Annotated in this window: 51 protein-coding genes (2 of these 51 only partly in view); 33 read left to right on the plus strand and 18 right to left on the minus strand. The window is 54.9% G+C overall.

All coding sequences use genetic code 11. The annotated features are described in order from the left end of the window. On the minus strand, positions 1–1,457 hold the 5' portion of the coding sequence (locus ACZ52Z_RS16585) for a hypothetical protein (RefSeq protein WP_464267885.1). It extends 895 nt beyond the left edge of the window; only the first 1,457 of its 2,352 coding nucleotides appear in the window; it begins with the start codon at positions 1,455–1,457; the stop codon falls past the left edge of the window. A 144-nt stretch (positions 1,458–1,601) separates the two neighbouring features. Between ACZ52Z_RS16585 and ACZ52Z_RS16590 the strand changes: the two genes are divergently transcribed. The 6 genes from ACZ52Z_RS16590 to ACZ52Z_RS16615 all read left to right on the plus strand — a co-directional run bounded on the left by ACZ52Z_RS16590 (position 1,602) and on the right by ACZ52Z_RS16615 (position 7,705). Further along, a complete protein-coding gene (locus ACZ52Z_RS16590) occupies positions 1,602–2,429 on the plus strand; it encodes a histone deacetylase family protein (protein WP_464267886.1) in 828 nt (275 codons plus the stop codon). 615 nt (positions 2,430–3,044) lie between these two features. After that, positions 3,045–3,422, plus strand: a complete 378-nt coding sequence (locus ACZ52Z_RS16595; RefSeq protein ID WP_464267887.1) for a cytochrome c3 family protein — start codon at positions 3,045–3,047, stop codon at positions 3,420–3,422. Positions 3,423–3,460: 38 nt separating this feature from the next. Further along, on the plus strand, positions 3,461–5,848 hold the full coding sequence (locus tag ACZ52Z_RS16600) for a molybdopterin oxidoreductase family protein (RefSeq protein WP_464267888.1): 2,388 nt from the start codon (positions 3,461–3,463) through the stop codon (positions 5,846–5,848). 92 nt (positions 5,849–5,940) lie between these two features. Next, positions 5,941–6,255, plus strand: coding sequence for a chaperone NapD (locus ACZ52Z_RS16605; RefSeq protein ID WP_464267889.1), 315 nt, complete (start codon positions 5,941–5,943; stop codon positions 6,253–6,255). After that, positions 6,255–6,854: a 4Fe-4S dicluster domain-containing protein gene (locus tag ACZ52Z_RS16610; protein WP_464267890.1), complete on the plus strand. Its 600-nt coding sequence runs from the start codon at positions 6,255–6,257 to the stop codon at positions 6,852–6,854. Before ACZ52Z_RS16605 ends, ACZ52Z_RS16610 begins: the two co-directional genes overlap by 1 nt. Positions 6,855–6,859: 5 nt before the next feature. After that, complete coding sequence (locus tag ACZ52Z_RS16615) at positions 6,860–7,705, plus strand: 4Fe-4S binding protein (RefSeq protein WP_464267891.1); 846 nt, start codon at positions 6,860–6,862, stop codon at positions 7,703–7,705. 125 nt (positions 7,706–7,830) lie between these two features. On the opposite strand, the gene ACZ52Z_RS16620 is transcribed toward ACZ52Z_RS16615, so the two are convergent. From ACZ52Z_RS16620 to ACZ52Z_RS16655, 8 genes are all read right to left on the minus strand, one after another. After that, the gene (locus ACZ52Z_RS16620) at positions 7,831–8,997 is read right to left on the minus strand and encodes a glycosyltransferase (RefSeq protein WP_464267892.1); all 1,167 of its coding nucleotides are present in this window, start codon (positions 8,995–8,997) and stop codon (positions 7,831–7,833) included. A gap of 85 nt (positions 8,998–9,082) precedes the next feature. Next, entirely contained in the window at positions 9,083–9,655 is a 573-nt protein-coding gene (locus tag ACZ52Z_RS16625; RefSeq protein ID WP_464267893.1) for a DedA family protein, read from the minus strand. Positions 9,656–9,658: 3 nt separating this feature from the next. Then, positions 9,659–10,789, minus strand: a complete 1,131-nt coding sequence (locus tag ACZ52Z_RS16630; RefSeq protein WP_464267894.1) for an MGDG synthase family glycosyltransferase — start codon at positions 10,787–10,789, stop codon at positions 9,659–9,661. Positions 10,790–11,022: 233 nt separating this feature from the next. Then, entirely contained in the window at positions 11,023–11,751 is a 729-nt protein-coding gene (locus ACZ52Z_RS16635; RefSeq protein WP_464267895.1) for an ABC transporter ATP-binding protein, read from the minus strand. Further along, complete coding sequence (locus ACZ52Z_RS16640) at positions 11,748–12,539, minus strand: ABC transporter ATP-binding protein (RefSeq protein WP_464267896.1); 792 nt, start codon at positions 12,537–12,539, stop codon at positions 11,748–11,750. Before ACZ52Z_RS16640 ends, ACZ52Z_RS16635 begins: the two co-directional genes overlap by 4 nt. A gap of 2 nt (positions 12,540–12,541) precedes the next feature. Continuing rightward, positions 12,542–13,555 (minus strand): branched-chain amino acid ABC transporter permease, encoded by a 1,014-nt coding sequence (locus ACZ52Z_RS16645; RefSeq protein WP_464270812.1) that lies wholly within the window; start codon positions 13,553–13,555, stop codon positions 12,542–12,544. 18 nt (positions 13,556–13,573) lie between these two features. Further along, positions 13,574–14,485: a branched-chain amino acid ABC transporter permease gene (locus ACZ52Z_RS16650; RefSeq protein WP_464267897.1), complete on the minus strand. Its 912-nt coding sequence runs from the start codon at positions 14,483–14,485 to the stop codon at positions 13,574–13,576. 115 nt (positions 14,486–14,600) lie between these two features. Then, positions 14,601–15,767: an ABC transporter substrate-binding protein gene (locus ACZ52Z_RS16655; protein ID WP_464267898.1), complete on the minus strand. Its 1,167-nt coding sequence runs from the start codon at positions 15,765–15,767 to the stop codon at positions 14,601–14,603. Positions 15,768–16,317: 550 nt separating this feature from the next. Here ACZ52Z_RS16655 and ACZ52Z_RS16660 point away from each other — a divergent pair. The 20 genes from ACZ52Z_RS16660 (at position 16,318) to ACZ52Z_RS16755 (ending at position 37,998) form a co-directional block, all read left to right on the plus strand. Beyond that, positions 16,318–17,130, plus strand: a complete 813-nt coding sequence (locus tag ACZ52Z_RS16660) for a hypothetical protein (RefSeq protein ID WP_464267899.1) — start codon at positions 16,318–16,320, stop codon at positions 17,128–17,130. A gap of 41 nt (positions 17,131–17,171) precedes the next feature. After that, positions 17,172–18,434 (plus strand): hypothetical protein, encoded by a 1,263-nt coding sequence (locus tag ACZ52Z_RS16665; protein ID WP_464267900.1) that lies wholly within the window; start codon positions 17,172–17,174, stop codon positions 18,432–18,434. Between the two features lie 63 nt (positions 18,435–18,497). After that, positions 18,498–19,967, plus strand: coding sequence for a tetratricopeptide repeat protein (locus ACZ52Z_RS16670; protein WP_464267901.1), 1,470 nt, complete (start codon positions 18,498–18,500; stop codon positions 19,965–19,967). Further along, the gene (locus tag ACZ52Z_RS16675) at positions 19,964–22,357 is read left to right on the plus strand and encodes an SUMF1/EgtB/PvdO family nonheme iron enzyme (protein ID WP_464267902.1); all 2,394 of its coding nucleotides are present in this window, start codon (positions 19,964–19,966) and stop codon (positions 22,355–22,357) included. Before ACZ52Z_RS16670 ends, ACZ52Z_RS16675 begins: the two co-directional genes overlap by 4 nt. Then, positions 22,354–22,581 carry a hypothetical protein gene (locus ACZ52Z_RS16680; protein ID WP_464267903.1) on the plus strand — a complete coding sequence of 76 codons (228 nt, stop codon included), beginning with the start codon at positions 22,354–22,356 and terminating at the stop codon, positions 22,579–22,581. The genes ACZ52Z_RS16675 and ACZ52Z_RS16680 overlap by 4 nt, the downstream gene beginning before the upstream one ends. Before the next feature lie 17 nt (positions 22,582–22,598). Beyond that, entirely contained in the window at positions 22,599–23,399 is an 801-nt protein-coding gene (locus ACZ52Z_RS16685) for a MotA/TolQ/ExbB proton channel family protein (RefSeq protein WP_464267904.1), read from the plus strand. A gap of 12 nt (positions 23,400–23,411) precedes the next feature. Further along, entirely contained in the window at positions 23,412–24,494 is a 1,083-nt protein-coding gene (locus ACZ52Z_RS16690; RefSeq protein WP_464267905.1) for a vWA domain-containing protein, read from the plus strand. Further along, positions 24,491–25,492, plus strand: a complete 1,002-nt coding sequence (locus tag ACZ52Z_RS16695) for a vWA domain-containing protein (protein WP_464267906.1) — start codon at positions 24,491–24,493, stop codon at positions 25,490–25,492. The genes ACZ52Z_RS16690 and ACZ52Z_RS16695 overlap by 4 nt, the downstream gene beginning before the upstream one ends. Positions 25,493–25,565: 73 nt before the next feature. Then, the gene (locus ACZ52Z_RS16700; RefSeq protein WP_464267907.1) at positions 25,566–26,159 is read left to right on the plus strand and encodes a metallophosphoesterase family protein; all 594 of its coding nucleotides are present in this window, start codon (positions 25,566–25,568) and stop codon (positions 26,157–26,159) included. Next, a complete protein-coding gene (locus tag ACZ52Z_RS16705; RefSeq protein WP_464267908.1) occupies positions 26,134–27,261 on the plus strand; it encodes an Lrp/AsnC ligand binding domain-containing protein in 1,128 nt (375 codons plus the stop codon). The genes ACZ52Z_RS16700 and ACZ52Z_RS16705 overlap by 26 nt, the downstream gene beginning before the upstream one ends. A gap of 69 nt (positions 27,262–27,330) precedes the next feature. Next, positions 27,331–27,909 carry a nitroreductase family protein gene (locus ACZ52Z_RS16710; RefSeq protein ID WP_464267909.1) on the plus strand — a complete coding sequence of 193 codons (579 nt, stop codon included), beginning with the start codon at positions 27,331–27,333 and terminating at the stop codon, positions 27,907–27,909. Between the two features lie 111 nt (positions 27,910–28,020). Further along, positions 28,021–29,490 carry a thio(seleno)oxazole modification radical SAM maturase SbtM gene (sbtM, locus tag ACZ52Z_RS16715; protein WP_464267910.1) on the plus strand — a complete coding sequence of 490 codons (1,470 nt, stop codon included), beginning with the start codon at positions 28,021–28,023 and terminating at the stop codon, positions 29,488–29,490. A 133-nt stretch (positions 29,491–29,623) separates the two neighbouring features. Then, complete coding sequence (gene ettA, locus ACZ52Z_RS16720) at positions 29,624–31,309, plus strand: energy-dependent translational throttle protein EttA (protein WP_464267911.1); 1,686 nt, start codon at positions 29,624–29,626, stop codon at positions 31,307–31,309. 72 nt (positions 31,310–31,381) lie between these two features. Next, positions 31,382–32,635 (plus strand): porin, encoded by a 1,254-nt coding sequence (locus ACZ52Z_RS16725; RefSeq protein WP_464267912.1) that lies wholly within the window; start codon positions 31,382–31,384, stop codon positions 32,633–32,635. Between the two features lie 306 nt (positions 32,636–32,941). Beyond that, positions 32,942–34,093, plus strand: coding sequence for a homoserine O-acetyltransferase MetX (gene metX, locus ACZ52Z_RS16730; RefSeq protein WP_464267913.1), 1,152 nt, complete (start codon positions 32,942–32,944; stop codon positions 34,091–34,093). Continuing rightward, positions 34,080–34,709 carry a methionine biosynthesis protein MetW gene (gene metW, locus ACZ52Z_RS16735; RefSeq protein WP_464267914.1) on the plus strand — a complete coding sequence of 210 codons (630 nt, stop codon included), beginning with the start codon at positions 34,080–34,082 and terminating at the stop codon, positions 34,707–34,709. The genes metX and metW overlap by 14 nt, the downstream gene beginning before the upstream one ends. Next, positions 34,709–35,713, plus strand: coding sequence for a serine O-acetyltransferase (locus tag ACZ52Z_RS16740; protein ID WP_464267915.1), 1,005 nt, complete (start codon positions 34,709–34,711; stop codon positions 35,711–35,713). The genes metW and ACZ52Z_RS16740 overlap by 1 nt, the downstream gene beginning before the upstream one ends. Beyond that, the gene (gene cysK / locus ACZ52Z_RS16745) at positions 35,710–36,636 is read left to right on the plus strand and encodes a cysteine synthase A (protein ID WP_464267916.1); all 927 of its coding nucleotides are present in this window, start codon (positions 35,710–35,712) and stop codon (positions 36,634–36,636) included. Before ACZ52Z_RS16740 ends, cysK begins: the two co-directional genes overlap by 4 nt. A gap of 241 nt (positions 36,637–36,877) precedes the next feature. After that, positions 36,878–37,330, plus strand: coding sequence for an MOSC domain-containing protein (locus ACZ52Z_RS16750; protein ID WP_464267917.1), 453 nt, complete (start codon positions 36,878–36,880; stop codon positions 37,328–37,330). Beyond that, entirely contained in the window at positions 37,327–37,998 is a 672-nt protein-coding gene (locus ACZ52Z_RS16755; RefSeq protein WP_464267918.1) for a YkgJ family cysteine cluster protein, read from the plus strand. The genes ACZ52Z_RS16750 and ACZ52Z_RS16755 overlap by 4 nt, the downstream gene beginning before the upstream one ends. A 35-nt stretch (positions 37,999–38,033) precedes the next feature. On the opposite strand, the gene ACZ52Z_RS16760 is transcribed toward ACZ52Z_RS16755, so the two are convergent. From ACZ52Z_RS16760 to ACZ52Z_RS16770, 3 genes are all read right to left on the minus strand, one after another. Continuing rightward, positions 38,034–38,177 carry a hypothetical protein gene (locus tag ACZ52Z_RS16760; protein WP_464267919.1) on the minus strand — a complete coding sequence of 48 codons (144 nt, stop codon included), beginning with the start codon at positions 38,175–38,177 and terminating at the stop codon, positions 38,034–38,036. Between the two features lie 138 nt (positions 38,178–38,315). Beyond that, positions 38,316–38,678, minus strand: coding sequence for a DUF2628 domain-containing protein (locus tag ACZ52Z_RS16765; RefSeq protein WP_464267920.1), 363 nt, complete (start codon positions 38,676–38,678; stop codon positions 38,316–38,318). Positions 38,679–38,891: 213 nt separating this feature from the next. Beyond that, positions 38,892–39,572, minus strand: coding sequence for an arginine N-succinyltransferase (locus ACZ52Z_RS16770; RefSeq protein WP_464267921.1), 681 nt, complete (start codon positions 39,570–39,572; stop codon positions 38,892–38,894). Between the two features lie 384 nt (positions 39,573–39,956). Between ACZ52Z_RS16770 and ACZ52Z_RS16775 the strand changes: the two genes are divergently transcribed. Continuing rightward, positions 39,957–41,450, plus strand: coding sequence for a M48 family metallopeptidase (locus tag ACZ52Z_RS16775; protein ID WP_464267922.1), 1,494 nt, complete (start codon positions 39,957–39,959; stop codon positions 41,448–41,450). A 26-nt stretch (positions 41,451–41,476) separates the two neighbouring features. Beyond that, positions 41,477–42,634: a SprT-like domain-containing protein gene (locus ACZ52Z_RS16780; RefSeq protein WP_464267923.1), complete on the plus strand. Its 1,158-nt coding sequence runs from the start codon at positions 41,477–41,479 to the stop codon at positions 42,632–42,634. Here the strand turns inward: ACZ52Z_RS16780 and ACZ52Z_RS16785 are convergent. From ACZ52Z_RS16785 to glnH, 5 genes are all read right to left on the minus strand, one after another. Continuing rightward, positions 42,631–45,501, minus strand: coding sequence for a bifunctional diguanylate cyclase/phosphodiesterase (locus ACZ52Z_RS16785; RefSeq protein WP_464267924.1), 2,871 nt, complete (start codon positions 45,499–45,501; stop codon positions 42,631–42,633). The two genes, ACZ52Z_RS16780 and ACZ52Z_RS16785, sit on opposite strands and share 4 nt — an antisense overlap. A 164-nt stretch (positions 45,502–45,665) precedes the next feature. Next, on the minus strand, positions 45,666–46,526 hold the full coding sequence (locus ACZ52Z_RS16790) for a D-amino acid aminotransferase (protein ID WP_464267925.1): 861 nt from the start codon (positions 46,524–46,526) through the stop codon (positions 45,666–45,668). Positions 46,527–46,634: 108 nt separating this feature from the next. Next, on the minus strand, positions 46,635–47,366 hold the full coding sequence (locus tag ACZ52Z_RS16795) for an amino acid ABC transporter ATP-binding protein (RefSeq protein ID WP_464267926.1): 732 nt from the start codon (positions 47,364–47,366) through the stop codon (positions 46,635–46,637). Positions 47,367–47,370: 4 nt separating this feature from the next. Further along, positions 47,371–48,039, minus strand: a complete 669-nt coding sequence (locus ACZ52Z_RS16800; RefSeq protein WP_464267927.1) for an amino acid ABC transporter permease — start codon at positions 48,037–48,039, stop codon at positions 47,371–47,373. Between the two features lie 128 nt (positions 48,040–48,167). Next, complete coding sequence (gene glnH / locus ACZ52Z_RS16805) at positions 48,168–48,914, minus strand: glutamine ABC transporter substrate-binding protein GlnH (RefSeq protein ID WP_464267928.1); 747 nt, start codon at positions 48,912–48,914, stop codon at positions 48,168–48,170. 438 nt (positions 48,915–49,352) lie between these two features. On the opposite strand from glnH, the gene ACZ52Z_RS16810 reads away from it, so the two are divergent. The 5 genes from ACZ52Z_RS16810 (at position 49,353) to ACZ52Z_RS16830 (ending at position 56,864) form a co-directional block, all read left to right on the plus strand. Continuing rightward, positions 49,353–50,633 (plus strand): OmpP1/FadL family transporter, encoded by a 1,281-nt coding sequence (locus ACZ52Z_RS16810; protein ID WP_464267929.1) that lies wholly within the window; start codon positions 49,353–49,355, stop codon positions 50,631–50,633. 86 nt (positions 50,634–50,719) lie between these two features. Next, on the plus strand, positions 50,720–52,237 hold the full coding sequence (locus tag ACZ52Z_RS16815; RefSeq protein WP_464267930.1) for a cyclic nucleotide-binding domain-containing protein: 1,518 nt from the start codon (positions 50,720–50,722) through the stop codon (positions 52,235–52,237). Next, complete coding sequence (locus ACZ52Z_RS16820) at positions 52,238–53,941, plus strand: HD-GYP domain-containing protein (protein WP_464267931.1); 1,704 nt, start codon at positions 52,238–52,240, stop codon at positions 53,939–53,941. It abuts the gene before it with no gap. Between the two features lie 12 nt (positions 53,942–53,953). After that, positions 53,954–55,687, plus strand: a complete 1,734-nt coding sequence (locus ACZ52Z_RS16825; protein ID WP_464267932.1) for an HD domain-containing phosphohydrolase — start codon at positions 53,954–53,956, stop codon at positions 55,685–55,687. 175 nt (positions 55,688–55,862) lie between these two features. After that, a complete protein-coding gene (locus tag ACZ52Z_RS16830) occupies positions 55,863–56,864 on the plus strand; it encodes a hypothetical protein (RefSeq protein WP_464267933.1) in 1,002 nt (333 codons plus the stop codon). A 248-nt stretch (positions 56,865–57,112) separates the two neighbouring features. Here the strand turns inward: ACZ52Z_RS16830 and ACZ52Z_RS16835 are convergent, their stop codons facing one another. Continuing rightward, a protein-coding gene (locus tag ACZ52Z_RS16835) for an HAD-IA family hydrolase (protein WP_464267934.1) crosses the window boundary here: on the minus strand, positions 57,113–57,671 show its 3' portion. Its footprint extends 137 nt past the window's final position; the window shows 559 of its 696 coding nt (coding positions 138–696); its start codon lies beyond the right edge, outside the window; it ends in the stop codon at positions 57,113–57,115.

The following is a 57,671-nucleotide window of genomic DNA, read 5'->3' on the forward strand; positions in this document are numbered from 1 at the left end:
TGGTTGTGCATTCGTCCGTTAAGGGCCGGGCTGGACTCCTGGCTGCGCAGAGCCACCAGGTAATCGATGAGCCGGTTGTCGATCACCATATCGCCGTGAAGGCGTAATCCCTCGCCCAGGAGGCGGTCGATCCATTCCGGTCCCATGGGAGTGAACGCATGGCCGCAACGCTGCAATTGTGCTTTTTTTTTCCAACGCCGCCAGATCATCAGCAGGTGGGTCGGCTCGAGCTGGTGCGGGAGGAACCCCATTACCTTTTCCGGATGAAAATCGCTGAAGCCGATGCGGTAAGGAGCAGCCGTATAGGTCCCGACAAAGAGGGGAAGAAAATGTTCAGTGATTTTGATGACCAGGTCCCCAAAGTACTTTTCCATGGCCGTTGCCCCGTTTTCCCGAAAGCTCGTGCTCAGGCATCTGCTGCCCAGGGTAATGTGGGTGCCGTTGTTGGCCAGAGAGGTGGTGGAGGTGTTGGGGAGGACAATCAGGTTGTTGGCTATGATTCCTGCCTCCTTAAGGATGGCAAGAGTATTGAGTTGACTGCGGCAGAGGGTACGGTGGCACAGCCCCATGTAGGCTTTTTTCTCCTCACCCCGCGCCCATCCGGAAAGGCAGGGATTGAGCAGGAGATCGCAGTACAGCTGGTCCGAGATCAGGGCATTGAGGTGTTTCTGTCTGAGTGGTGGGGTCGGAGCAAAGTAGAGGTGCAGCCGCTGACCGTTGCGATCAAGGTGAAACGTTTTCTCGGCAAAGCCCAGCAGGAGGTGGGCGAAAAAGAAGCGCCGGCTGCATTCGTCAGCCAGCTCTCCGCCGGGCAGGGTCTTGGCTGTACCATTTGCCAGGGTAAAGGAGGTGATTTCCGGAGAAATATTATCACTGATCAAATGGCGGGATATTCTCTGCGCGGTGGAGTGCAGCCACGATGCATCCCAGCCCGGTTGATGTACAGCCTCGATCAGCGAGAGTTTGAGCAGGTAACTCAGCGGCAGCCGCAGCCATGGTTCGCCCTGTCTGGTAAAGCTGAAGGTTTCGGCGTCACCGCGTCGTGTGGGGGTGCCAGTCTCTTTGTCGGCCGTAAGGTCATGCTCCAGAACCGCTGCCGTCCGCCCGCTGAGCAGGTGGCAGGGAAAGCGGACCCATGAATTTTCCCAAATGTTTTGTTGATTTTCTTCTATAAAGGTATTGAGTGCTTCAACTCGTCGCAGCGGTAGGTCCCCGCGACCAGCGCTGAGCATCAGGTTGGTATAATAGCCTGATTCCTTGAGCGAGAGAGAGAGGTCAACCGCTGTCGGTTCCCCCTCAACTGCCACCTGCAGTTCATTTTCCATCCCGGCGCTGACATCGTCACCGAAAAACGGGGCAGGCAACGGCTGCAGCACCTGACGGCGGAAGCCTTCCGCCTGTTCTTCAAGCGAACAACCTGCACGGTCGGGTAGAAAGGTTGGCGTTGGTCTGGTCATGGGATGGTTGTATGACGGTAAAAGTTGAACGGTGCGACAAAGGCTACCGAGGGCGTGTTAGGCCTGTGCTACGAATCGATAAAGGTTGCATTAGCCCGTCGCTGCAGGCAGGACTCAGCGATTTTTTGCCCAAAGGAAAGGGAAATGCATACTATTGGTGTAAAGGCAGGCCCAACACGAACCAACGAGATGCATGAATCAGAGGAGGGAACGATGAAGGTGTTTTTTGATCCGCTGTTTTATGAGGTCTATACTGATGATCCTGCGGCCGAGGCCGGAAGAATGGAGGCCGTGGTCGAGGCTATTGCCCCGCTGGCCCGAATTGTCGCTTGTGAGTATGCCGAGGAGGCCGATCTGCTCGCAGCCCACACCGGTCCTCACATCCGGGAGATCGAGCGTCTGGGGGTGTACGATATTGCGGCCCTGGCCGCCGGTGGGGCAATCCAGGCGGCAGAGGCCGGTCTGGAGGCCCCTGCCTTTGCCCTGATTCGTCCGCCGGGTCATCATGCTTCCAGCGACAGCTACTGGGGATTTTGTTTTTTCAACAACATGGCGGTTTCCCTCTATGCCTTAAAGAATCGACATCGCATCGAACGGGCTTTTGTGCTGGATTTTGATCTTCACTTCGGCGACGGCAACGTCAATATTCTCGGTGGGGAATCGTGGGTAGAGATTTATAACCCCGAAGAGCATGACCGGGAAACCTATCTTGGAGAGGTGGAGCGGATGCTGGCAGGGGTCGAGGCGGATGTGATTGGCGTTTCTGCAGGGTTTGATAACCACATCAACGATTGGGGCGGACTTCTCTACACCGCTGATTATCGTGCCATGGGTGCCTGGGTGCACCAGGCTGCGCAACGCAATGGCGGCGGCTGCTATGGTATCCTTGAAGGCGGGTATAACCACCGGGTGTTGGGGGACAATGTGCGTGCGTTTCTGGAGGGGTTATCCACTGGCAAGGCCGAAGAATGACTCATTCAAGCTGTGCGCTTGGTACGCACCGCTCCTCGCGATGGTGGAACCAGCAGGATGCCGGATGGGTATCTGCCTGCCCTTATCACCCCTTCCGTTTCGTGCGGAGAGGGCCCTGGTCTCCCGAATCGCCGGTGTCGGTTCTGTCGCTTTCACATAGTGCCTGTTGTATTGTGTCCTGAGAGGCAGGTTCCGGCAACCGTATCTGGCAGAAAGACGGGCAAAAATGACCGAAAATCGGGTATTTTTTAGCATTCTGCTTTGCATTACGCCGTTTTTTCGGTATGCTTCTCGCTGGTGGGTTACTGCTGCCTGAGTGTGGCGGCAGCGATACTGTTCACCTCTTACTCTATTTGTCATATCAGCACCAATGCAGTTAATTTTTGCGGCCAGGGTTGCAAAGGTTTGTTGTGTTGCAGTCCAGCCCAACTCCTCTGGGAGTTGCGACGCCATATTCGCTATTTCAGGCGAGCACTTTTAAGCATACACCCAGAGGCGATTGCAAAAGCCGTCGTCGTTCGTACAGGTGGGAAGAAGCTAGAGCAGTGTGGAGCATACTGCAGCATCTGTACGGGAAGAGAGGGAAACGCTACTCAACCCGAAAAAAGGAGGGGCATGGTGAAACAGGAGAAAACACTATCTTTTGCACGCGTGCTGCTGGGAATCCTGGCAATGATGATTCTTTCCGTATCTTCGGTGAGCGGAGAGACAGCAGCGCCGCAACATCCAGAGCTGAGTGAGCAGGAAATGCTGCAGCCCTGTGCCGACTGTCACAGGGAGACGACCCCTGAGCTTGAAAAGGAGTGGTTTGATTCGGTTCATGGCATAGCAATGGTCAAATGCTACCAGTGCCACGGCACCTTCGAGACCTTCAAGGTGACGCCCTCGCAAGCGGACTGTGCCATCTGTCATGCAGATATGCTCAACAAATGTCCCAATGATAAACCGTGCTGGGAGTGCCATATACCCCACTCGTTTACAACAAAGAAATAGCTCAGCGCCTAAACAGATACACAGCGGAGGAGGATGTAATGACACAGACAAGACGTGAATTCATCAAAAGATCTGCGGCGCTTTCGGCGGCTTCCTATGTGGGTATGAACCTGTCTATTAGCGGGCAGCATGCTGCCCGGGCAGAAGAAAATATGACCTGGCACCGGGGCAGCTGCCGTCTTTGTGGTGTTGGCTGTCGCGTGGAGCTGGGGGTGAAGAATGGTAACCCCGTGGCGTTGCGGGGAGTACCCGAGTCCCGCACCAATTTCGGGTATCTCTGCATGAAGGGCATGCATTTCTGGAAATGCATGCGCCATCCTGATCGGTTGACCAAGCCGCTCTATCGCAAGCGGAAAACCGACGCGTTTAAGGAAATTTCCTGGGATGAGGCCCTCGATATTGCCGCGACCAAATTTGCCGAGGCTCATGGCACGGGAGGCGGTGAGGCCGTTGCCTATTACGGTTCTGGTCAGGCATTGACCGAGGAGACCTATTTTTTCCAAAAAATTATGCGTGGTGGACTGCAGTCCAATAATGTTGAGGGTAATCCACGCCTGTGCATGGCTAGCGCAGTGGGGGGCTATGTCACTTCCTTTGGTGCCGATGAGCCCATCGGCGGGTATTCGGACCTGGAACATGCACATTGTTTTTTCATCATCGGTTCCAACACTGCCGAAGCACACCCGGTCCTCTTTCGCCGGATTATGCGGCGCAAGCTCGATAACCCGGACACGGTCAAGGTGATCAATGTTGATCCGAGGCTTTCCCAAACCTCACGGATTGCCGATATGCATCTGCAGTTCAAGCCCGGCACCGATCTGGCGCTTCTCAATGCTATGGCCCATGTTATTGTCAAGGAAAAGCTCTACGATGAGGATTTTATCTCCAAATATACCACCTTCAAAAAAGGCAATCAGGAGACAATGAGCTTTGAGGATTATACGGCGCACCTGGCCAAGTATACACCTGAAGCTGCAGCCAAGGTCTCCGGTGACGCGTTTACGGCCGATGATGTCCGTACGGTGGCCCGCTGGTTTGCGACCTCCAAAGGAACCGTCAGTCTCTGGACCATGGGGCTCAATCAGCGAAAACAAGGGGTCTGGGCCAACAATCTGGTGCATAACCTGCATATCCTCACCGGTCAGCTGATGACCGATGGCGCTGACAGCCTGTCCCTGACCGGGCAGCCCAATGCCTGCGGCGGCGTGCGCGAAGGCGGCGGACTCTGCCACATTCTTCCCGGACACCGCCCGGTGGCCAAGGAGGAACTCCGCCACCAGGTGGAAAAACTCTGGGGAGTCCCCCAGGGTCGCATTCCTCCCAAACCGGGCCTGCACACCATGGCTATGTTTTCGGCGATTAACGAGGGAAAGATCAAGGCCATCTGGATTAACTGTACCAGCCCCGTGCAGAGCCTGCCCAACTGCAACCTCTATAACAGGGGTATGGATCGAGAGGACGTCTTTATCGTCTGTACCGATATCTTCCCCACTCTGACCACCGAGAAGGCCAATCTGGTACTGCCGACCGCTTTTCATTTTGAGAAGACCGGCGTATACGGATGTACCGAGCGGAGATCACAGATCACCGTTAAGGCTATTGATCCTCCCGGAGAAGCTCGGCCAGAGGTGTGGATTGTGCGGGAGTGGGCGAAAAGACTGGCAAAGCAGCTCAACGATCCGGTGATCGCCCAGTGCATCAAGCCTTTTGAGGGCCTCGAAGCGGGATATGAACTACCCAAGGCCATCTGGGATGAGTACAGTCAAAAACTGACCGCCCATCGCGACAATGATCTGCGTGGAGCAACCTATGCAGTGCTGGAGCAGATGGCCGATGGCGTTCAATGGCCGGCGCCCACAGAAGCCTTTGCATTGACAGGCGGAACCGTAAAAAAATTCGTCAAAGGTCGGGATCCCATGGCTGATACCGAGTCCAGGGATGACCTGCCCTATCAGTTTTACGGACCGGCTCACCCGGATCGTAAACTCTGGATCTGGCAACGGGATCAGGCTGACCCGGAAGAGATGCCTGACAGTGCATATCCCTTCTATCTTTCCACAGGACGGATCATCGATCACTGGCATACCATGTCCATGACCGGGAGAGTGCCCGAACTCCTCCGGGCCAATCCGTATGCCTATGTGGAGATTAATCCCAGCGATGCCCAAAAACTGGGAATCAAGCCCGGGGATATGGTAGAGATCAAATCGCGGCGAGGGGTCAACATCCTGCCGGCAAAGGTCTATGAAGGACCGATCCAAGGTATGGTCTTTGCCTACTGGCATGATCAGCATGCAGACCGGATGATTAATAAGGTCACCAAGGATGCCATTGATCCCGCCTCCAAGGAACCGGAATTCAAGATCTGTGCGGTCCAGGTGCGGCGGGTTTCCGGTCCGCAAGCGCTGAAGCCCTATATCGTTTGACTTGGTGGGCGGCCGGGCTGCTGTGGTGGCAGTCCGGTCGTTGTGCGAAGAAACCGAAGAAAATATACCCTTTATGGGCAAGAGGAGGGAAAATGCCGATAGGTGGGGTGGTCATCAACTGCCGCAAGGAGCATACCCGGGAAGTACTGGCGGAATTGGCAGGGAACAGGGGGGTTGAAGTCCATGGCGCTGATGAGGCGGGCAACATTGTGGCCGTGCTTGATACCGAGACCTCGGAAGAAATGGAGGCGCTTATCACCGCATTGAACCGGCAGGAGCAGATCCTCGGGGTTGGGCTTACCTACCTGAATACCGAGGACGAGGCTGAACACCTGGCTGACGGTGAAAATATCTCCAATCCTTTTGGTTTTCGCAAGCCGTCCATCAACCGTGCGGATGGCGACTAATGGGGATGGAGCGGCGGACGTTTCTCCTGCTCCTGGGAACGACCGCAGGCAGCCTGTCCGGTCTTTGGCCGCAGCAGGCAACTACCGCGGTGTTTTCCACCCCGGTGCGGTTGAATCGGCTGCGTCCGCCCGGGGCGGTTCCTGAGGAAATTTTTTCGGCCAAGTGTATCCGCTGCGGCCGTTGCGTGGAGGTGTGCCCCTACCGATCTATTCTCATGCTCGATATTCGAGCAGGGGTGCACGCCGGTACGCCGTTGATCGAGGCGGAGCGCATTCCCTGCTATCTGTGTATGAAGTGTGTTGATGTCTGTCCTACAGGAAGCCTGGAACGTATCGATCAGCGCGAGACCAGAATGGGGCTGGCAGTCATCGACACCTTCAGCTGTGTATCCTGGATTGGCACCATTCTCTGCCGAACCTGCTATGATAAGTGCCCTCTGCGGGAAGAGGCCATCAGGCTGGATCAGTTACGTCCGGTGGTCAACCCCGATCATTGCACCGGTTGCGGTCTGTGCACCCACGGCTGCCCGGTGACTACTGAAAAGGGAAAGGCCATCAATATCGAACCCATCTATGCTTTGGGGAAGGCGATCCGGTGAGTGTGATGGTGCCGCCACAAGAGCGAGCGGTTCAGCCCGCTGCCAGAATGAAAAAACAACGGTACACGAGCCTCCGCCTTGGGGTGCTCTTAGCAGCGTTCCTGCTCATCGGTATCAGCCCCTTGCTAAACTATTACCTGGGTATCCATTTTCTCCAGGGATGGTACCAGTCCATCGGCATCGGTTCGCTCTGGTTTGTCTCCCCCCTGGAGGGCCTGGAGAGTTTACTCCTGACCCGGTCGGTGTATCTCCCTTCCCTGATCGGCATGACTATTCCGGTACTTGTGGCTCTGTACCTGGGCCGGGTGTTCTGCTCCTGGATCTGCCCTGTTACCTTTCTCCTTGAGTTGTTTGACCGGCTGCGCAAGGCGGTAAGCCGGAGGCCGTTTGTTCGCAACCGGTTGCTGGTTGCCAAGCGGGTCCTCTGGTTTACCCTCATCGGTGAGCTTCTCCTTTCCATGATACTCGGTGCACCGCTCTTTGTTTTTCTCTCTCCCCCCGGATTGGTGGGAAGGGAGATTATGATGCTGGTCTTTTTTCATACCCTGGCCCTGGAGGGGCTGCTGCTGGTGCTGATCGTGGTGCTGGAACTGCTTACCCGGCGCTTTTTCTGCCGCAGTTTCTGCCCGCTCGGTGCTCTTCTAGCTTTCCTGGGGAGAAAAAGGAGGCTCAGGGTGGAGATGGTCGCGGAAAATTGCACCGGGTGCGGAAAATGTGCCCGGACCTGCCCCATGGGGCTTGTTCCGCAACAGGACGAAGGCGCCTCCCCTTACTGCTGGAACTGTGGTGAGTGCATCGATGTCTGCCGTGACGAGGCCCTGCGCTTTCACTGGCAGCAGCCGGAGCGCTGAAAGGGGTATCGGCCTTCTGCGGTCAGGTAGAGAGGTGGTGCTGATGAGAACTGGAGCACGTTTTTCCCGCCTCCTTGTTGACAAACTCGCCTGCTGTCAGCCATGGTAGGACGCGGATGTGCCATTTATGTGTCCAATTGTAGAACTTGCCGGTACAGTCGGGCGTAAGCTTCAACCGTCCGTGTGTGGTCGTGAGTGCAGGCCCGACGCCGGCTCTCTTCTCCCCATGTCGGCCATTGATGCCGGTTGCGGAGGAAGCGTCGGAAGGCCTGCTCAAGGGCATTGACGCTCCTGGGCGGGAAGAGGAATCCGTTACAGTGATCGGTCACCAGTTCGGGCAGGGCTCTGGCGTCGGCGGCCAAAACGGGCAAGCCACTGGCCATGGCCTCCAGAGTGGCGATGGACTGCAGTTCGGCATGGCCGGCCATGATGAAACAGTCGGCACAGTGCAGCAGGGCGGGAAGATCAGCCTCCGGCACAAACCCCGGGAGCAGGACTTTTTGGGTGATGTTCAGCCGGGTGCAGCATTTGATCAGAGCGGTACGATAGCTGCCTCTGCCGGCAAGGATCAGCCTGGTTTGGTCGTCGTCCAGTGCCGCAAAGGCACGAACCACCGTATCAAGTCCCTTTTCATGATCCAGACGGCCGACGTACAGGAAAACTGTCTGTTCCTGATCAAGAGCGAATTGCTTTCGCGCCAGGCGGCGTGCTGATAGTGTCGGTGGCTGAAACCTGTCGGTATCGATTCCACAGGAGATCGGCTGCGTCGGTGGCCGCAATCGTTGTTCCTCAAGGATGGTTACGCCGGTCCGGGTAGGTGCAGTCACGTAGTGCAGCCGGTTGTAGCGTGCAAGCATGTGGGCCCAGAGGAGTCGGGTGGCAAGTGGCCGCGACCACCTGGGCAGGCAAAGGTTATCAGCGATGTTATCGGGAAGGAAATGATTGGTTCCTACCTGAGGAACACCGTTTTTTCTGGCGGCCGTGAACACACTTCGGGTGAGAAAGTAATGGTCCTGGAGGTGGACGATGTCCGGCTGAAAAGATTCCATGGCTTCTGCAATGGCATCGCGGGCATGAAAGGTCAAATTGCAGTTGAAAGGGAGGCGCAGGGTGGGAACCTGCAGCAGCAGAACCCTCTCCTGGACGGTATAGCCGGTGGTTTTATCCGGGGAGGGCGCGATGACCAGGACCTGGTGATTTTGTGCAGCCAGACCTTTGGCCAAACGACAGGTGAAGACCGCCTGCCCGTTGTCCTCTCGAAAATAGGTTTGTCCTGCCAGAAGGATGCGCATGGATGAATCTGGGTTGTGGTTGGTTAAGTTGTGTGATGAGCAGACAGGAAATCCCGATGAGCCGAAGGTGGTGGGTCGACAGGGTTCAGCCTGGCCCTTTGGTTGCTCGTTTGTGCAGAGACATTTTTCTCAGAAAGAGCAAGGCAACGCCCCCAAGGAGGATGCTCGATCCCCACAGCAAAGCGTTTTGCAGCAAAGCCTCAAGGGTGCTCTGGAAATGCATACCGGCAAAGGTCCCTGCCGCCACTAAGGCTCCTGACCAGACCGCCTCGGTGCAGATGGCGGCGAGCAACCACTGTTTCCACTGAACATGCAGCATACCGGCTGCGACAAGCAGCGGGATGGTGCCGATACCGAAGCTGAGTTTGGTCAGAATAAATACCTTGATGCCCTGATGCCTGATCTCCAGAGCGGCCCGTTCAACCAATCCGTTTTGATACCGGATCCAGGGAATGCATCGTAGGATCCCGGCATGCTTGCCTATGCTCCCAAGGAAAAACCAGCAGATGTCGGCCGTGAGATTGGCGCTCATGGCGACTGCGAGGACGGTAGAGGTGTCCCACATCGGGTCACGTGCCGCAAGTGCAGCGGCGGCAAGGGTCGCCAGCGGTCCTTCGACCACTACGGCGATAAACAGGAGCACGTAGGGCATCACCATTGGTCACGCGATCTTGCAGATGTCGGTGGCGATCTTCAGGGCCGCATTGGGCCGTGCCAGCGCCATGCCATTCGCCGCTATCTTCTCAAGTGTGTCCTCGCCATGTTGCAGCCATTGGCTGAGGGTTGCTGCCAGCTGTTTGTTGCGCGGCACATATACCCCGGCCTGGTATTGTTCAACCAGGTTGACGTTGCCTGTCTCCTGACCGGGGACATAGTCGGAGATCAGCACAGGCAGGCCAGTGATGAAGGCTTCGCAGAGGGTGCTCGGGCCGCCCTTGGTGATCAGGATATCAGCAGCAGCCATGAGTTCCGGCATATTGTCGACAAATCCATAAATAGTGGTTGGGATCGGCCAGGCGGCCTTTCGCAACTGATTTTCCAGTTTTTTATTGCGGCCTGCCACGATCAACAGCTGACCGCTGTGGAGCGTCGAAGCGATGTGTCTTGCCGTGCGGTAGAGTTGCCGCTGCCCTTCGCCGCCGGCGGTCATCAGTATGGTTGGACAATCGTCGATGAGTCCGAGTTTGCGCCGGTTGTGCTGTTTATCCTGCTTGCCACTGGCAAATTTCATTCCCACGGGGTGACCATGAAGGGTCAATTTCTCCTTGGGCATCCCGAAGGTGACTGCCCGCTCCCAGGCTTTTCGGGTTGAGACAAAGCAGTGGTCTACTTCAGGACAGATCCAGGAAGGGTGCAGGGAGACCATGTCCGTGACCACGGTGACAAAAGGGATCTGCAGGCCGGCTTTTTTCATCCACTGCAGCCCCAGGTGATTCATCAGGGGGTGAACCGAAATGATTATATCCGGATGGACAGAGCCGATATAGTCGACCATGTTTCGTTCAATCAGCGGCGAAAGACCCTTGAACAGCGCGGATTGGAGCCGATGGTACGAGGTGAGTTTCCACAGGGTCAGCCATACCGGTTTACCCGGGCCGGTCATCCATCCATAGGTGTCGGGAATACAGCAGATCGGCCAGGGGAGATGGTTTTTCCACAGATCGTCTATGATCAGTTCAAATCGTCCAGGATGGAGATGCTCAATGGCCTCGCCGATAGCCTCAGCCGAGGCTCGGTGTCCGCCGCCGGTGTCAGAAAGGAGAAAGAGAATGCGCTTTGGTGGTGATGGCATGGGGTTGTCCAGGAAAAACAGAAAACGTTAGTGTTTGACCAAATCCTGGGCAATAGAGATACCGACCTCATGTTATATCTCCATCAGGTCTTTGTTATTGTTTGGTTGACGAGCGGTATGGATGCCTGTGGGGGCAGAAGGAGTAGGGCTGAGGAAAGAAGAAAGGGCGCTCGGGCCGAGAGGCTCGCCCCGACAGCTTTGCAGCCGGGACGAACGGGCAAAGGGGTAGCTGCTCAGCCGCCAAGGTAGGCTTTTTTTACCTCCGGGTTGCCAAGCAATTCTTCGGCAGTGCCAGCGGCCACGATCTCCCCGGTGTCCAGCACATAACCGCGATGGGCGAGGTGCAGCGCCAGGTTGGCATTCTGTTCGATCAGGAGAATGGTCATCCCCTCTTCATTGAGTTGTTTGAGCGTCCGGAACAGGTCATATTTCAGCACCGGGGCAAGGCCCATGGAGGGTTCGTCCAGCAGGAGAAAGGTGCAGCCGGTCATCAGGGCGCGACCAACGGCAAGCATCTGCTGCTCACCGCCGGAGAGCGACTCACTGCGCTGATCCCGGCGTTCTGCCAGGCGGGGAAAGAGGTCGAAGATGCGCTCATACTCGTCGGTAAAATCGGTTCCTTTTTTCCGGGAGTAGGTAGCCAGCACCAGGTTTTCCATGACCGTGAGGTTGCCGAAGATGTGTCGTCCCTCCGGGACCAGGGCGAGTTTGTGCTCTTTGACCACCGTTGACGGCGGGGTTTTGAGGATGGACGCTCCTTCAAGGAGGATGTCGCCAGCAACGACGCGGGGCGCCTCGGGAGGCGGCAGGCGGGTGATGGTGTAGAGACTGGTTGTCTTGCCAGCTCCGTTGGCGCCGATAAGCGTGACGATCTCGCCAGGTTCGACATGGAAGCTTATGCCGTGGAGGGCCTGGATGTTCCCGTATTTGACAACGAGGTTTTCAACGGCGAGCAGGCTCATATCGTATCATCCCCCAGGTATGCTGAAATCACAGCCGGATGGTTGCGGATGTGGTCAGGTGTTCCCTCGGCAATGGTCTGGCCGAAATCTATAACTTTTATCTCTGAACAGAGTTCCATCACAACGTCCATATGGTGTTCGATGAGGAGAATAGTGACGTCAAAGGTTTTATGAATCCAGCGAATGAGGCGGATAAGTTCTTGGGAGTCTACCGAGTTGAGGCCTGCTGCCGGCTCATCAAGCAGCAGAAGCCTGGGCTTCTCCGACAGGGCGCGTACGATCTCCAGTTTTCGCTGCAGGCCGTAAGGCAGGTTGGTGGGCAGTTCGTCGGCTTGTTGGTCGAGTTCAAAAATTTCCAGCAGCTCACGCGCTTCTTTTTCGATTTTCGCTTCGGTCTCCCTGTAACTCCGGCTGCGCAGTACAGAACCGAAAAAACCGTAGCCGAGTGCTCCATGCTGTGCAACTCGAATATTGTCGAGCACAGTCATCTGGTTCCACAGCCTGATGTTCTGAAAGGTGCGGGCAACACCCAAAGAGGTGACCTTGTGCGGTTTCAGGCCGGCGGTTGGGGTCCCATTCAGCAGGATCTCTCCCTTGCTGGGCTGGTAGAAGCCGGAGATCAGGTTGAACACGGTGGTTTTACCTGCGCCATTGGGGCCGATGAGACCGGTAAGCTGGTTCTGGCCAAGGGTGATGCTGAAGTTGGAAACCGCGACCAGGCCGCCAAACCGCTGGGTCATTTTGCGGATTTCAAGCACCGGCGCGGCGGGTGTTGTCTGTGTCTGCATAGTTACCTGAACTTGTAAAAACGTTTGAGTCGGGGAAAGATGTCGCTCAGCTCACGGTTGCCCATAATGCCCTCAGGACGGAACTGCATCAGAATGATCAGCAGCAGGGGGATGACCACCCACTTGATGATCTGCAGCGGACGGAGCAGCTCCAACAGCAGGGTGAACAGGATGGCCGAAAGCACCGCGCCTGAGAGTGAACCCATCCCGCCGAGATAGACCATGACCATGGCTTCGGTTGATTTCAGGATGTTGAAGCTGCCTGGGTTGACGTAGCCGATGATGTAGGCAAACAATCCCCCGGCAACACCTGCAAGGCCTGAAGAGAGCATAAAGGTGATGGTTTTGACCTTGTTGGTATTCACGCTCATGATCTCTGCCGCGACCTCGTCCTGGCAGATGGCGTTGACCCCTTTGCCAAAGGTAGAGGAGGTGTAGCGCCGCAACAGCCAGACCGTGCCGATGGTAAAAATGAACACCCAGATAACCATCCATGGCAGATAAATCACATCCTCCATGGCGTTGACCACTTTTTTCATGCCCATGAAGCCGCGGGAACCGCCGATGACACTGAGGTTTTCAATGGCACTGATGATGATATAGTTGGCGGCAATGGTGATGATGGCCAGGTAATCTCCCCTGGTCTTGTAGCTTGGCAGGGCAACCAGCAGGCCTGCAAGGGCAGCGGCCAGCCCCCCCGCGATGATGACAAGGGGAAAACCGTAGACCGCCAGTTCCGGGTCAAGCAACGGCGGGCCGAAAACCTTGTCCTTGCTGAAAAGGAGCACACCGAGCAGGGAGGAAACGTAGGCCCCAACGCACATGAATCCGGCGTGACCGCAGGAAAACTCGCCCATGTTGCCGTTCACCAGGTTGAGACTGGTGGACATGATGATATTAACGCCCATGAACATCAACACCGACAGGGTGTACAGGCCTATAAGCTCTTCATAGGCAAGATAGGTGATGATACCGCCAAGGGTGACAAGAATGAGTTGAACCGAATATTGACGCAGCATTGGCACCGGTCTCCTTTATATCTTGGTGGTTTTGGCGATGCCAAACAATCCGGTCGGTTTCAGCGACAGGATAATCAGCAAGACGGTAAAGGCGATCAGGTCCCTGTAGGTGGAAGGGAAGACTGCCACCACCATGATCTCCACTGCACCAAGGAGGAAACCACCGAGAAAGGCCCCCCTGATGTCGCCAATTCCGCCTACCACTGCGGCAATAAAGGCTTTCCAGCCGATGAGGGCTCCCATGTAGGGTTCCAGCACAGGATAACTCATCGCAAACAGGATGCCTGCAAGGCCAGCAAAGGAGGAGCCAAGGGCAAAGGTGATGACGATAATCGAATCAATGGGGATGCCCATTAGGGGGACGGCGAATTTGTCGTAGGAGATAGCCCGCATGGCCATTCCCACCTTGGTCCGGGTAACGATCCAGTGGAGAATGAAAAAGGCAAGGACCGCGGTGATGATGACTGCTATTTTAAGGTTGGTAAAGGTCACTCCGCCGACGGTATAGACGTGCTCGGTGATCAGGGAGGGAAAAGCCTTTCTGCTCGCACCGAGCACTGCCAGGTTGGCATGTTCAAGGATCAGGCCGCACATCAGGGCGGTGATGACCACATACAGTCGGTGGGCACCTTTGCGGCGCAGAGGCCGGTACGCGACCCGCTCGATGGAGACCCCGACCATGGAGGTAAGGATCATGGTCAGCGGTATGGTCATGGCCAGGGCGGCCCACCCGGGCAGTCCCAGGAGGGTCAGGACAAAGGTGGCCACAAAAAAGGCTATATAGGCACCTACCATAAAAATGTCGCCATGGGCAAAGTTGATCAGGGTCAGGACCCCGTACACCATGGTATAGCCGAGCGCGATCAGAGCATAAAAGCTGCCCCATTGTAGCGCATTGATAATGTTCTGGATAAGAGTCGCTAGCATGAATCGCCTCTGACCTTTGTTCGCGTGGTGGTGGTTGAAAAGTGGTAAAATGATAAAGAGCAGACCGGTCGGGGAACGGTCTGCTCTTTGAATGTATCCGTGTTAGAGGGAAGTATCAGGGACAGACGGATTCGGTAAATTCAAATTCGCCGCTGTCGCTGATGCGCACAACCACGGCACACTTGACCGGGTCGCCTTCCTGGTCAAACTTCATGCTGCCGGTAATGCCGTCAAAGGAGGGGATGGCCGCCATGGCTTCGCGAATGGCTTTGCGGTCTTTGCGCAGCTTACCTGACAGTCCGCCGGTGTCCTGAATAGCCTGGAGGACGATTCTGGTCGCATCCCAGGTTAATGCGGCAACATCGTCAGGCACGTATCCATATTTTTCCGCATAGCGATCAATGAATTCCTTGGTCGCTCCGGTTGCACCTGCTGCTGCGTAATGGGTGGAGAAGTACAGCCCCTTACAGTCGTCGCCACAGAGGGTCATCAGCTCAGAAGAGCCCCAGGCATCGGATCCCATGAACTGTCCCTTATATCCTAGTTTACGTGATTGCGGAACGATCAGTGCCACCTGGTTGTAATTGTTGGGAACAAAGATAAAGTCCGGCTTGGCAGCGATTATTTTTGTCAGCTGGGCAGAGAAATCCTGGTCCTTTGTACCGTGGCTTTCAAAGGCGACCACGGAACCATCGCCGAGTTTCTTTTCGAATTCATCACGAAAAATTTCCGCGAGTCCTTTGGAGTAATCGTTGGACAGGTCGTACAGCACAGCCGCGGTTTTGGCGTTAAAGGTCTTCACGGCAAAGTTGACGGCAACTGGTCCCTGGAAAGGGTCAAGAAAGGCGGCCCGGAATACCCAGGGGCGATCCTTGGTGGTATCAGGGTTGGTGGACCAAGGGGTGACCATGACGGTGGAGTTGTCATCCGCAACCTGTCCCGCAGGGACTGCCTGCTTGCTGCTGTTTGGGCCAATCATCGCGAGAATGCCGTCTTTTTCGATCAGTTTGAGGGCGGTGGTAACAGCAGATTCGGCTTTGGCCTCATTATCTTCATAAATGAATTCAAGCATGTATTTTTTTCCACCGACTTCCAGCCCGCCGGCACCGTTGATGTCGGCCTTGAGCATTTCAGCGGATAATTTGGAGGATTCACCAACCTTGGGAATATCTCCGGTCATGGGGATGTTGTACCCAATCTTGATGGTGTCTGCAGCCAGAACTGATCCGGCAAAAAGCAGGGCAGAGCAGGAGAGTAATGCTGTTGCAATGGTCTTCTTCACTTGTAACCTCCATTGTTAGTGTGAATACTGCTGGTAACCCGTTATTATTCGAAAGCAAACCTACTCAAAAAATGCATTAATACAAATCAGATTTTCATTGAGGAGTGTTTTTTTTCAAATGCCTGCCACGGTTTTTCAAAAAAGTAACAATCGTTTGATGGAAAGGCGAAAAGAATACATTATCGTGATAAAAAGGTAAAGGTTTATTGTGCACCTTGTGCGGCAGGGAGGAAAGGTGCCGCTGGCAGCCGCCGGTGCGGGCGCGGTGGTTGTCATTGGGCGAAGGGTGCCCTATTGTAGGTAAAGGCGCTGCTCGAAGAAGGTGTTTTTGGTTCTTGTTGCATTGAGCCTGCGTTTTGGAGTGCCCACCAGCTCCATTCAGGCTCTGGGCCGTTCCCAGAGTCCGTTTAAGGCCAGCACTTCATTTGCAGGGAGAACTGGTGCTGGCAAGGCTGAATCTTGGAGGTGCGTGCGGCCTCGTATTTTTACGCATCGCATGATGTTTGGTCCACGGTGAAGAGGGAACAGCACTATGGGAGAAAAGGGCGCAGTGAAACGAAGATCTGCTCAGCTGAGGTGGTACTGGGCGTTGCTGCTGGCCGGATGGGGGCTTTTAGCGGTGCCGGTTGCACTGGGAGCAAGTGGTCACCAGGCGGAACAGGAGCTGCGGACCAGTATTTTTCTGCTTGATAAGGCCGTCCGCAATGCCTCAGCATTGGCGGGAGACACTCGGTTGGGGGCAGCGCATGAGCGGGAGATGCGTGCTTTTGCCCTCTATCTGCAGACCAGGATTGCTGAACTTTGCATTGAGCTAAGAGAGCTTGCAGGGGCGGAGAGCGTGCTTCAACTGCCATGCCCGTCAACTGCGGGTGGATTCCCGATGAGGCCGGACCTACCGTCGGCCGTGCTGACACCTGAGGAAGAGATCCAAGCGCTCGATCGCCGGTTGACCGCAGCCGTAGGGGATTTTGATGAAATGCTGCTGACTGAAGAGCAACGGGTGGCCGAAAAACGGTCAGCAAAAAGAAGTGGTGGACAGGGCGACAGGGGGGGACAGGACAGTGAAGTCACCGAAGGGACAGCCGAAGGTGGTGATGATGAGGAAGGTCAGCCGGGAGCAGGACAGGAACAGGCAGAGCGGACAGCGTCGCCACCAGAACAAAGGCAAGTTGCCGACACAGCTCAGGCCGGGGCGGCATCAGGGCGCGATCAAGGCGGCCGCGTTGCCGGTCGGGAGCGGTTGGCAGTTGATGAGGATATCGTGGCCAGACAGCTGCGGGAAGCAGCGGAAAAAGAGACTGACCCTCAATTGCGCGAGAAACTATGGCAAGAGTATCGGCGCTATACGGGGAAGGACCGCTAGCTGGATAACCTCGGAGGGCGCCTGGTAAGGAGCAGGAATCCATGATCAGATCAACGGAACGGTGGGAAACCATTGGAGCGTCGAGTTGGATATACTGGAGAAGGGCGGTAATCTACGTGCTGGTGGCGGCCTTGGTTCCTGGGTGCGCAGGCATCCCCGGAAATCAGGTGGCAGAGCAGGTGCAACCGATGACAGTGGCACAGGAACTGCCAGAAAGTGTGTTGTTGGACGTTTCGATCCAGATATTTGATCCAGGCGAACTGCCTGAGGACGAAGATGAGCGGCAGGGGCTTTCACAGAGTATCAGGGAAGCCGAATCCCGTTTTTTCCCCGTTCATCTGAAGTATTCCCTGCAGCGGACAGGTTATTGGGGAGCGGTTAGGGTCGTACCGGGAGATGATTTCGGGGCCGAGGTGCTCATTCAAGGGAAGATAGAGTACTCTGATGGCGAAAGCGTGGTACTGCAGATCGAGGCGAGGGATGCTCGGGGAAGAACATGGTTTCGTAAAATATATGCGGAAACCGCCAAACGGCACGAGCATGAACGCACTGAACCGGAGAAAAATGATACCTTTCAGGATCTATTCAATACCATAGCCAATGATCTCGTTATCGCTCGTCAGCAGCTGGATGCTTATGAAGTGACCGCTATCAGGCGGGTAGCCTCGCTTCGTTTTGCCAGCTCCATGGCGCCCGCAGCGTTTGCAGACTATCTGTCGCAGGACCGTGATGGTGAGTTGACGGTGACCCATCTGCCTGCAGTCGATGATCCCATGTACGTCAGGATTCAGGGCCTGCGTGCACGTGATCAGATGCTCATTGATGTGATGAACGGGTATTATGACAATTATTATCACGAGCTGTGGGCGCCCTACAGCCATTGGCGCCGTTTTCGCAGCGAAGAGGTTGCTGCCATGCGAAAGCTTGAGCGCGAGGCCCTCACCAGACAGGTGCTGGGAATAGCGGCTATTATCGGTGCGATTGCCATTGGAGCCGCGGCAGACAGTGAAACTCGATCGCGTACCGGAACCCTGCGTGATGTGATGGTTGTGGGTGGGGCCGCTGCCACCTACAGCGGCTATCAGAAGCGAAAAGAGAGTGAGATAAACCGGGATGCCATCCAGGAGTTGGGGGAATCGTTTCAGGCCGAGGCCGAGCCGCTGACCATCGAGGTTGAGGGGGAAACGGTTCGTTTGACCGGTTCGGCTGAACAGCAGTATGCCCGTTGGCGGCAATTGCTGCAGGAGATATACCTCAGGGAAACAGGGGGGGCAATCGGTGAGCCAATTGAGGTGGAACAGTAGAAAGAGTCGGAAAAAGAGAACCTCCGGGTGTGCTCTTCCCTTGCAATGGAGGACGATCCATTTATGAAACTGCAGCCTCCGGACAGTGCACCGCAATCTGGCCAGACATCTCCGAGGCGGGGGCTGGTGCTGCTGCTGGCAGTTTTTGTGATCGTCAATGGCCTGTTGCTGTTCCTATGGGGGTATCAGGTGCAGCAGGGAGAAGACGTGGCCGCAAAGGCCGTGGACACTGCTGAAATTCAAAAACGTCTTCCAGCGGAAGAGATTTCTCCAAAGGGAAATTTCTCTGCCCCTTCCTCTGCTGATCCCGCAGTCCCTGCCGCGGAAGCGGCTTTTACCGGTTGGTTGGAAATGCAGGCCAGGGCAAGGAGCAGCGGTGCAGAGATATGGGCGGAAGCTGAGCATCGCGCCATTGCAGAGATGGCGGCCATGGGAGATGCGGCCAAGAGTGAGGGGCGGTATCGGGAAGCTGCCGAGGTCTATGGGGCGGCCACCGTTCGAATGCAGCAGTTGCTCTCCGAGCGGGAGCAGCGGATAGCTGCCCTGAAAGAGGAAGGGCAAACAGCTCTTGAGGAGGGCCGACCGGCAACAGCTGAGGCTATCTTTCTCCGTCTGCTTCGCCTGGATGAGCAGGATGCATCTTCACGCAGAGGCCTTGAGCGAGCGAGGGTTGCGGATGCTGTGAGAGCGTTGACCGAGGAGGGGCAGCGGCTACTGCGCTCGGGGCAGCCGGCAGCGGCGCTGGAAAAGGCCCGCCAAGCTCGGCATCTTGATGACCGCAGCACGAGAGCCGTGGACCTGGCGGCGGAGGCCGAACGGATGGTGAAAGAACAGGCCTTCCAGAAGGCGCTGGGAGATTTTTTTCAGGCGCTTGAGGCTGGTCGTTTTCCAGCCGCTGAAAAAGCATTCGCCCGGGCTGCTGCTCTCCGGGCAGGTGATCCTGCACTTGTTGATGCGCGAAGACAGTTGGACGCAGCCCGGCAGGCAGCAACCCTGCGGACGCTGGAGCGGAAATTTTTCGATGCCATTGCTGCCGAGCGCTGGTCGGATGCTTCCCGCTTGCTGCAGCAGGCTCTGGCTGTGGACAGCCAGGCCGGATTTGCCCTGCAATATCAGCAGCAGGTAGCCTTTCGTATGGAGCTTGATCAGCGTATTGATCAAGTGCTCGACCAGCCATTACGACTGAGGGATGAGAGAGCCTATCAGGCGGCAGTGCGCCTGCGGGATACTGCAGCAGGCGTGTCGCCCTCGGGCAGGCGGCTCGTCAGCCAGCAGCAGGCACTGAACGATCTGATCAAGCGAGCCAGGCAGCCGGTACCGGTGCACTTTATTTCCGATGAGAATTCTGAAGTGCGGGTGTATACGGTGGGTTCTTTGGGGCGCTTCAATCATCACACGCTGTCGTTGTATCCGGGTAAATACACGGTAGTGGCCCAAAGGCCAGGTTACCGGGATGTGCGGCGGATGGTGATTGTGCCCGCTGACGGCACCCTGCCACCAGAGGTGCATATTCACTGTGAGGAACCGATTTGAGTCGCCTGTTTGAGGTCATTTGCCAGGGAGAGACCAGCCGCTTTGGTGAGAGCGATCTGCCGTTGAGCGTGGGGCCTGCCAGCAGCGCTCATGTACCGCTTTCAGGTGGCAGTGAGCAGGCCGGGTGGCTGGCTCTGGCTGATGGGCACCTTTTTTTCCAGCCTGCGCCCGCTGCACCGCTCTGTCTGCATAATGGCACCCGGGTTACTGATTCTGTTTGGTTGAAAAGCGGGGACCAGCTCCGCATAGGTGAGCAGCAGATGGTGGTGCGTATGCAGGGTGACCTGGTTGAGCTGCATCTTGCCCCCACCGAGACCATGGATGGCGTAAGGCCAGTTGTCAACCTCGATCCGGGCGGGTCCAGATCACTGCCGAGAACGGTGCGCCCGCCGGATACCGTGGATGGCAAAGGCCGTTTGCTGGTAGCAACAGGTATCGTGCTGTGCGTGCTTTTGTCCGCCCTGACCCTGTTTCTGCTCCGGAGTAAGGTATTTACCTTGGTGATTGAGCCGCAGCCTGAGACCGTTAAAATCATCGGGTTTCCTCCGGTGGTGTATGTGCAGGGGCGGTACCTGGGATGGCCGGGTCCATACACCGTATCCGCGTGGCGGGAGGGCTATGAACCGTTGCAGGTAGCCCTGACAGTTGACGGGCAGGAAAGGGAGTCCTTTCATTTTCGTCTCACCAAGCTGCCTGGCTACATCAACGTCACCAGTGAGCCCGCAGAGGGAGTGCGCGTGACGATTGATGAACATCCGGCTGGAAAACTACCGCTTCTGGCGCATCAGCTGGCCGCTGGGGTGCATACGCTCAGCTTCGGCAAGGAGCGGTATGAACCCTTGATCCAGGAGGTCGATGTTCAGGGCATGGGCCGCACCCAGGACTTTCATTTTACCCTGCAGCCGGCCTGGGGGATGGTGGAGGCGACAACCTCACCGCCAGCAACTCACGTCTACCTCGGTGACCAGCTGTTGGGCAAGACACCGGGAATACTTGAGGTGCCGGCAGGCCAACACCTTTTGCGGTTTTCAGCAACGGGCTACCAGTCAGTCGAACAAATGGTGGTGGTCCAGGGCGGCGAGACCACTGTGATGGAGCAGGTTGTGCTGTACCCTGTTCCGGCTTCTGTCAGTGTTGTCTCGCGACCAGACGGTGCAGCGGTCACGGTCGACGGCATCTACAGAGGACAAACGCCGCTTACCCTTGAGTTGCCGGTGGGAGAACCGCGTACCCTTGAAATCCGTCACCCCGGACATCGGAAGGCAGTACGTCAGATACAGCCGGCAGCCGGAGAAGAACTCGAAGTGCAGGTGACCCTGGAGCAGGAAATGGGAGTGGTGTTTGTCGAGGTGGTTCCGGCAGACGCCCGTATGAGCGTCAATGGTCAGCCGGTTGACAATGGGGCGGTGGGGCGCCTGCTGCTGCCAGCTGAGCAAGAGCACCGGATGGTCTTCTCCCTTGAGGGATATCGAGATAAACAGGTAACTGTCATCCCCAGGAAGGGGTATAGCCGGCAGGTGCAGGTAACCCTGGACCCCCTAACCGGGAACACAGCGGGCGTTACCGCTGGAAAGAAAATGACAACCTCCCGTTTAGCGCTTTTTACCGCTCCGGTTGAGTTCACCATGGGCGCATCCCGCAGAGAACAGGGACGGCGGGCTAATGAGCAACTGCACCGCGTCAAGCTTGTCAGGCCGGTGTACGTCAGCGCCCATGAAGTGACCAATGGCGAATTTCGTCGTTTTCGGCCAGGTCACCGATCCGGCAGCTTCAACCAGTTTACCCTTGACGGAGATACTCAGCCGGTGGTCAATGTTTCCTGGGAGGACGCTGCACGCTATTGCAATTGGCTGAGCAAGAAAGAAGGGCTTGCTCCATATTACGAGGAGACTGCCGGCGGGCTGCGAGCCATATCCGCCATCGGCACGGGGTACAGGCTGCCCACTGAGGCGGAATGGGCTTATGGTGCGCGGCTGGCCGGGCGGCAGGAAATAAGCCGTTATCCGTGGGGGGGGCCGTTTCCACCCCGAAAAGCAGTGGGGAATTATGCCGACCAGCGCATCGCCGGGTTGCTCAGGTTGACCCTCACCGGGTATGATGACGGGTATCCGGTCAGTGCTCCGGTGGGGATGTATGCGGCTAACCCAGCTGGACGGTTTGATATGGGGGGAAATGTGGCTGAATGGTGCCATGATTATTATTCGTTTGTCAGGGGGGACGGTGCAACGGCCGAAGTAGATCCGCGTGGTCCGAAAATGGGGGCCCATCACGTTGTTCGCGATGCAAGCTGGCGCGACGGCTCGGTGGTCGAGCTGCGCTTGAGTTACCGCTCCTATGAAAAAGACAAACGTGATGACCTGGGGTTTCGAGTGGCGAGGTACCTGCAATGAAACAGAAAGTATGGTTGGCGGGGTGCCTTGTGCTAGTCCTGTACGCGCAGACTGTTGCGGCAGCGGCGGAAAAGGGGAAGGAGGCGGCTGTTCCCCTGAAGGAGCCGCAACTCCAGGAACAGAGTGAACCGGAGCGGTCGGGTAGGGAGGACAGGTATACCGTCTTTGTACCTGCCCAACAGGTGGATGCCGATACGGTTATCGATTTTCCTGCAGATATTTGATGCGTGGAGCAAGCGAGATGCCAAGAAGAGTCCCACTGGAATTATTTTACCAGATTTTTTCCCTGCTGACGGCCTTCGTGCTTGTCCATGGAGCCTTTGTCACGGTCATACGGCCGGAGGCCGAGCGGTTTCTGGTCCAGGAGCAGCAGCTGGTGGCCCAGGACCCGGATTATGTACAGCAGCGGAACTTTTTTGTGGTCCTTAAGGATTATGAACAGGAGGCCTGTCTGATCCTGATGGTGTGGGCGTTTTCCATTCTCGGGTACAAAGGGGTGATCATGTGGCGGCAGCGACGACAACTGGGTGAAGATCTGCTCCAGTTGCCCGAGAGCCTGCCGCTGGGACCGGAAGATGCCCCGGCAGTCAAGGCCAGGATCGAGGAGCTTTCGGGCAAGCGGGAGACGTATCTCCTCTCGCGGGCCCTTGGTGCGGCCATCCGACGCTTCGGTGCGACCCGTAATGTGCAGGATGCTGCAACCGCCCTGCGCGATGTATGCGCCTCTGAGGGAGAGCGCCTGGAGGCGGAGCTCTCCACTATCCGCTATATCGCCTGGGCCATCCCCTCGGTGGGCTTTATCGGCACTGTTCGCGGGATCGGGGCTGCGCTTGCTCAGGCCAATAAGGCGGTTGCAGGAGATATTACCGGTGTGACCCAAAGCCTGGGGGTGGCCTTTAATTCGACCTTTATCGCCCTGGTCATCTCCATTGTCCTCATGTTCTTTATTCATCAGCTGCAGCTACTGCAGGACCGACTGGTGCTTGATACCGAGAGCTATTGCGATCGCAACCTGATATCCCGCCTACGCGCCCACCCCTGACCACGGTCTATCATGGCTGTCCGTCGTCGCATCACGCCTTTTAATCTGGCCTTTCTCGATATCATGTTCTGCGGCTTTGGTGCTGTGGTGCTGCTGGTGCTGATTGTTCAGGCCAAGACGGTAGCCGAACGGACAGCCCAGGTCGCCGAACATGCTGCCGAAAAGGACCGATTGGCTCGGACCGTTGCAATCGAACAACAGCACCTTCACGACTTGACAGCAGCGGTCCAAAGAACGGAACTAGAGCTGAGCACGACTGCTGAGAGCACGGCGGCGATCCGCCGTCGGATCATTGCTGCGGAAGCGAAACTGGCCGACCAGGCGGAAAAGACCGGGGAGAGGCGTCGGCAGTTGGACCGTGCCCAGCTGTCTCTGCAGGAACTGGCGAGCCAGCGACAACAGGTCACTGTCCAGGAGAGAGCAGTTGACACAGGTGACCGGGCAAGGCGTTTTGTGGGCGAGGGCAACCGGCAGTATCTTACCGGGCTTCGCTTAGGCGGACGGCGGATTGCCTTGCTGGTGGATGTGAGTGCGTCCATGCTTGATACCACGGTGGTGAATATTCTGCGGCGGCGCAATATGTCTCCGGAAATACAGAGGAGCGCACCAAAATGGCGACAGACCGTAGCGACCGTGGAGTGGCTGCTGGCCAATATGAATGCCTCGGCCCAGGTGCAGATTATAACCTTCAACAACAGCGCGCTTACCCTTGCCGATTCTTCCTGGGTGGCAGTCAATGATCATGCCGCGGTTGATTCCATGGTAGCGAAGCTTCGGCGCATGCTTCCTGCGGAAGGAACTGACCTCAGCAAGGCCTTTACCACCCTTGCCACGCTTCGTCCCCAGGCCGACAACTGTATTCTGCTGACCGATGGACTGCCCACCCAGGGAGGCGGCAGAGCGCAAGCAGGAGCGGTATCCGGGAAACAGCGGGTACGGCATTTCCATCAGGCCAGGCAGCGACTGCCCCAAGGGTTGCCGGTGAACACCATTCTCTTTCCCATGGAAGGGGATCCGCTGGCCTCCAAATTGCTGTGGCAGCTTGCGGTTGAGACCAAGGGCTCTTTCATGACGCCGACAAGGGACTGGCCATGAGCAGAAAAGGACGAGGGATAGAGATTTTTTCACTTTCCTTTCTAGACGTGGTATCCTGCGGGTTCGGTGCGATTGTTCTGCTGCTCGTTATCAGCAAGATCGGAGAGCCGGAGGTTGCGGCAACCCTGACCGAGACTCTGCGCGTGGAAACATCAGTACTGCAGGAGACGCTGGCAGAAACCAGGGAGCAGGCCCGGGCGCTTGACCAGCGGCTTCAGCAGACCAGGGAACAGGTGAGGCAAGCACAGCAGGAGCTAGTTGAACAGAACGCAACCCTTGCCCGGCTTGATGCCCAGACCGCAGAATCCAGCAGTTCCGAACTGGCGCTGCAGGTACTTGTAGGAGAGATGGAGGCGGCCAGGCAGGTATTAACAGAGGAGATGCGACGCCTGCAGCGGCGAACCGCACCGCCGGTCCCTGACAGGCCTGTGGGCGGGGTGCCGGTGGACAGTGAATACATTATCTTTATTATCGATACCTCCGGCTCTATGCAGCAATATGCCTGGCGTCTTGTGCGTCGGAAGATGGCGGAGATATTGGCCGTCCATCCGCAGGTGAAGGGGATCCAGGTGATGAACGATATGGGGGAGTACATGTTTTCCCAGTATCGCGGTCGGTGGATACCGGACACCCCGGCGCGAAGAAATGCCGTTCTCCGGCGGTTGGGGTCGTGGGCGCCGTTTTCCAATTCCAGTCCGGTGGAAGGGGTGACGCACGCAATCCAAAGATTTTACAGCAAGGATAAAAAGGTGTCCCTGTATATTTTTGGCGACGACTTCTCCCGAGGAGGACTGCAGGAGGTAGTGGAGAGCATCAGCCGAAGCAACCGGCGCGATAAGGATGGCAATACAAGGGTTCGCATTCATGCCATCGGCTTTCCCGTTTTATTTACTCAGCAGGGTGCAGATAATAATCTGATCAGGTTTGCCGCTCTGATGCGGCGCCTTGCAGAGGATAATAACGGCAGTTTTGTGGGCCTGACCAGGTTGACTGAATAGAGGTGTGTCCGGTATGGGGAAAACAAGAGAAATGGCTGTCCGAAAAGCCGAGTGAACCCCTGCCAACGAGCAGATGAAAATACTAGTGGTTGCAGATACAGTGGTCCCGGAATTGACTGCGGAGCGGTGGGACCCTGCGCCGGTAAGAGGTATTGACCTCATCCTCTCGTGCGGGGATCTACCGCCCGAGTACCTGGTTGAACTGAGCCGGCGTACTGGCGTCCCGGTCTACTATGTCATGGGTAATCATGATATCCGTTATGCGGACAAGCCCCTGGAGGGGTGCCTGGACATCCATCGGCGTATCGTGGCCTACCACGGGATACGCCTTGTCGGCCTTGCGGGATCTCGCTGGTACAATGGCGGGATCAACCAGTACAGTGAGGCCCAGATGCGCAGCTTTCTGTTCCGTCTCTGGTTGCCGCTGATCCGCAGTCGGGGGGTGGATATCATTGTTACTCATGCCCCGCCCCGCGGCGTAGGTGATGCTGAAGATCCCTGCCATCGGGGGTTTCGCTGTTTTCATCGCTTGATTGAACGATACAGCCCTGCCTACCTGCTCCATGGGCATATCCATACCCTGTTTGGCAGTGACCAGGAACGGATTCGCTGGCTGGGCACCACCCGGGTGATTAACTGTTATGGGTATTATCTCCTCCATGTTTGAACAACTGCGAAAAAAACTGGGCAGTTTTTTTATTCACCTGGAGCAGGTTGAGCCGGCAAAGGAGCTGCAGTGTTTCGATACAGTGCAGAACTCGGAACAGGCTTTTGAGTCCATTGATCGAGGTGTGCAGACCGTACCTCTGGAGAAAATTGTCGGTACCGTAGGGCGTTACCACGATTTTGATAAGCGATTCAGGCCCAGGCGAAAGGAGTACAGCAGCCGTCTCCAGGGCATACTCAAGGCCATGGTGGCCGGCCGCCCCATGCCCCCTGTGTCCCTTTATCAGATCAAGGATGATTTTTTTATCCTGGATGGGCACCACCGCGTTACCGCGTATCGGGAGTTGGGACATACGCATATACAGGCACGTATCCTGGAACTACTGCCGGGGACCGATAAGCTGGACAACATTCTCTACCGGGAAAAGATCCTCTTTCGTGACAAGGCCGGTCTGACGGAAACCATCGACCTGACCGAACCCGATCAATATATTCATTTCGAACAGCAGATCATGGTCCACCAGGAATACCTGAAACAGACCACTGACCAGAATGTGGACTACAGCCATGCTGCGCTCGACTGGTACCGGACCATTTTCAAGCCGCTTCGCTCCATGGTGGCAGCGAGCGGGCTGGCCCGGTCATTCCCCGGGCGAACCGTGGATGACCTCTGCCTCTACATTTCGGTTCACCAGTGGGAGCAGAGCAGCCAACGGCGCTATGGTATCGGGATCGATCGTTTGATTCCCAAAAACATGGAGGCGTTCAGAACCAAGATGGCTGAATACAGAGCAGCGGAATATCCGGAAATGAAGCGGGAGATAACCTTTTTTATTCTTCTCAACCTGGAGGGGAGGTATGAGAGCCAGGTTATGGATAAGCTGATGCAGCTCGAGGAAGTTGATGAACTGCATTCCGTCCACGGGTCCATCGACCTCATCGTCAAAGCGACCCTGATGCGTGACCTGCTGACATCCGATGCGGAATTGATCTCTCAGTTTACCCATAATCATGTCCGCAATCTGCGCGGTGTCAAAGGGTCACAGACATTAATTCCAGGGGTATCGCGGGTGAGGGATAAGGACGGGACCTTTGTCAGGTAACACGCAGGGAGCAACCTCTGCCGTCACACCAAAGGGTGATCGATACAATAATAGATGGGGGCGCAGCAGATGAGCAGCGATTCGGTGGTCTCTCTTGATTCCTTCCAGCATCTGGTACGGGCACGGCAGAGTGTGCGGGCTTACGACCAGCGTCCGGTGGAAAAGGAAAAGCTGGAGCAAATGGTGGAAGCGGCAAGGCTGGCCCCTTCGGCCAGTAATGGACAACCGTGGCACCTGATTTTCGTGACTGAACCCCGGTTAAAGAATCAGGTAGCGGAAGCAACATACAGTTCCTTGGTATCCTTCAATAAATTTGCTCCACAGGCCCCGGTGCTGATTGTCGTGGTACTTGAAAAGACGAGGGTTATTACCCAGATTGGCGCCCACCTGAAAAAGCGAGATTTTTCCCTGATAGATATAGGAATCGTGGCCGAACACCTCTGTTTGCAGGCCACGGAGTTGGGGTTGGGCACCTGCATGCTCGGATGGTTTGACGAAAAGCGAATACAGGGCCTGCTTGCCATCCCTTCCGGGAAAAGGATCGGTCTGGTCATTACCCTCGGCTATCCCGCTGAAGGGTACCGGCTACGAGTCAAACAGCGAAAAAAGACCGAAGAGATGAGCAGTTATAACGGATATGCCCCTTGATTTTCCCAGGTGGCCGGGTTTTTTTCTCCCTTGTTGTCTCCTGGAGGGTATTGTACGGTGCGAGGAACGAAAACCGACCGAAAGAACGGTACAGGTGCAAGAGGTGACGGTGTGACAAAGGAAACGCTTGAGCATGGATCCCTCCGGGAAGCAATCGATCAGCTGCGGCAGGCGGTTGGGGGGTGTGAAATCTTTCCGGATGAGCAGCTGACAGCCGCTCACGGGTATTTCATCAATCCATCTCTGGAGCTGTTGCAGATGAACTGGATCGGGCTTGCTGAGGTCCTTGAAGAGCGGGAGGATGTGGCTCCCCAACCGGGCGAAGAGCAGGTGTTGGTCTGGAAACATCCGCAAACCGGTGCCGTGCACTGTAGAGCAGTGCAGACCAACGACCTGCTGGCCCTGAAACTTGTTCATGAAGAGCTGGATACGTTCACCGCGGCCCGTGAAGGCAAGGTGACTGTGGGAGCGATAGAAGCGGTGCTCACACAGGCGGTGGAAGACGGGGTAATTCTTCGTGCTCCCTCCCGGCTTTGTCGTGAAACAGAGGGCGGAGAACCGGAGCTGATTGATCCATCCTATCACACTGCGCAGGTCTTTACTCTTCAGTGGCATGTCACCCAGGCATGCGACCTGCACTGCAAGCACTGTTATGACCGAAGTGATCGTGTTCGGTTGCCTTTTGATCGGGCTATGAAGGTCCTGGATGAAATGCACCGATTCTGCCGGCACAACAACGTCCGCGGACAGATTTCCTTTACTGGTGGCAACCCTTTGATGTACCCCCGCTTTAAGGAACTTTATCGGGCGGCTGCAGAGCGCGGCTTTATGCTCGCTTTGCTTGGCAACCCCACCACGGCATCCATTGTGGATGAATTGATATCGGTCCACAAACCGGAGTTTTACCAGGTCAGTCTGGAGGGAATGGAGGCCCACAACGACAGTATCCGCGGGGAAGGCCATTTTCAGCGGGTGATCGAATTTTTAGCCGTCCTTCGAGAGCGCCAGGTCTACTCCATGGTCATGTTGACCCTGACCCGGGCAAATTGCGAGCAGGTACTTCCGCTGGCTGAGTACCTTCGGGACAAGGTCGATCTGTTTACCTTCAACCGCTTGACGCTGTTCGGTGAGGGGGCAAGTCTGCAACCGGTGGAACAGGAGCAGTTTGAAACCCTGCTTGCGGGGTATCTGGAGGCGGCAGCGACCAATCCGGTGATGTCGTTAAAGGATAATCTGCTCAATCGCCACCTCTGCTGCACCGAGAGTCCACTGTTTGGCGGATGCGCTGGTTTTGGCTGCGGCGCGGCATTTAATTTTGTTTCGATCCTGCCCGACGGGGAAGTCCATGCCTGTCGCAAATTTCCTTCCTATCTGGGCAATATATTTGAACAGGACCTTGAAGCCATCTACCGCTCGCCGCTTGCGAGTCGCTATCGCGCTGGCAGCGAAGCGTGCGGGGATTGCCGCATCAATCTGGTCTGCCGAGGCTGCCCGGCAGTGGTTGCCGGCCATGGACTTGATCCCTTTGTCGATCGGGACCCCTATTGCCCGGAGCAGCTGCTCAGGCAACCAAAAAAATAATTTCTTGCAACGAGAATCGCTATTTTTCCTTGCAATCAGCGGTACTGCGGCGTAATGCACGTAGCGCTACAACGACCATGTTACTCCTCCCTTGCGGAGGAGTTCTAAAGAGGCTTTATACGAGGAGTATTGGATGAGCAACCACGAGCCTGACAAAATCATCTATTCGATGATCAAGGTCAGTAAAAAATATAAACAAAAACAGATCCTCAAGGATATCTCACTCTCCTATTTCTATGGTGCCAAGATCGGGGTACTGGGCCTCAACGGTTCCGGAAAAAGTACCTTGCTCCGTATTCTGGCTGGTCTGGATACCGAGTTCGAGGGCAAAACAGTGATGTCCGAGGGCTATACCATCGACTATCTCCCTCAGGAACCGGCGTTTGATCGGGACAAGACCGTGCGGGAGGTCGTGGAGGAAGGGGCCCAGGCGACCCTGGACCTGTTGGCGGAGTTCAATGCCATCAATGAGCAGTTCGCCGAACCCATGGATGATGATGCCATGCAGGACCTTCTTGACCGGCAGGCAGCAGTACAGGATCGGCTGGATGCCCTGGATGCCTGGAACCTTGACAGCAAACTGGATATGGCCATGGACGCCCTGCGCTGTCCAGACGGTGCAACCAAGATGGATGTTCTTTCCGGGGGTGAGCAGCGACGGGTGGCGCTGTGTCGGATCCTGCTCAAACAGCCGGATATCCTTCTGCTTGACGAGCCCACCAATCACCTGGATGCGGAATCTGTTTCCTGGCTGGAGCAGCACCTGCAGCAGTATCCGGGAACGGTTATCGCAGTGACCCATGACCGATATTTTCTCGATAATGTTGCCGGCTGGATCCTGGAACTCGATCGCGGTCAAGGCATTCCCTGGAAGGGCAATTATTCCTCCTGGCTTGAGCAGAAGGAAAAACGTCTTGCCCAGGAGGAAAAAAAGGAGAGCAAGCGACAACGGACCCTTCAGCGTGAGTTGGACTGGATTCGCATGAGCCCCAAGGGCAAGCGGTCTAAATCTAAAGCGCGTATAACGGCTTATGAAAAATTGCTCAATCAGGAAACAGACAAGCTCGACAGCGACTTGGAGCTGTATCTGCCGCCCGGCCCCCGGTTGGGTAAAGTGGTTATTGATGCAGAAGGATTGACCAAGGCTTTTGATGGGCGATTGTTGATGGATCAGCTTGATTTTTCCCTGCCGCCCGGGGGCATTGTTGGCATCATTGGTCCCAACGGGGCGGGAAAATCAACTCTGTTCAAGATGATCACCGGCAAGGAGCAACCGGACAGCGGAACAATCCGCATTGGCGACACCGTCAAGCTGGCCTATGTGGACCAGAGTCGCGACAGCCTTGACCCAGACCAGACCATCTGGGAGGCTATCTCTGAGGGACAGGATACCATCTGGCTGGGTACCAAGGAGTATAATTCCCGCGCCTATGTGGCCAAGTTTAATTTTACCGGCAGCGAACAGCAGAATAAGGTCAGCGAGATCTCGGGTGGTCAGCGCAACCGGGTTCACCTGGCCTGTACTCTTAAAGAGGGCGGCAACGTGCTGTTGCTTGATGAGCCGACCAATGACCTGGATGTCAATACCATGCGCGCCCTGGAAGAGGCGTTGGAGAATTTTGCCGGGTGTGCGGTGGTTATCAGCCATGACCGTTGGTTTCTGGATCGGATCGCCACCCATATCATGGCCTTTGAGGGGAATTCCGAAGTGGTGTGGTTCGAAGGGAACTATTCCGATTATGAGCAGGATTACCGGCGACGAAAGGGAGCGGATGCCGAGCAACCGCACCGTATCCGTTACCGGCAATTGACCAGGTAAAGCCGCTACCGGTGGCAATCATATCGCTTTCTGAGAGGTGCCAGTAATCAATCCTTGAGAGGGGAGGGGGAGATGAAAAAATTGTTTGCTGCGGGCGCAGCGTTGTGCGTATCCGGATTCCTTGTCAGCAGCGCTGTCGCCACTGAAGATGCTGGTGTCACCATCAGTGGGGACGCTCGTGCACGGGTGATCTACAAGGATAACTATGACTTTGGCAATTCTGATAAAGATGCTGCCAGTTTTGGCGACAGTCGTGTCCGTCTGGTCATGACAGGCACAGCCGCCGGTGGTGCCTATGCCAAAGGGAGATTGCGCCTGGGAGATACCCGCATGAACGGTGCGGCGGATCCGGCAGACGACAAGAATATCTGGGTCGACTACGCCTACATAGGTGTTCCCATCGGACCGACAGTGGTTGAAGCTGGGAAGATTAAATCAAATATCACCAAGTTTCTTCAGTGGGATCAAAGTGTCGCACGATTGAGCGTTGATTGGGGTGTTGATAAATATCATATTATTGGTTTGGTCGATACGCTGAGTGAAGGACAGGAAGCAGATGTTGACATTGACCAACTCGAAGACAATGATTGGATGATGTACGGCTTGGTGGCCAAAGGAGATTTCAGCGAAAACTTTTTTGCGCAACTTAATCTGGCATATTTCGATGACCAGCGCGATCAGTTTGCCACAGGGCAGTATATACTGGATAGAAGTGGTGTGGTCGCCTCTGTGTATATGCGGGGTCTATTGCAAAAATTTAGCATGGAAACTGAGCTTGCCTACAAAGATGCTAGTTTCGTCAATTCAAGGCAGGAGGACACCAGGCTTTTCGATCCGGTGACTACCACCGACCCGGACGACGGGTGGGGCTGGTATGGCAAGGTAGACTATCCCATGGGGAATTTCACTCCGTCATTGAATGTGGGGCTGTCTGTCAATAATTTTGCCGTTGATAACGACTTCGGCTGGATCATGACGGGTAACGGTAATAATGAGCCCATTGCCGTATTCGATCAGTTGGGTGTTTCCGGCGACTGGTACTGGATCGCGCCTTCCGTCACCTATGATGTCAACGAACGGCTGCGACTGGTCGGCAATTTTGTCTGGATCAACATTGACGGCAACGACAACGCAGGTGTGGAGGACAAGCGCTTGGCCAAGCTGATGGAGATATCAGGTTCACTGACCTATGTGATCTCCAAGGGCGCCGATTTTACCTGGAAGGCAGGGTATCTGCAGCCTGATTTCGATGGTCGCCTTGATGGCGTGGGCGTTGAGGATGACGGAGCCTTTGGTACCTATGCCCGGTTGGAGGTTAAGTTTTGATCCCTTGTTCTGCATCCGTGCGTGTTGAAGAACGGTCCAGGCTCTAAGCATCACCGGAGATGAGTGATTGTGCTACTGCGGGTCCAGCATGGACCCGCATTTTTTTTGGTGGCAAGGTTATGGACTTGTGCTTACTTGTAGCTATTGTTTGTGCTAGGTATGCAGATCTTTCAAGTTGGATTAAGTAGCACATCGTGGTACTTATTGGCTGACGTGTACCCGCCGCCCAGGCGGAAGGCTTGTGATTTTTACTGTACGTTCAGTTGGTCTTGACGTACTGCTTTTATTGTTGCCCATAGATACCCCATGGCTGTCGATATTTCGGGAAAAGAAAAAAAACAACTCGTTGAGCGGCAATATTTCACCTTTGCCCAGCCGCCTGACGAAATGGAGCTGGATTGCGGGGAGAAACTGGGACCCATTACCCTGGCCTATGAGACCTGGGGAACTTTAAACGAGCAGAAAAACAATGCAGTGCTACTGCTGCACGCCTTTTCTGGTGATTCTCATGCTGCCGGATATCTGCATGCAGATGATGGGCGTCCCGGATGGTGGGATACCATGGTTGGTCCGGGAAAGCCCATCGACACCACCAGGTATTTCGTCATCTGCTCCAATATCCTGGGCAGCTGTGTCGGCTCCACCGGTCCCTCCTCCATCGATCCCTCCACAGGAAAGCCCTACGGCCTTACCTTTCCCATGGTCACCATCAGGGATATGGTTCGTGCCCAGAAGCAGTTGATTGATCATCTGGGGATAGAGAAACTGATGTCGGTCGTCGGTGGTTCGGTTGGCGGCATGCAGGTGCTGCGGTGGTGCGTGGAGTATCCCGAAATGGTTCATTCCGCTATACCCCTGGCCACCACTATCCGGCATTCGGCCCAGGCCATTGCCTTTAATGAGGTAGCCAGGCAGGCAATCATGGCCGATCCGGAATGGAATAACGGTGACTATTACCAAGGGCCCGGTCCTACCCACGGTTTGGCGGTAGCGCGCATGATCGGTCACGTAACTTACCTCTCCGACGACGCCATGCGGGAAAAATTCGGTCGTCGGCTTTACCGGGATGCGCTCTCGTTCGGGTTTGACAGTGATTTTCAGGTAGAGAGTTACCTGCACTACCAGGGGCGAAAGTTTGTTGATCGTTTTGATGCCAACTCGCTTCTCTATATCACCAAAGCTGCCGACTATTTCGACCTGGGGCGCGGCGACGGCAGCATATTAGTGAACGAGCGACTGGAAAAGGTAAGATTTCTCGTCCTTTCCTTCAGTTCAGACTGGCTCTACCCCACCTATCAGTCCAAGGCTTTGGTCGGGATTCTTAAAAAAAACGGCAGTGATGTCAGTTTCTGTGAAATTGAGGCGCCGGGCGGGCATGATGCCTTTCTGCTCCCTAATGAGCGGCTCAATGGGTTAATCAGCGGTTTTCTGAGCAGGGTATATCATGAACAGTGCTGAGAGAGCCGGAGCATCCATGCGTTTTGATCTCCAGGTTATTGCCTCCTGGATAGATGCAGGGGCGAGAGTGTTGGATCTAGGCTGTGCCAACGGCGATTTGCTTGCCTATCTCAAGGAGCATAAGCAGGTTGTGGGTACCGGCATAGATTTTTCCGAGGAAAAAGTTGCCCATTGCATTGAGCGTGGACTGACGGTCCTCCAGGGTGATTTTCGTCAGGAAGTGGGAGACTATCCCAAAGACAGGTTTGATGTGATCATCCTCAGCCTGACCCTGCAGCAAATCCGCGACCCCAAAGAGTTGCTGCTGGACCTTTTGCGTATTGGGAAACGGGTGATCGTCAGCTTTCCCAATTTTGCCCACTGGTCTAATCGGCTTCAGCTGCTTTTTTTCGGCTCGGCGCCGATCAGCGACCAGTTACCCTACGACTGGTATGACACCCCCAATATTCGCGTCATATCCATTCGTGACTTTCACCGATTTCTCCATAAAACCGGGGTGCGGGTGGTGAAGGAAATGGCGATCAATACCCATCACCACGATATTCATGGGAATACAGTGCGGTATTTGAAAAATTTACGAGCCACCTACGGAATAATGATGCTGGAGCGTGTATAATGGCGATTACGATAAAAGAACATTTTCCTTGCGGCCCCCAGGAACTGGCGGTTGGTTCCTGCAGTGTTGACTGCAGCACGGATGCCGTTACAGCCGAAAATCTGGGTAACCCCATTCCCTCGGTGGTGGAAGAACTTGCCCAGGGCTTCAAGAGCGGACGGTTGACCAGTCATATCGAGCCGGTGCCTATCCCCTCGAAAGATGAGGTCATCAAGCTGATTGAACAGATGCAGCGCATTCTGTTTCCTGGCTTTTTTACCTCCATGGTCATGCGTCCCGATAATCTCGAATATTACCTCGGTCAGCAGCTCAGCCTCCTCTATGAGAACCTTGCCCGACAGATCAGTTCGGCCATTCGCCATGACTGTTTTCGACACAACCAGGACTGCACCCGCTGTGGCGAGCGGAGCTACGAGATGGCTTCGGCATTTGTCAAGGCTCTTCCCACGATACGGGAGCTGCTGGAGTCCGATATCGAAGCCACCCTGGAAGGGGATCCGGCCGCAGGCAATCGTGATGAGGTCATATTTAGCTATCCCGGTCTGTTTGCGACCATGGTATATCGGTTCGCCCATACCCTTCACAACCTGAAGGTTCCACTGCTTCCGCGGATAATGAGTGAACACGCCTTTCACCGGACAGCAATCGATATCAATCCTGGAGCGACCATCGGTGGTTGGTTTTTTATCGATCATGGCGCCGGGGTCGTGATCGGTGCGACCACCCACATCGGTGACCGGGTCAGGATATACCAGGGGGTCACCCTGGGAGCACTCTCCCTGCCTCGTGATGCCGGGGAGCGGCTGCGCGATATCAAACGGCACCCAACCATCGAAGACAATGTAATTATTTACGCCAATGCGACGATTTTGGGTGGAGAAACCGTGGTGGGTGCCCGTTCCATCATCGGCGGTAACGTCTGGTTGACCGAGTCGGTCGGGCCGGATACCAAGGTGCTGTTGGAACAACCCCAGTTGCTCTATCTCGGTCAGGGGGAGGAATGATGAGTTCGTCCATCTGCAGTCACATCGGAGAAGCTGTCGGCAAGACCCCCCTGGTTCGCCTTGGTAAAACCTCGGAAAAATGGGGTGTGGAGCTGTTGGCCAAGGTGGAGTCGATGAATCCGCTTGGCAGCGTTAAGGATCGCGTGGCGCTGGCGATGATTACCGATGCTGAAGAGGCCGGAATCCTGCAGCCTGGCACCGTTATCATCGAGCCAACCAGTGGCAACACCGGCATTGGGTTGGCGTTTCTCTCTGCCAGTCGGGGATACCGGCTTATTTTAACCATGCCGGAGAGCATGAGCATGGAGCGGCGCAAGCTGCTCAAACACCTCGGCGCGGAGTTGGTGCTGACACCGGCCCAGCAGGGGATGAAGGGGGCGGTTGCCAAGGCGTTGGAGCTGCAGCGGCAGACTCCGGGTGCCTGGATGCCCAATCAGTTTGCCAACCCTTCAAATCCGGCTATGCACAGACGAACCACCGGGCCGGAATTGTGGGGGCAGACCAAAGGGAAGATGGATTTCTTTGTTGCCGGGGTAGGAACCGGAGGGACTATTACCGGTGTCGGGGGATATCTGAAAGAACGGCTGCCGGTCAAGGTTATTGCCGTGGAGCCGGCAGACTCGCCTGTCCTCTCGGGCGGCCAGCCTGGCCCTCACAAGATACAGGGGATCGGTGCAGGCTTTGTGCCGGATATCCTGGATCGCAGTGTAATTGATGAAATTGTCCAGGTGAAAAACGAGGAAGCCGTGCAGCGGGCAAGAGAGCTCGCCGTCAATGAGGGTATTCTGTGTGGTATTTCCTGCGGAGCAGCCCTGGCGGGAGCCCTGAACATAGCTGCCAGAAAAGAAAACGCTGGGCGGCGAATAGTGGTGGTGTTGCCCGATACCGGAGAACGCTACCTGAGCACTGACCTGATGGAATAACCCTGAATCCATGACGGCCTAGAGTCTGAGTCGAGCTGATATTTCGTTATTGTAAAAGATAACTGGTACCCATTTAAAAACTCAGGCTTACCAGCCGCCCTGTGGGGCGTGCCAGGAACGGCATACCTGCTGCATTGGCAATGTATTGATATACTCAAGTAAAATCAATGACGTTTCCGCCTTGCAGCTGCACCATTCTTGAACGCTCACGGATTGAGGATAACTTAAAAGGATGCGATTGATGGCAACAATTATTTCGTTGAATGTAAGCAGGGAGAAGGGTGTTAACAAGGAACCGGTTGAGCGCGTTGCCTTGAAAGTGGACCATGGCATCGAGGGGGATGCCCATGCGGGTGACTGGCACCGCCAGGTCAGTCTGCTGGCAGAGGAGTCGATAGACTTCATGCGTCGCCAGGGATTGGAGCTGGAGCCAGGGGCCTTTGCCGAAAATATCACCACCCGCGGAATTGATTTGGCTGCGTTGCCCGTAGGCACCATTCTCGAAGGTAACGGTGTGGTTCTCGAAGTCACGCAGATCGGGAAAAAATGCCATCACGGCTGTGCTATCTTTCAGCAGGTGGGCGATTGTATTATGCCCCGGGAAGGGATTTTTGCCAAAGTGATCAAGTCCGGAACCCTCCACTGCGGTGATGAACTGCAGGTACGCAAGAGCGGGGAGGAAAAAACATCGTGAGCAGCAGGAAAACCCAGTGTGACCGTTGCGGAACCTGCTGTCAGCAAGGCGGACCGGCTTTACATACCAAGGATCTTCCCCTTGTTCGCAATGGGGTGTATGGGTTTGAAGACCTGGTAACCGTCCGTCGGGGAGAACTCGCCATTGCTCCGTTAGCATCCGAGGCCGAACCGGTCGCGGAAGAGTTTCTTAAGGTACAGGGAAATCCTGGCAGTTGGAGCTGTAAGTTTTATGACTCTCAGCGCAGTCGGTGCAGTATGTACACCCAGCGTCCGCTTGCCTGTCGGGTATTGGAATGTTCTGCGCCTGAAGCCCTGTTGACCATTGCCGGCAAGCAGCTCATTACCCGTTTTGACTGCATTGACCAGGAAGACCCATTACTGCCGCTGATCAGGGAACATGAGCAGAACTGTCCTTGCCCTGATCTGCACGCTATCGGTAAGGAATTGGCTGGGCAGGGCGACCACCGGGAACTGCTGCGTTCCCTGGCCCATGCGGTGAACCTGGACTTGCGCTATCGCACAGCAGCCACGCGATCCTATGCGTTGCCGGTGACCAGAGAGTTGTTTTACTTCGGACGCCCTCTCTTTCAGCTACTTGTCCCGTTGGGTGTCAGGTCCACCCAGGAAGATGGTGAACTGGTACTCTCTCTTTGCCGGGACCGGTAGCAGCCTCTGCTGCCGGCTGGAGAAAAGGCGATAGCTCAGTACTGTGCTACCAGTCGGGAAACGGTTTTTCGAACCAGGGGAATACCCCGCAGCACCCAAGGCAAGGCTGCGGCAAAGGCCTTGGTAAAGGCATGCAGAGCTACAGCCCGGTAAATCCGTTGTCCGGTCCGAGATCGCACAGAGCGATGACGCCTGCTATAAGAAAGGGCATCATCAGGGCATGAAGAAAGCAAAAAAGATGTTTTCAAATCGTTTCGGAACCATATCGAATGGTTCCGAGTCCGAGTAGTTCTGGCACAGGCGGACCGGACAAAACGCTACTGGTGCTGCTTATAGAAAATGGCCAGTGCTCCTTCCGGGCTTTGGGCTGAAATGATCTCCTGCTCCTCAAACCCTTGTTTGTAGAGCAGGGCTTCTCGCCAGTCATTGCCCTTCAGGCCGAAGATAATACTGATGGCGATGGACAGCAGGTTGATGATGCTGTCTCCCCGTGTACCCATGTCTGCCTGACCAATAAACGCACCAAGCAGCAGGGAAGCGAGAAACAGCGCGCTTCCGGTGAGCCACATTTTTTTGGCCAGGGCCCAGAAACAACTGAAGAAAAACGCCGGCCATGACCATCCCTGTTTGACGGCCTCAATGGAACCATCAGGATGTTTGAATATTTTATACTGCTTCATTTATCGGGTATACCTGTACCTCTATATGTTCGGGTGTCTTTTCCGCGGACCGCATGCCCGGTAGACACATGTTGCCTTACCATAATGAAGATTGGCGAAAAAACAATCCCAGCACCTGTGATTAGGGAAAAAATCTCCTCGTTTTCAGATGGGCTGCTGAGGCTTTTACACCCTAAAAAAGGTGGTTAGCGTTCTGTATTCACCGCAGTATTTTTATTCTCTGAGTACTATCCGCAGCCTGCCTTCGTCAACCTCCAGCGACTCTACCCCGTCTGCAAAGCCCTTCCAGAACCCCTGTTCATTGCCGAATTCGTTGACCAGGTCAATATTTTTCATTCCACCCAGCCACGCCTTGGGCAGGGGGATACCCATAACAGATATTCCACGAAAAATGACTATCGGCCGTCCCTCCCGGTAGGCGAGTTCGACCCCGGCACGGATATGCAGGGTTTTTCCGCCCAATACTGGAAAATCCGGATCCACGGGTAGGAGCATGTTGAGGCTGACCAGATCCTTGGCCAGATCGATGGCCACCCGTTGGGCAAGGTCCGTGTTATCCGCCAGCAGGCTGTTGAGCTCTCGCTGACTGAGATACACGCTGCGGTCTTCCTTGCGCTCGCTGTACGGCTCCGGATGCACCTGTGGAGAGCTGTCGCTCTTTGGCGGCTGTGATTTGTGCACTTGTGGGCTTTTTTCGGTTCCGGAATGTCCCAACTTTTCCAGTTTAGCCGCCAACTGCTGTTGCTCACCAGCTGTCAGGGTGACCGGGACGAAGGGTCTGGGAGAAAGGAGAACGCGGGTGGTGAAGATGGTGGTGATGACGGTCAGCGTTATGGCTGCAAGCAGGAAGAGTACCACCTGCCTGCCGGTAAAACGTTGCGCGGATTGGTCCATGTGCTTCTCCTTGCCAGCCTGACGGATGCCCTATCCGTGGCAGTGTAGGGGCTGGGGCGATTTGCTGATGTGCGGGAAAAAGACAAACAACCATTGATTGCCAACTCAGGCTCCCCAGTTCGTCCCTTGGGCGGTCAATTACGCCACTGTCCGGGCTGCAGGAGGTTTGAGGAGCGCAGCGTCAATGGGGCGCCGCCTTGCACCGGTGATACTCCGGAGCGTTCATCGATTCCATGGACTGTTATACCATTCACGCGGGACCAGGGAAACCGCTATTCTCTTGTCCCAAGTGGTCGGATACAGGGGGGCATGGGGGTGGTGATTTTTCCTCGGTCAAGGTCGGACCATTGCGGCCCATGCCCGTCTGGGAGCATTGAGAGGGAAATGGCTGGTGCCGTTGAGCTGATAGCGCTGGAAAGGGAGCCGCACCAGGAACACCTGTCCCTTGGTTCCAATCAATTTTGTGGTGATCAGGAGTACTGCACTCTTCGGATGCTGGTCATAATTTGCTTGCCTAGAGCGTCCATGATCGGTAAAGGAGCATTAATTGCAGCAAATGAGCCGTTGCCGCTGCGGCAATGGCTGTACCTTATTTTGCCTGACGGAACGGTTATGAACGGTTATCTGATATTTATCATTGGGGTTCTTGCGGTCCACTACCTGTTGGATATTGTGGTTGCTGCCTTGAATCTGCGCTCGCTTGACTCTGCACTGCCCCAAGAGTTTACCGGGGTTTATGGAGAAGAGGAATATCGACGGTCCCAGGAGTACACACGGGTGACCACTGGTTTTTCCCTGGTGCAAACCACCATAATCACCTTTCTGACGCTGGTGTTTATCCTTGTTGGTGGATTTAACCAGGTTGATCTTGTCGCACGATCGTTCGGGTTCTCTCCGGTGCTCACCGGACTGCTCTTTACCGCGTTGCTCGGGTTGCTCTCGGCTGTGGTGAACCTCCCCTTTTCCCTGTACTCGACCTTTGTCATTGAAGAGCGTTTCGGCTTCAATACCACCACCTTTGCTACCTACCTGGTTGATAAAGTCAAGGGTGCTGCGCTTGCACTACTGCTGGGAGGCCCGCTCCTCGGCTTTATCCTCTGGTTTTTTGGCGCCACCGGCCAGTGGGCATGGCTCTATTGCTGGCTGGCAGTCGTTCTGTTCATTCTGGTGATGCAGTTTCTCGCTCCGGCAATCATCATGCCGTTGTTCAACACCTTTACCCCGCTGGAAGACGGTGAGCTGAAGACAGCGGTCAACGAGTATGCCCGCCGTCAGCATTTTGCCCTCCAGGGGATTTACACCATGGATGGTTCGAAACGGTCTACACGCGCCAATGCCTTTTTTACCGGTTTCGGCCGGTTTCGGCGAATCGTTTTCTTCGACACGCTGCTCAAGCAGGTCTCCACCAGCGAATTGGTTGCCATCCTGGCCCATGAGATGGGCCACTATAAGAAACGGCATATCATGATCATGATGGCCGCCTCCATCCTTCAGACCGGTATTATGTTTTTCATTCTCTCTTTGTTTCTGGAAAATACCCAGCTGTTTGCCGCTTTTGGGATGGAGCATCTTTCGGTGTATGCCAGCCTGATCTTTTTTGGGTTCCTCTATTCACCGTTGTCGACCATCCTTTCCATCGCTTTTCATGCCTTATCCAGAAAACATGAATATGAGGCAGATGCTTTTGCGGTAACGACCACTGGTGATCGCGACAGCCTGATTAATGGCCTCAAGCAGCTCAGTGTCAGCAACCTCTCCAATCTGACCCCCCATCCTCTTCATGTTTTTCTCCATTACAGTCACCCGCCGATTCTCCGGCGAATCGAAGCGTTGCGGGCGCTGCCGGCTGCGGCCAACCATGCAGGGGAAGCGGACTGAAGGGAAAACTTCTCCGAAAAACAGCAATGACCACTCAAGAACGCATGGACAAAAGGGATCACCTGGTGGAGGAACTGTATGACCGGCTGGAGCGGTCATGGCTTGCCCAGCTGGCGATGGAGTTCGATCATATTTGTGCTCAGCACTCCCTTCCCCTCAGGCCACCGGTCATCCAGATCTCCGGATCAAAGCGGGTGTTGGGCTCTTGGTCGCCTTTATCGCGTACCATGTCCATCAGTCGGTACCTGATTGCAGAGCACCCATGGTCGGTGACCCTCCAGGTCCTTAAACATGAAATGGCGCACCAGCTTTGCAGTGAAGTGCATCAACGCCAGCGGCTCGACCACGGACCATTCTTTCAGCAGCTCTGCCGTGAGTTGGGGGTTGATCGGCCTTTTCGCCGGGCAGGGGCTGATACCGCCCGGTTGCTCCTCCAACCGGCAGAGGCGATACCGGCACCACATCAGCAGGTTCTGGAGAAAGTGCAAAAGCTGTTTGCTTTGGGGCAGTCGGCAAATGAACATGAGGCCGCACTGGCTATGCAAAAGGCCGGGCAACTGCTTGAACGGCATAACCTGTCCATGAATCATCTTGCCGAACATGCTGATTTCCAGCACCGGAGTATAGACACGGGCCGCCAGCGGATGGCCGCCCATCTCAAGACCATTTGCGCCCTGCTCAGTACCTGCTTCAGGGTGCGGGTGATCCGTGCCACACTCTATGATCCGCTTGCAAACCGGCGGAACGCGACCATTGAATTGCTGGGCTTGCGGGAAAATGTCGCCATTGCGGAACACTGCTATCATTTTCTGCTTGATCGCCTGCAGACGCTGTGGGAGCGAAACCATCACAACCTGTCCGGTGAGCGACGGGTTACCCGGAAAAGTTACTATCTTGGCGTGCTGGCAGGGTTTCGAGAAAAACTAGAGCGACGGCAGCAGGGGGCTACTCGGCAGAATGGGGAGGCGGATCCTCGCAGGGAAAAAGCCCTGATGCACACCGAGGCGATGATCGATCACTTTGTTGCCCGCCGTTTTCCACGACTTAAACGGGTTCGCTCCCGCGGAATGCGGGTTAACCCCAATGCCTATCAGCAGGGGCGCGCAGCAGGGGATCGCTTGCACATGCACCGGCCGACGGATGGGGCACCTGTACCACGCAGATTGACTGAAGGGAGCGGCTAATCCCCCTGTTTCCCCGCGGTTGCTGGCGGAGTGAGAAAGTGCACCGATTCCTCCAGCGGCATGGGACGGGCGAACAGGTAGCCCTGCACTTCGTTGCAGCCGATATCTTGCAGGCAACGAAGCTGGGCTATGGTTTCGACGCCCTCGGCGACCAGCCCCAAGTTCAATTTGTCGGCCATGATGGCAATGGTCTCAACAATGGTGAAATCCTCTCTGTCGGTAAGAATATCCGCAATAAAGGATTTATCTATCTTGAGTACCGATATTGGCAGTCGTTTCAGGTAGGCCATGGAGGAGTACCCGGTACCGAAATCATCGACAGCCAGCATGATTTTTTCTTGGCGCAACCATTTCAATAATGCCTGGGTAGAATCTATGGATTCCATCAACAACGACTCGGTCAACTCCAGTTCGAGCTCTGTCGGCGGGTAACCGCTTTCGGTGAGTTCCTGGGCGAGTATTTCCTGAAAGCCCGGATCGCTGAACTGTTTGACGGAAACATTGACCGAGAGCTTTGGCCGGCACTCGCTCTGTCGCCATATCTCCTGGATACCGTTGATGGCTTTGTGCAGAATCTGGCGGCCAAGGGGAATGATCAGTCCTGTTTCCTCTGCCAGCGGGATAAACATATTTGGAGGAACGATTGTGCCACCTGGTTTAATCCATCGAGCCAGGGCCTCCAGGCAGACCGTTTTACCTGTGAGGCTGTTGATTCGGGGTTGGAAATAAACCTGGAATTCTTCATTCTCCAAGGCGCCACGCAGTTCGTGTTCCAGCCGTACTTTGTATTGGAGTTGTTCTTCAATTTTCGGATCAAAAATATGAAAGGTGTTTTTGCCATGATGCTTGGCCTGGTACATGGCGAGATCGGCATTTTTCAGCAGATCATCAGGTGTCTTTCCATCATTGGGAAACGAGGTTATGCCAATACTGCATGTCAGGTGGAAATGATGCTCTCCCAAAACAAATGCAGGCCTAAGTGCGGAGCAGACCCGTTCAACTACGGCATTGGCCTCTTCCCGGACTTCAATTTCGGGAATCATGATGATAAATTCGTCACCGCCGAGTCTGGCAACCGTATCGCAGCTGCGCACCCCGGAGAGCAGGCGCTGAGCGGCCTGTTGCAGGAGGACGTCGCCCATGGCATGACCAACAGTATCATTGACTTTTTTGAAATTGTCGAGATCGATAAACAGCAGCAGGATTTGCGTACCCTTGCGGTGAGCAGCTGCGATGGCCTGGGTTAATCTGTCCTGAAGCAGGGAGCGATTGGGGAGATCGGTGAGCGCATCATGATAGGCAAGGTGGGTAATCTGTTTTTCCTTCTCCTTCAGTTCAGAAATATCATGTGACACCGCTACATAGTACATCCGGTCAGCTGATGCATTGCGTATGTCGCTCACGGTCAGCAGTTCGGGGAAGAAGGTACCATCTTTATGCTGGTTCCAGATCTCTCCTGACCACCGCCCCTGTTTGCTCAGGCTGTCCCACATAGTGTCAAAAAAGTGCTCATTGTACTGATCGCGTTTAAATTCGCGCAACGGGTTGCCGAGGGTTTCAGTAATCCGGTAACCGCTGATCTGCTCAAAGGCGGGATTGGCGGCCTGGATGATGCCGTGTTCATCCATGATACAGATGCCTTCCACGATATTGTTGAACACCTGTTCGTAGAGAAAGAGCTGTTTTTCTTTGTCCTGGCGGGCCTGTATCTCCTGGCGAAGCTGATCATTGGCCGATTCCAGCCTGGTCATGAACAGGTTGAAGCTGGTTGCCAATCGGCCGATTTCATCCTTCCGGGTGCTGTCCATGCGGATGGACCAGTCCTCTCCACCCGCCTCCAGTCGGCGGATAAAGGCGGTTAGGGGATGGAGGATGGTGGAACTGACCAGCAGGGTAACAATGCCAATGATTACCAGGGTGGCAAACAGAAAGAGTGCAAATAAACGTTGAAATTGGCTCAGCGGCTTGAATACCTCATCGGCATACACCGAGGTGGCAACTATCCAGTCGAAGGGGGGAATGATATCGAATACAACCAGCTTTTTTCTCGGGGAAGACTCGGATGGATTTTGCCAGCTGTATTGAATCCGCCCGGTGCGGCTGGCGATGATTTCCTGAATAAAGGGGCGGCCGTTGCTGTCGACCGTGGAGTAGTGGTTCCCCTCAACCTCGGGATGGGCAATAATATCACCTTGGGTGTTTAATACAAAGGGGTAGCCGGTTTTACCGATACGAACTTCCAGGATTTTTTCCTCAAAATCGTTAATATCGATAAGTGCAAAAAATTCTTCCTTGTAGGAGGTGACGGAGACGATCCAATCCCATGGTTCGAAGTAGACCATGTACAGCGCTTTGGGCTGTTCTGTCTCCTCATCAGGGTTTTTCCAGAGATATTCAAGATACCCGCTTTTCCGGTTGATCTGTTCCTGGATAAACAGATGATTGGAAAAATCCTTGCCCTGCACCCCCACTCTGGGATGAACCTGGGCGATGCCGTTGCTGTCGATACAGTACACATACCCGGTCTTTCCAACCACCTGGCTTTCCAGCAGATGAATTGCCAACTGTTTGGCCTCGATTTCGGAAAGCATTCCCTGTAGGAACTTATCATAAATGCTATTCAGGGAAGAGAGATTGCTTTGGGCAATGGCGCGGAGATGGTTTTTTATCGCTACACTGGTGGTGGTTTCCACCATGTCTCTGATTACTTTATTGGTATTGTAGAGTTCGTCTTCTATGTTGTTCGTCAGGCTGGTCTTGAAATGGTGGTAGAGCAGCGACCAGCTGGCCAAGGTGATCAGCAGAAAAATTCCTCCGTAGACCCAATACAATCGGGAACGGATGGAGAGGTTGTGAAAAAATCGCATACTCGTTAAAAAGTGTAATCAGCAGAAAGGGCCGAGAGGTGCCTGGGGAAAAGTGAACGGTTCAATCCTCTTTTGATTATGCATCAAATTTTTCTTCAAGGCAAGACAGAGAACTGAAAAGGAGAGGGAAGGTGGATTTTCTTTCTGCTCATCCGCTGATTCGCTCAGCTTTTTCGCTGATACAGGGCTTTCTCAATATAGAGCTCACGTAATTTTCGGGTGTACAGGCCAGGTGTACCCGATCCGATGAGATGGTTGTTGATTTCCACCACCGGGATAACAAACGCGGCCGAACCGGTCATGAATGCCTCACTGGCACTCTGTGCCTCAGCAACGGTAAAGGGCCGCTCCTCGCAACGGATATTGTGTCGAGCCGCAAGTTCAAGGATTGCCTGACGGGTAATCCCCGGCAGGATGGCACGGCTGAGGTGCCGGGTCACCAAGGTGTTGTCTGCGGTGAGAATATAGGCATTACTGGCAGTGGCTTCAGTGATAAAGCCTCTGTCGTCAACGAACCAGGCATCGTCTTTGCCAGCCTGCAGGGCCTGCATTTTGGCCATACTGGAGGCAAGCAGGCAAACGGTTTTGATGTCCGGCCTGCCCCAGCGATTATCCAGGGTGGTGATTATGCGAATACCTCTGTCAGCAAGCGGTGCATCGAGCAGAGATTTCTCCTGGGTAAAGGCGATCATTGTCGGTTGAGGCGATGAGGGATAGGTGAAATCCCGGTCAGCGCATCCACGGGTAATTTGGATGTAGATGATACCTTCTTTCAGTCGATTCCGTTGGAGCAGCTCCTGCTGGATGGCGGTGATCTCCTGGTCATTCAGGGGGAATCGCATGTCAATCTCGGCCAGTGATCGTCGAAGCCGCTTGAGGTGACGGTCATTTTCGAGCATTGTGCCTTCAAGGACCGCTGTGACTTCGTAGACCCCGTCGGCAAAAAGAAAACCCCGGTCAAAAATAGATACCTTGGCCTCCTGTTCAGGTAAAAAGGCCCCGTTTACGTAAACTATTCGCTGCATCACTGCCCTCTCTCCATAAGCCTGGTTAACGCAGGGCAGGGCAGCTTCGACCAATGGGCCAGACGAGTGGCTGTACACTCTCTACGGACACGACTCCACGAATTACGGCTATCCATGGGCGATGACCATGCCGAGAAATTCTTTTAGCCGTTCGTTGCGCGGATGGGTAAAAAACTGATCAGGCGGCCCTTCTTCCTGAATTTTACCCTGGTCGATAAAAATGACCCGGTCAGCCACATCTCTTGCAAAGCCCATTTCATGGGTCACGACCACCATGGTCATACCTTCACGGGCAAGCTGCTTCATGACTTCCAGCACCTCTCCTACCAGTTCGGGGTCAAGGGCTGAAGTCGGTTCGTCAAAGAGGATGACCTTGGGTTGCAGGGCCAGGGCCCTGGCAATGGCCACCCGCTGTTTTTGGCCGCCGGAGAGCTGTTCGGGATAGACGGCGGCCTTGTCGGCTAGTCCGACTTTTTTCAGCAGAGACATGCCCCGTTCCTCAGCCTCTTTTTTCGTCATGGAGCGAACTTTGACTGGGCCCAGGGTTACATTTGCCAGCACCGTCATGTGCGGGAAGAGGTTGAATTGCTGAAAGACCATTCCGGCCTCGGCGCGTACCGTATTAATGTCAGTTTTTTTTGCCATGATATCATGGCCATCGACGATGATGCTTCCGGAGGTCGGTTCCTCCAGGCGGTTAATGCAGCGGAGAACGGTCGATTTTCCTGATCCCGAGGGACCGATGATGCAGACCACTTCACCGGGCTGCACATGGAGATCAACGCCTTTTATCACTTCCAGGTCACCGAACCGTTTGTGAAGATCAATAATCTGAATCATCCTCTCACCTCTGATTGATGCTAAGCCTGTTTTCGAGTATCCGCATGCCTTTGGAGATTGACATGGTCATGGCAAGGTAGACGAGCGCTACCGCCATATAGACTTCGAACGCACGGAAGTTGACGGCAGTGATCTCCTGGCCGGTCCGCATTAACTCGCCGACGCCGATGACCATTAGCAGGGAGGTGTCTTTGAGACTGATGATAAACTGGTTACCCAGCGGCGGCAGCATCCGTTTTAGGGCCTGTGGCCAGATAACATAGCGCATGGTCTGGCCGTGGGTAAGGCCGATGGAGCGTCCGGCCTCCATCTGGCCTGGATTAATAGACTGCACTGCACCACGGACAATTTCTGCTATATAGGCACCTGAATTCACTGCAATAATGATTATGCCCGCCGTAATAGGCGGGATGCGGATGCCGATGGCCATCGGAACGCCGTAGTAGAGGAACATGGCCTGGACCAGCATGGGCGTGCCACGGATCGACTCGATGTAGGCACCGGCAAGCTTGCGCACGACAAAGCTCCGGGAGATTTTCATCAGGCCCGCACCCGACCCGAGAAGGAATCCGAAAAAAATCCCACCGACTGTTATCTGCAGGGTCAGTTTAAGGCCGCGCATCAGCATGGGAAAGGTTTCAATAACAACCGTTGGTTCAAATTGGAATGCCATGGGATCAGTGGTCGTTCAGAGGCAGGTTATTGGGCGAAATGGTGTTGTCTCGAAGCGCGAGCGACCGTCAACTGGTGCTGTCCGGCAATAGCTGACGGGCCACTCGGCGGTTTGGCGGCCGTTGAACGTTATTTCGGCTCCGTACCAAACCATTTCACGTAGAGTTCCCGGTAGGTTCCATTGCTGCGCAGGGTTTGCAGGGCTTCGTTGACCTGCGCGACCAGTGCACTACCCTTGGGGAAGCCGATGCCGTAAGACTGTCCCTGGTAGATGGGGCCAACGATTTTGACTTTTCCCTGGCCTGCTTTACGGATGAAGTCGCTGACCACCGGAGAGTCAAAAACCACTGCATCGGCACCGCCGCTCATCAGTTCCATGAACATGGCATCGTTGTTGGGAAAAAGTTTTACTTCCTTGGCCTGGGCATTGGCTTTGACAAAATCAACCGAGGTGGTTCCCAACTTGGTTGAGACGATTTTATCCTTGAGTCCTTTGATATCCTGAATATCGGTGTTGTCTTTGCTGACCAGGATGAGCAGCCCGGCATTGTAATAGCCATCGGAAAAATCAACCACCTTTGCCCGTTCCGGCTTGATCGTGATGCCGGCAATGCCAACATCTATCTGGCCTGACTGCAGTCCAGGGATGATCCCGTTAAAGTCCATGGGCTGAAGGGTGTATTCCACGCCTATTTCTTGAGCGATAGCATCCCAGAGCTCTACATCAAACCCAGTATGCTCTCCAGTTTTAGGATCCTTAAATTCAAACGGGGGGAAATTGGTGTCGCAGGCGACAGTCAGTTTCTTCGCCATTGCCGGCCCACTGGCGGCGAGAGCGATGGTGACCACGGTCATGATGGCTATCAGTTTTTTCATGGCTTCTCCTCAGAGTGGAAGGGATAAGAAACGGCAACATTGCTCAGGCAACGAGCTGGTTATGTTGCCAATAATTACCGCTGATTACTTTTTGCGAGCATGACAGATTCACGGTGGAAGGGCAACTGTTAATTGCTGCAGCGATCATTTGCTTTCACCATCCGGAAGCCGGAGAGGAAACGGCGACCCCGCGTCCGCGAAAATGAGGAACAGGTGGGCGGGCCTGGGAGGGAGATCTGTCGGTATTGGTGGGTGACGGTTATCTTTTTCTGTTGCTCACAAGTGGTGTGGGCAAATGGCGGTACAGGGACCGTGATCTGTGAATATCCCTTGTTTTGTCTCCTATTCTGGCGCATAATGTGATCAGGGAAGGCTGACCGCTGGCCTTTCGTCTGTTGGACTCGCGCGTTTTATTTATCCAACCCTGCTGATCGAAATATGAAGCTGTCCTTTGCCTGTTGCTGGAGCATTGTCCTCCTGGCGTCGCTTGTTTGTTCTCCTTTGGTATACGGTGCGGGATTTCGCATTACCAATCAGTCTGCTGCAGCGGTCGGACTGGCAGGGGCTCATGTCGCCTATACTCCCGGTCCGGACGCGGCATACTCTAACCCCGCCAATATGGCCCTGCTTGCAGAGGAGGGGCAGATTGAGGTTGATCTCACTACCCTGCATCTTCCCAGCATCACTTACCAGGACGACCGATCGCCGCTGTTTGCCGGAAGCGCAGATGAAGAGTGGTTTGTTTTTCCTCTGCTGCATGCTGTTTCCCCGAAATGGAGTGATTTCCGCTGTGGGTTTTCGCTGATCTACCCCTTTGGTCTCGTCAAACAATGGGAGCAAGCCTATCCCCGGATGTTTGCCCGAAAATTTTCTCTGTTGACGGTTGAAGCCAACCCGTCTGTTTCCTATACCCCTGCGGAGTGGCTCACGGTGGCAGCAGGGGTGCGGTTTATCTATGGTATGGGGGAGATGGAGAACCTTGTCACCAATCCGCCCGCAGCACAGTTGGGGGGATTATCCTCGATCCGGCGAAATCAGGATGGCGATGCATGGGAGTACGGCTATAACCTGGCCGTCACCGTGGTGCCGCTGGAACCCCTTCATCTCTCTGCCACCTTTCGCTCTGAGGTGATTCTGCATTTCGAGGGGGAAGCGGAGCTGAGCGCTGCCGTCGACAGTGGTCCTGTACAGCAGCTGTGGGGACGAGGGGAGCTTGATGTCCCCCTGCCTGCGGTTCTCTCTTTTGCCGCTTCCTGGCAGGTCGCTCCGTGGACGTTTGAGTTTGTGTGGGATCGAACTTTTTGGTCAGCGGTTGACTCCCTGGATAGCGAGTATGCAGGTGACAGCGTGAGTCCGCTCTTCAACGGTTTGTACATGCCGATTGCCAAAAACTGGGAAGATAGTGACGCGTTCAGGTTTGGGCTGTGGTATCAGTGGACCCCCAGGTTCTGCACCACCGTTGGCCTGGCTTTTGAGCAAACACCGGTTCCCGAGTCCACCCTGGGGTTTGAATTGCCGGATGCGGATGCAGTGGTGTATGCGGCTGGTCTGCAGTATGCTGTTACCAGGCAGCTGAATATGACATTTTCCTATATGTACCATCATACCAAAAGTCGATCCGTAGAAAATGATGGCTATGCGGGGCTTACCGGAATTGACGGGTCGTTTACCGAGGGTGGTGCGCATGCCGTGACCATCGGCCTGCGGTATGTATTTTGACCTCAGGTCGGCATCTGCCCCCCTTGAACCTTTGTTGATGGCTGGGGATCGATTTTATCGTTTATTCCAATCCTTTAGGGAGCACCATGCACGCAACACCAGTTGATTCAACCATTTCGCAGACTGCCGCGCAGGAGGAGCGACTGCTGCAGGTCGTTCTCGGGTTTGCCGTTCAACGCTCATTTTCCCATGATGAACCGATTCTTAGCCCGGGAAAGGATACCAATGCTTTCTACTATCTGATCGACGGGAAGGTTGAGGTCAGCTATACGGATAATGACGATACCCGGATCACCGTTGCGCTGATAGGAACCGGTGAATTTTTCGGTGAAATTGGCTTTTTTGACGGGGAGTCACGGGTGCGGGATATTCGAGCCATTAACAGCGTGACTATCGGCACATTCGACAGTGGCGTTATGGAGCGGATGCAGGCAGCTGAGCCGCAGGCCTACATGGATTTTCTTGTTTTTCTCACGCGGAAAATCTGTAGAAAATTCAGAAGGATTGCCGGAGAGCGCGAGCCGGTGGCAGGCTATGCTGACTCCCTTTCAAGCCGACGTTCTATTCGCTACAGCGATGCAAAACCGCTGCCGGCGTCGCTTATCCATGCCGACAGCTGGCACACGGTTAGCAGTACCGTTGAGCAGTTGAAAGCTCAACTGTTTAATCTTTCCCACAGGCTGCAGCAGAAGGAGGCTGTCGGCGAGTCGGATCCTGAGGGTGAAGCCGAGTGCTATGCAGTGCTTGACCGATTGAATGACGCCCTGCCAGCCTTTCAACAGACCATGGAGGGAACTGGGTACGAACAGGTGATGTGGGGATATGTGTTCAAGGAAATTTTCCCCTACTTCATGCGAAGCGAATTTGCCGAGCGAGCTTATTTCAAGCCTAAGGGCTATGCCGGCGACTTTCTCATGATGGAGCATATCTACGCCGATGAGGCAAAAGGAGAGGGGACCCTTGGGAAGATTATCGACCGCTTTTGTCTGCAGCGTCCCGGTTCACTGGCCATTCGCGGAAGAAGACGTCTGCTCAGGGAAGAACTTGCACGTCTGTGCAGCGATCGTTTGGCAAGAGGGGAGCAAACACGAATTATGAACCTTGCCTGCGGCCCCAATCGCGAACTGTTTGACTTCCTCGCCGAATGCGAACAGAGTGAGCTGATAGAGGCCCTGTGTATTGATATAGATGCCGATGCCCTCCGCTATACCAATCAGCATGTCAATGTCTTTCCGCACCGGGCTTCCATACGGCTGATGAGTGAGAATGTCATTAAGTGGTCGCTTGGCCGGGTCAATCAGCGGATAGAACCGCAGGATATCATCTACTCCGCCGGCCTGTGCGATTATCTCGACACCCGGCTGTTTCGCGCTCTGGTTACCCAGTGCTATCATCATCTGCAGCCGGGTGGCTCCCTTGTGCTAGGTAACTTTAGCTTTTACAGCGACTCCCTTTTTCTCGACAAACTGCTCCGATGGGAACTCATTTACCGCAGTGAAGAGGACCTTAAAGAGCTTTTTGCTCCCACCCCCTTCGGCGACTCCATTACGGTCGTGCAGGAAAGTGAAGGGGTGAATCTTTTTGCCATGGCTGTCAGGGAATAGATGATCGACAGGGCAAACGATTTCGCAAGGCACGCCTTTGTCGGTGAACTGAACCTGTTGTTTTATCAGCGGAGCCTGATCTGCCTCTGGCTGGGAGTTATTTTTTTCACCCTCTTTTCCCTGCTTGATTACATCTGTTATCCGCACCATTTTGCTCTCTTTGGTCTGTATCGGTTCCTTTTTGTCCTGGCCCTGTTGTGCATATTGCTGCTGCTGCAGCATCCCCTGGGAAAGCGACTGGTCCGGCCGATCATGTTCGCGGCGATGTTGTTGGGGAGTATGACCATCTCCCTGATGACGCTCAAACTTGGCGGTTTTGTTTCCGGCTACTATGTTGGCATCCTGCTGATGATGGCCGGTGGCTTTTCGGTCCTTCCCTTTACCGTATTCCAGGCTCTTTTTACCGGTCTGTCCATGTATCTGGTCTATGCGGCGACTGTTTGGTATGGAACAGGTGCACCGGATCAACATGCCTGGCGCTATGCGATGAACAATACCTTCTTTTTTGCCTGTATAACGGGCGTGACTGCCATTCAGAGTTTTGATGACTTGCGTATTCAGCGTAAAGCGCTGGCAGCGCAGAGGGGCCTGCGTACGCTCAAAAACGAATTGAAAAAGTATACCGGCAACCTTGAAGAGCTGGTAAAAAAAAGAGTACAGCAGGTCCGGGAGTCGGAGTTGCGATTCCAGGATCTGTATAACAATATTGATGAGCTGATTGTCGTTATCGACGGGCAGGGGCGAATACAGGGGGGCAACTGGAGTGCCGAGCAACTGCTTGCCGCAAAAGAAGGAATCCTGGCCGGCATGGAACTGCACCTTTTCCTTCCAGACGAGGCAAGCGCCAAAGCGGCGGCCCGGCTGCTGGAACGGCTGGAAGAGGGAGAAACCGTTCGCGGTCTTCAGCTGCGGCTGCTGGCTGGAGATGGCCGTACCCTCGAGGCCGAGGTGAGTGGTATGGAGGTTCCCATGCCCGGGGAGAAAACTTCCTATCAGCTGATCATTCGCGACATCAGCAGCACCAAGCAGGTGGAAAAGCAGGTGCTTGAATCCAGCCGGCTGCTCGACTCGTCGCGCCAGGCCGCCATCTTCGGTCTTGCCCATCTGGCCGAATGTCGGGACGAGGAGACAGGGGCCCACCTGCAGCGCATTCGCGAATATACCCGTCTCCTTACCGAGGTGGTTGTTCAAGAACCGGAAATTCGGCCCTTTATAAGCGATAGTTTTGAAGAGGATATCTACCGTTCAGCCGTTCTGCATGATATCGGCAAGGTCGCAATCCCTGATGAAATTCTGCTTAAACCGGGCAAGCTGAGCGCAGAGGAGATGGCCGTCATGCATGCTCACTGTTCCCTTGGCAGCGAGGTGCTGCATAATGCTGAACAACTCTCAGGGACCCACTCCTTTTTAACCATGGGACAGGATATTTCCCATTTCCACCACGAGCGATGGGATGGCACGGGATATCCGGAACAGTTGGCCGGGGAGGAAATACCGCTGGCAGCACGCATTGTCGCCCTGGCGGATGTGTATGATGCCCTGACCACCCGACGGGTGTACAAACCTGCCTTTACCCATGAAGAGGCAAAAGAATATATTGTCAATCGTAGCGGCACCCATTTTGATCCGCTGGTGGTCAAGGCTTTCCTCCATCAGGAGGCCGAGTTTCAACGAGTAAGAAAAAATCTTCTCCTGAACGGGTAGGGAAGGTAATCGATGTCCATGCATGGAGCAGATAACCAGGGAGGATATGCGACCGAACTGCGAGAACTTCATCACCGCAGGGTCTATTACATCCTACTGCTCGGCATGCTGTTGATGCTGGGGTTCAGTGTCCTTGATTTCTTGCTTGTACCGCAGTTTTTCCAACGTTTTTTCTGGTATCGACTTGTGGTCTGTGCCTGCGGAATGATCCTGTTGCTCGTTAATTATTACGATAAGTGCCGCCGATGGTCGTTGCCCATAGGGCTACTGGGCTATGTTCTTGCAGGAGGCGTTATTCTGGTGATGATCGATACAATGGGAGGGGTACAGTCACCCTACTATGTCGGCCTGATCGTGATCATGACCATCTACACCACCCTCACTCCGCTTACCCTCAGCCAAACGCTGCTCAGCGGATTTCTGCTCGTTGCCGGGTATCTGCTGGTGGCGGGGAGCGGCATGGTTGCGGAATCAGCGATGCCGCTTTTCAGCAATATTTTTTTTATGTTTTGTTTTGTCTGTATAGCCGCTACCCAGAGCGCCACTGAAACGGCAGCCAGAAAATTGGAATATGCTCTTCGCCGGCAGGAGCAACAGGCCGCAAGCGAATTGAAACAGCAGGCCAAACAGCTGGAACAGGAAGTCAGTTATCAAACGGGCCAGATCAAGGAATCAGAAGGGCGATATCAGATTTTGTTCAATGCACTGGCTGATGATGTGGTCCTGGTGAACCACGCCGGCATGATCCTGCAGGCCAATGCCGCATTCAAGGAACACTTCGGGGTGGAAAAGGTCACCCAGAAGCATTCCATTTTTGACCTTTTTCCCCTGGAAGAGCAGCGCAAATTCAAAAAACGCATGCAGGAGGTCCTCCGCACCGGTACAGCACTGACCGGTTACCAGGTCGATCTGCAGCCAAAGAACGGGCAGTTGCGCACCATGGAAATACAGGCGTCGTTGCTCAGGCATGGGAACGAGGCTGTTGGCGTCCAACTCGTTTTACGGGACATCAGTGTTCGTCTCGCTCTGGAAAAAGAACTGGTTCGTTCGCTGCAGACGATTCGCCAGACCGAGGAGGCGGCGATACTGGCCCTGGCGAAACTTTCCGAGTACCGTGATACAACCACCGGCCATCACCTGGAAAGGGTGCGTGAGTATTGCCGGGTGGTTGCTACTACGCTTGCTGTGGAGGATGCCTATGCCGCTGATATTGACGATTCGTTTATCTATGATATCTTTCATGCCTCGGTGCTCCATGATATAGGCAAGGTCACCATCCCCGATCACCTGCTGCGAAGCCGGGAACCGCTCACAGAGCCTGAACGGGAAAGAGTGCGGGCACATACGCTGGCAGGGGGGAACGTGATAAAGGCGATGGAGGCAGAAGGGCACGGCAGCGGCTTTCTGACCATGGCAAAGAGCATCGCCTATTTTCATCATGAACGGTGGGATGGCAAGGGCTACCCTCATGGACTGAGCGGAGCCGAGATACCGCTGGCGGCAAGGATTATGGCGGTAGTCGATACCTACGAAGAAATGACCCGTGGCTGCACTGCCGGTACAGAGGAGACCTGCCATGCCGAAGCCGTTCAAACCATAGCAGACAACAGCGGACGGATGTTTGACCCCGGGGTTGTTCAGGCCTTGGTCAGCTGCCAGCAGCAGATGCATGGTATTCGACGGCGTTATGGCAGGAAAACAGTTGCCCCCACCAGCGGGGGGCAGAATCGATATAAGAAATATTGATGAAATTGACAAAAATGATTTCACATATTTCCCTTGCCGTTCACGTGCAAATACACTAAAAAAACAGCACAGAAACATTGTAACTTTTATGCCTGCGTGTTGTCAGTCGGGGAGGCTACCCGGCAGGCAGTACCGACATTCTGAAATGGAGGAATCATTTATGAAAGAGAATATCATGCGAACTCCACTCCTCAAAGCCGGGGCGGTGCTCCTAATTTTTGCACTGTTGGTGTATTTTACCAGCACCTCGGCTGATGGTAGCGTGTGGAAAAGTATCGCCATGATTTTCATTGGTGCCATACGGTTGGTGCAATGGGCGATCGGTATGGTCATCGGGTTGGTTGTCTGTCTGGCTGTCCTTTTCGGGGTTTTTCTCGGCGCCGTAGCAATGGTCAACAGGGAAAGTGCAGCTGAGATGTATACTGCGCTCAAGGCAACGCTCGCCACCTGGCTTGCAGACGGACTGGCTCGAATTGGAAGCCTGAAGACATCTGGAGAGCAGGAAACGGCAGCAGCGGCTCCATCACAGGCGGTTATCAGCGAAAATGCCAAGGTGGATGAGATCCATGACATGCTGGAAAACAGGCTCAATAGGCTGTCCGATAAGATACATGCCCTTGAATCGAAGATGGAAGCGTTTGCACCCAGCGACAAGCTCGACCAGGTTGCCGGCGAGGTTTCAGCTTCGGGAGATGCCCTGAAGCAACTCAGTGAGCTGCTCACCGGTTTAGAGGAGAAGGTGGAGTCGGCCCAGGGGAAACTGCAGCAGATTTCTTCCGAGAAACTGCTTGGTGATCTGCCCAGCCGTGTCAGTTCCATTGAGAGCCAGGATGTTGCCAGTAAGGCCGATATTCAACCGATCGTTGACCTGGTAGAGCGACTGCAGTCGGAAATCAAAGAAGGAATTCAAGGCCTGGCCCAGAATCCTCTGGAAGAGGAGAGTGCCGAAGTTGAAGGTGCTGGCAGTGGAGACCAGCACCGCCTGTTCAGCTATTTTGAAGATCTGAAGGATCAGGAAAAGATTCAGACGCTGGTGAAGGAAACGCTGAAAAAAGATATGACCTATGCCCAGGTGATGAGTTACCTGGTCAAGGAGATGGGATCGGAAAAAGGACAGATCATTGAAGATCATCCCTCACTGGCCAAGGATTACATCCGTCAGTGCCGTCGCGGATAATGCCCCGTCGTTGATCATCGGGCTTTAATGCCTTAGGCCCCGTTCTTGCGTTGGCAGGAGCGGGGCTTTTTTTTGTGCACCCGGGGAATCGGTAAGCGAGAACAACGGCGGCAGATTCCCTGCACTAAGCACACGCACCTCCTGCAACCCGGGCGAAAGCCCTAACTGCTCATCAGTTCAGGCGGCGACAGGTTCGAAGTTTTGCCGGAAGAGGAGCAGCACCGGGGCAGGCTACTGGTGCGGTGGCCTCAAGTGGCGCTGCGGGGGAGCAGTTCCTTGAAATACTCAATGGAGGGAAAGTCGCAGGAATATTCCACCCGCTGCCTGCTGCTCGGACGTGCGACGAAAAGAAGGTGTCTCAAACCATATCTCTGGGCAGAGATAAGCACCTTTTCCGTATCGTCGACCAGCAGGGTACGCTCTCTGTCAAAACCGAGCATTTGCTCCAGTTTTTCCCAGAACTGCGGCTCCTCCTTGGCAAAACCTACCTCTTCTGCGCAGACGATGCGATCAAACCAGGGACCGATCGCCGTCTTTTCCAGCTTGATGGAGAGGGTGCTGGAGTGGGCATTGGTTACCAGGTAGAGTTTTTTTCTGATTTTCAGACAGTATTCGAGAAACTCAATCACATATGGATGTACCCCGATAAGGTGGTTGATCCGCATTTTCAGCTCCGGTATGTCGAGCCCCAGTTCCTTTGACCAGAAGCTGGCGTCTGCCCAGGCCAAAGTCTCTTTGACGTCGGAGTAGCGGGTTAACAGTTCTTTTTTGGCCTGATCCAAGGGGATATCGTTGGCCAGGCTGTAG

The sequence above is a fragment of the Desulfogranum aggregans genome (genome assembly GCF_055398265.1).

Excerpts from the sequence above, each read along its gene's own strand:
- ACZ52Z_RS16590 (WP_464267886.1), top strand. The coding sequence starts at position 1,602 with ATGCATACTATTGGTGTAAAGGCAGGCCCAACACGAACCAACGAGATG.
- ACZ52Z_RS16595 (WP_464267887.1), top strand. The coding sequence starts at position 3,045 with ATGGTGAAACAGGAGAAAACACTATCTTTTGCACGCGTGCTGCTGGGA.
- ACZ52Z_RS16600 (WP_464267888.1), top strand. The coding sequence starts at position 3,461 with ATGACACAGACAAGACGTGAATTCATCAAAAGATCTGCGGCGCTTTCG.
- ACZ52Z_RS16605 (WP_464267889.1), top strand. The coding sequence starts at position 5,941 with ATGCCGATAGGTGGGGTGGTCATCAACTGCCGCAAGGAGCATACCCGG.
- ACZ52Z_RS16610 (WP_464267890.1), top strand. The coding sequence starts at position 6,255 with ATGGGGATGGAGCGGCGGACGTTTCTCCTGCTCCTGGGAACGACCGCA.
- ACZ52Z_RS16615 (WP_464267891.1), top strand. The coding sequence starts at position 6,860 with ATGGTGCCGCCACAAGAGCGAGCGGTTCAGCCCGCTGCCAGAATGAAA.
- ACZ52Z_RS16620 (WP_464267892.1), bottom strand. The coding sequence starts at position 8,997 with ATGCGCATCCTTCTGGCAGGACAAACCTATTTTCGAGAGGACAACGGG.
- ACZ52Z_RS16625 (WP_464267893.1), bottom strand. The coding sequence starts at position 9,655 with ATGGTGATGCCCTACGTGCTCCTGTTTATCGCCGTAGTGGTCGAAGGA.
- ACZ52Z_RS16630 (WP_464267894.1), bottom strand. The coding sequence starts at position 10,789 with ATGCCATCACCACCAAAGCGCATTCTCTTTCTCCTTTCTGACACCGGC.
- ACZ52Z_RS16635 (WP_464267895.1), bottom strand. The coding sequence starts at position 11,751 with ATGAGCCTGCTCGCCGTTGAAAACCTCGTTGTCAAATACGGGAACATC.
- ACZ52Z_RS16640 (WP_464267896.1), bottom strand. The coding sequence starts at position 12,539 with ATGCAGACACAGACAACACCCGCCGCGCCGGTGCTTGAAATCCGCAAA.
- ACZ52Z_RS16650 (WP_464267897.1), bottom strand. The coding sequence starts at position 14,485 with ATGCTAGCGACTCTTATCCAGAACATTATCAATGCGCTACAATGGGGC.
- ACZ52Z_RS16665 (WP_464267900.1), top strand. The coding sequence starts at position 17,172 with ATGATCAGATCAACGGAACGGTGGGAAACCATTGGAGCGTCGAGTTGG.
- ACZ52Z_RS16670 (WP_464267901.1), top strand. The coding sequence starts at position 18,498 with ATGAAACTGCAGCCTCCGGACAGTGCACCGCAATCTGGCCAGACATCT.
- ACZ52Z_RS16680 (WP_464267903.1), top strand. The coding sequence starts at position 22,354 with ATGAAACAGAAAGTATGGTTGGCGGGGTGCCTTGTGCTAGTCCTGTAC.
- ACZ52Z_RS16685 (WP_464267904.1), top strand. The coding sequence starts at position 22,599 with ATGCCAAGAAGAGTCCCACTGGAATTATTTTACCAGATTTTTTCCCTG.
- ACZ52Z_RS16690 (WP_464267905.1), top strand. The coding sequence starts at position 23,412 with ATGGCTGTCCGTCGTCGCATCACGCCTTTTAATCTGGCCTTTCTCGAT.
- ACZ52Z_RS16695 (WP_464267906.1), top strand. The coding sequence starts at position 24,491 with ATGAGCAGAAAAGGACGAGGGATAGAGATTTTTTCACTTTCCTTTCTA.
- ACZ52Z_RS16700 (WP_464267907.1), top strand. The coding sequence starts at position 25,566 with ATGAAAATACTAGTGGTTGCAGATACAGTGGTCCCGGAATTGACTGCG.
- ACZ52Z_RS16705 (WP_464267908.1), top strand. The coding sequence starts at position 26,134 with ATGGGTATTATCTCCTCCATGTTTGAACAACTGCGAAAAAAACTGGGC.
- ACZ52Z_RS16710 (WP_464267909.1), top strand. The coding sequence starts at position 27,331 with ATGAGCAGCGATTCGGTGGTCTCTCTTGATTCCTTCCAGCATCTGGTA.
- ettA (WP_464267911.1), top strand. The coding sequence starts at position 29,624 with ATGAGCAACCACGAGCCTGACAAAATCATCTATTCGATGATCAAGGTC.
- ACZ52Z_RS16725 (WP_464267912.1), top strand. The coding sequence starts at position 31,382 with ATGAAAAAATTGTTTGCTGCGGGCGCAGCGTTGTGCGTATCCGGATTC.
- metX (WP_464267913.1), top strand. The coding sequence starts at position 32,942 with ATGGCTGTCGATATTTCGGGAAAAGAAAAAAAACAACTCGTTGAGCGG.
- metW (WP_464267914.1), top strand. The coding sequence starts at position 34,080 with ATGAACAGTGCTGAGAGAGCCGGAGCATCCATGCGTTTTGATCTCCAG.
- ACZ52Z_RS16740 (WP_464267915.1), top strand. The coding sequence starts at position 34,709 with ATGGCGATTACGATAAAAGAACATTTTCCTTGCGGCCCCCAGGAACTG.
- cysK (WP_464267916.1), top strand. The coding sequence starts at position 35,710 with ATGATGAGTTCGTCCATCTGCAGTCACATCGGAGAAGCTGTCGGCAAG.
- ACZ52Z_RS16750 (WP_464267917.1), top strand. The coding sequence starts at position 36,878 with ATGGCAACAATTATTTCGTTGAATGTAAGCAGGGAGAAGGGTGTTAAC.
- ACZ52Z_RS16765 (WP_464267920.1), bottom strand. The coding sequence starts at position 38,678 with ATGAAGCAGTATAAAATATTCAAACATCCTGATGGTTCCATTGAGGCC.
- ACZ52Z_RS16770 (WP_464267921.1), bottom strand. The coding sequence starts at position 39,572 with ATGGACCAATCCGCGCAACGTTTTACCGGCAGGCAGGTGGTACTCTTC.
- ACZ52Z_RS16775 (WP_464267922.1), top strand. The coding sequence starts at position 39,957 with ATGGCTGGTGCCGTTGAGCTGATAGCGCTGGAAAGGGAGCCGCACCAG.
- ACZ52Z_RS16780 (WP_464267923.1), top strand. The coding sequence starts at position 41,477 with ATGACCACTCAAGAACGCATGGACAAAAGGGATCACCTGGTGGAGGAA.
- ACZ52Z_RS16785 (WP_464267924.1), bottom strand. The coding sequence starts at position 45,501 with ATGCGATTTTTTCACAACCTCTCCATCCGTTCCCGATTGTATTGGGTC.
- ACZ52Z_RS16790 (WP_464267925.1), bottom strand. The coding sequence starts at position 46,526 with ATGCAGCGAATAGTTTACGTAAACGGGGCCTTTTTACCTGAACAGGAG.
- ACZ52Z_RS16795 (WP_464267926.1), bottom strand. The coding sequence starts at position 47,366 with ATGATTCAGATTATTGATCTTCACAAACGGTTCGGTGACCTGGAAGTG.
- ACZ52Z_RS16800 (WP_464267927.1), bottom strand. The coding sequence starts at position 48,039 with ATGGCATTCCAATTTGAACCAACGGTTGTTATTGAAACCTTTCCCATG.
- glnH (WP_464267928.1), bottom strand. The coding sequence starts at position 48,914 with ATGAAAAAACTGATAGCCATCATGACCGTGGTCACCATCGCTCTCGCC.
- ACZ52Z_RS16810 (WP_464267929.1), top strand. The coding sequence starts at position 49,353 with ATGAAGCTGTCCTTTGCCTGTTGCTGGAGCATTGTCCTCCTGGCGTCG.
- ACZ52Z_RS16815 (WP_464267930.1), top strand. The coding sequence starts at position 50,720 with ATGCACGCAACACCAGTTGATTCAACCATTTCGCAGACTGCCGCGCAG.
- ACZ52Z_RS16820 (WP_464267931.1), top strand. The coding sequence starts at position 52,238 with ATGATCGACAGGGCAAACGATTTCGCAAGGCACGCCTTTGTCGGTGAA.
- ACZ52Z_RS16825 (WP_464267932.1), top strand. The coding sequence starts at position 53,954 with ATGTCCATGCATGGAGCAGATAACCAGGGAGGATATGCGACCGAACTG.
- ACZ52Z_RS16830 (WP_464267933.1), top strand. The coding sequence starts at position 55,863 with ATGCGAACTCCACTCCTCAAAGCCGGGGCGGTGCTCCTAATTTTTGCA.